Raw genomic sequence first — 56,367 nt, forward strand, 5'->3', positions numbered from 1 at the left:
CCCCACCCCCTCTTCTGCCCGCTAGATAAACTACTATCGCCCGCCCCCCCCCCCCCCCCCCCCCCCCCGCGGCGGCGTCAGGAGCCGCCCGCCCCGACCGCGCCCCGGAACGAGGCCGTGTGGCCCCGGACCTGTTCCGGTGTCAGATAGGCGTCCGTGTACTCGAAGTCCCGCAGCGTCCCCGCCTTCGAGGCCAGGAAGCCCGTCCGTACGTAGTCGTCGCCCGCGACCGCGTTCAGCAGCCAGTTCGTCATCACGCGGGCCTTGGCGACATTGGTGCGCAGCGCCCCCCAGTGGTACGCGCGGGCCACGGCCTGCGCCGGCGCGCCGTGCAGCTCGACGCCCAGTGGCTTCGAGACCCCGTCCATGCCGCCGAGGTCCACCACGAGGCCCAGGTCCTTGTGCCGGTACGGGTGGACCGGCTCCCCGCGCAGGGTCGAGACGAGGTTGTCGGCGACCGCCTTGCCCTGCCGCATCGCGTGCTGCGCGGTCGGCGGGCAGATCGCCCCCTCCTCGCCCTTGGCGAGGTCGGGCACCGCCGCCGCGTCGCCCAGCGCCCAAACGCCGTCGAGCCCCGGCACGGACATCTCGGCCGCCACGGCCAGCCGGCCGCGGAAGGTCTCCGCGCCCAGCGTGCCGATGAGGGGGCTGGCGGCCACGCCGGCCGTCCAGATCAGCGTCCGGCTCGGCAGCACCCGTCCGTCGGTGAGCGTCACGTTCTCCTCGTCCACCGAGGCCACCGAGACGCCGAGCGAGACCTCGATGCCCCGCTTGGTCAGGATGTCCAGGGCGGCGGCGCCGAGCTTCTCGCCCAGTTCCGGCATCAGCTTCGGCGCGATGTCGACGAGGTGCCACTGGATGAGGTCCGGGTCGAGCCGGGGGTAGCGTTTCACCGCGTTGCGGGTGAGCAGCTGGAGGCAGGCCGCCGTCTCCGTGCCCGCGTAGCCGCCGCCGACCACGACGAACCGCAGGCGCGCGGCCCGCTCGGCGTCGTCGTTGCTCGCGTCGGCCAGATCGAGCTGGGCGATGACGTGGTCGCGGATGTACACGGCCTCCGCGAGCGTCTTCATGCCCCGCGCGTACTCGGCGAGCCCCGGGATGTCGAAGCTCCGGGTCACGCTGCCCGGGGCGAGGACGAGGTGGTCGTACGGCTCGTTCACGAACTCGCCGGAGATCGTGCGCACCACGCAGACCTTCGCGGCCGTGTCCACGCCGACCACGCCGCCCGGCACGATCCGCGTCCGGTGGCGCTCGCTGCGCCGGAGCGACAGGGCCACCGACTGCGGGGTCAGTACGCCCGCCGCCACCTGGGGGAGCAGGGGCAGGTACAGCTGGTACGAGAACGGCGACAGGAGCGTGATCAACGCCTCCCGGTCCGCGAGCCGCCGTTCGAGCCTCCGTACACAGGCCACTCCGGCGAATCCCGCGCCCACCACGAGAATCCTCGGTCGAGTCACGCTGTCCGCCCTTCCGTATGAGCGTGCAAAATGTCAGGGAATATGTCTGAGTAAGCCCATGTGGCAATTTTTCGCTGACTATCCGTGGTTCACCCTTTTTATCGTCATTGCGGCGGGATCGCTCTTCGGAATGATCCGCTTCGGGCCGGTGAAGCTCGGTGCGGCCGGCGTCCTCTTCGTCGGCCTCCTGCTCGGCGCGCTCGACCCCGACATCGGTCCGGCCGTACCCGCCGGCCTCTCCGTCCTCGGCCTGGCGCTGTACGTCTACACCGTCGGCCTCGACGCGGGACCGGCCTTCTTCCGCGAACTCCGCCCGCAGCTGGCCGTGATGGCCGGCGCGGTCGTCGCCCTCGTGGTCACCGCCTTCGCCGTCGGGCTCCTCGGGAGCACCGTCCTCGGCATCGACGGCCCCTATCTCGCCGGCGGCTACGCGGGCATCGGCACCACCACTCCCGGTCTCGCGGCCGCCCAGGCGGCCTCCTCCGATCCGGCGCAACCCGCCACCGGCTATGCGATCGGCTACCCCCTCGCCGTCGTTCTCACCATCCTTTTCGTCGCGGGCATCGCCGCGGCACGGAACTGGCCCGGCCGGCGCGACCCCGGCGAGGCCCTTCCCCGGGAACTCGTCACCCGCACCGTCGACGTCACCCGCCCCCTGCGCTGGGCCGACGTCCCCGGCGCCGCCGACGGCCGGCTCCTCGCCAGCGCCCACCGGACCCCCGGCGGCGGACCCCGCGTCGCCCTCGGCCTCGACGCCCTGGCCCCGGGCGACCAGGTCGTCCTCGTCGGCGGCCCCGAGGCCCTGGCCGCCGGCGTCGCCGCCCTCGGCACCGAGGCGCCCACCCACCTCCTCGACCGCCGCGACGTCGTCGACTACCGCCGCATCCTGCTCACCAACCCCGACCTCGCCGCGCGTACCGTCGCCGAACTCGGCCTCGGCGACCGCTTCGGGGCGAAGGCCACCCGCGTCCGCCGCGGCGACCAGGACCTCCTGGCCCACGACGACCTGCTGCTCCAGCTCGACGACCGCGTCCGCGTCGCCATGCCGCGGGAGCGCACCGCCGAGGTGACCCGTTACCTCGGCGACGCCGAGGCCAGGGTGAGCGAGGTCAGCGCCGTCAGCATGGGGCTCGGCCTCGCCGCCGGCTTCCTCGTCGGCATCCCCGAGCTGACGATCGGCTCCACCGTGCTCTCCCTCGGCACGGCCGCCGGACCGCTCGTCATGGCCATGATCCTCGGCCGCCTGCGGCGCACCGGCCCCCTCGTCTGGGTCCTCCCCACCCGGGCCAACCTCACGCTCCGCCAGATCGGCCTGCTCCTCTTCCTCGCGTGCGTGGGTCTCACCTCGGGCTACGCCTTCCGGCGCGAGGCATTCTCCGTCTTCGGCCTCAAGCTCCTCGCCGTCCTCCTCGTCGGCGCCGTCGTCAGCTACGCGCTGATGGTCCTCGTGGCCCGGCTCCTCGGCCAGAGCCGCCCCCGCACCATGGGGCTGCTCGCCGGATACGTCGGCAACCCCGCCATCACCGCGTACGCCAACAGCCGCGTCTCCGACAGCCGCGTCAACACCGGCTACGCGACCCTCTTCGCCCTCGCCATCCTCGTCAAGATCGTGTGCATCCAGCTCATCGTGGGCCTCTGACCCGGAGTCGCGCCCCGGGGGACGGACCCGGCGGCCGCGCCCCCGTGCCGGGCCCGGCCGACCTGACCCCTCCCCAGCCCACCGGCGCGCGGACCGGCGTCTCGGCATCCGGCGTCGGACACGGGGCCGCAGGTGGGCGGGGCGGGGCGTCAGAGGACCGCGATCCCCAGCGGCCGTGATCCGGCGGCGAGCCGGTGGGTGTCACCCGAGGCGAGGTCGACGACGGTCAGGCCGTCCCAGTAGCCGTCCCGGGTGAACCCGCCGGTCACATAGGCGGTGCGGCCGTCCGGGGACACGGCCACGTTCTCGTGCGGGCCCTCCAGCGGGTAGACCCGCTCGGCCCCGGCGGGCGTCCGCACCGTCAGCGACGGGCCCTGGTCCTCGTCCGGGTCGATCGGCCCGGTGCCGACCGCGAACAGCGTCCCGTCGGCGGTGACCGTGACCCCGTGCTGGTGGGTGTCCCCGGTCATCGGCTCGATCGTCGTCGCGCCGGTCCGCGGGTCGACCACCGCGAGCCGCTCGCCCTCGAAGGGCAGCAGCAGCCTCCCGTCGGAGGGGCGCACGGCCGCGTAGTGCGGCTTGAGCCACGAACCGAGCCCGCCCTCCGTGCCGTAGGGGGCGACCTCCACGCGGCGCGACCGCAGCGTGTCGGAGGCGACGACGGTGACGTCGAAGGAGTCGTGGTTCGTCGCGTACACCTCCGAACCGTCCCGCGACACGTCCACGTCGAAGGGACGCCTGCCGGCCTCCACGGTGTCCGTGACCCTGAGCGCGGCGGTGTCGACGACCTCCAGGGCACCGTTCCCGCCGGGCACGTTGACCCCCACGTACACCCGGCGCCCGTCCGGCGAGAGCGCGATGCCCATGCCCCCGCCCCGGTACTCGCCGGTGGTCACCGGCCCGGTGTCCGTCCGGTACGGCACGAGCGCCAGGCGCTGCCGGGTCGCCGTGTCCACGACCGCGACCCCCTCCGCGGTCGCCACCCAGGCGCGCCCGTCGTCGCCGACGACCAGCCCGTACGGGGCCGTGCCGACCGCCACCGAGCCCACCGGCCCGCGCGCCGGGTCCACGAAGGTGACGGTGTCGGCACCGAAGTCGGTCACCAGCAGGGTCCCGGGCGCGGCCGGACCGGACGGCACGGGCGCCGCGGTCGGCGTGGCCGAGGACGGCGGAGCGGACGTCCCCGCGGGCGACGGCGCGTCCGCGGCGGAGGCCGCCCCTCCGGAGCCCTGCGCACACCCCGCGAGCAGGGCGACGGCCACCGCCGCGGGCACGAGCACCCGGGCGGAACGGGACGGACGGCGGAACGCGGTCATGACGGACTCCTCGGTACGGCGGACCGGGCGGCCGGCCCCGCCGCGCGGCGGTTCCGTGCCCTGCCCCGATCCTCCGCCCGCGGTCCGCCCCGCGCGGTCCGCCGCCCGGCCGCCGGCCCACGGCGGGACGGACGACCCGGGGGTCGTCCGATCGGTGGACCCCGGGGTCCACGCGGGAGGGCGGGTCAGCGCGGGAAGCGGCTCAGGAAGCAGAGCGTCCGCTCGACGCAGAGCGCGGTCGCCTCCGGCACGTGGGACGGCGCACCCGGCTCGGCGAACAGGTGCGAGGTGCCCGGGTACAGGAAGAGGCGCCGGTCGTCCGCGTCCGCCACGAGCGCCCGCGCCGCGTCGAGGTCCCCCTCGTCGACGAAGAGCGGATCGGCGTCCATGCCGTGGATCTGCGCGGGCACGCCCTCGGGCCACTTCCCGCCGAACGCGTCCGCGGGCACGCACGCGCTGATCAGCAGCGCCCCGAGCGCTCCGGGCCGGGTCTGGGCCAGTTTCTGGGCGGGCAGCACACCGAGGGAGAACCCGGCGTACACGATCTCCGCGGGCAGCCCGTCGGCGGCGCGCACGCCGCGCTCCAGGAGCGTGTCGAAGCCGACCTCCGAGGCGTGGGCGATCCCCGCCTCCAGGTCCTCGAACGTCCGCCCCTCGTAGAGGTCGGGCGTGTGCACCGTGTGCCCGGCCCGCCGCAGCTCCACCGCGAACGCGGCGACCCCCTCGGTCAGCCCGAGACAGTGGTGGAAGAGCAGAACCTCGGCCATGTCGTCATCCCCTGGGTCACGTGCGCGGCCCGCCCCCCGGTGCGGCGCAGACCTCGTTCGGGGACAGCATCGCCCATGGCACCGACACCACCCGGTCCCGTCGGCCTACTCGGCCGAAAAGACCCGCACCGGTCCCGGCGCGCGCACGGCGCGGCGGCCCGGCGTGACGACCGGCCGGTTCAGCGGACCGGCCGGTGCGGCAGGACCGCGGCGCCCGTCTGCGTGTGCGACATCACGGCAGCGCCCTGGCCCATGCCGTTCGGCGCGATGCCCCCCTGCGGCACACCGCCCTGACCCATGCCGTGCGGCATCGGGCCGCCCTGGTGGCCGGCGACCGCGAGCTGGTTGCCGACGCCCGCGTGGGCGACCGGCCCCTGCGGTCCGGGAACGCCCTGCGGGGGCATCTGGATGACCCGGCTCAGGTCCCGCATGACCTCCTCGGCGACCTGGCGGACGTCACCCGGAACATCACCCCGCTCCCGTATGAGCTCGGCGTAGATCGGTGCGGTGCCGTCCGCGTGGTTCATGGGGCTCGCTTCCTTCGAGTGCGCCGGTTCCGACACCGACGGGGCGACGCGAGTCTACGGGGCACCGCCGACACGCCTGGCCCTGGCGCCCGCAGACCGGCCGGTAACCGGGCCCCCCGACGTGCCCTCCAGCGGAAATCCACTGTCCTGCGGGGCCCGCCCGGCCGAGAATGGATCACCGAACACCCGGGAGGGACCCCATGAGCCAGGCGACCCTGACTCTGCACGACCTGATGCCGTCCGGCGAGCTCGACGCCGCGCTCGCCGAGGGGCACGTCACACGCAAGCGCCACCCCGAGCTGCCGCTGTCGATCTACACGTACACGCGCGCGTGCCAGTACGCCCAGCACTGGAACCGGGCCACGACCCGCTGCCGGGGCCTCGTCGCGGACGACGCCACCGGACGGATCGTCGCCCTCCCCCTCCCCAAGTTCTTCAACCTGTCCGAACACGCCGGCGGCCGCCCCTACGCGCCGCCGCTGCCCGACGAGCCCTTCGAGGTGTACGACAAGGTCGACGGCAGTCTCGGGGTGGTCTTCCACTACGACGGCCGCTGGCACGCCGCCTCCAAGGGCTCCTTCACCAGCGCGCAGGCCACCTGGGCCCAGCGCCGCCTCGACGCCGCCGACACCACCGGTCTGACGCCCGGCGTGACCTACCTCGCCGAGATCCTCTACCCGCACAACCGGATCGTCGTGAACTACGGGGACCGGCGCGACCTCGTCCTGCTCGCCGCCTTCGGGCAGGACGGCACCGAGGTGCCCCTCGCCGAGGCCGCGGCCTCCTGGGGGCCCGTCGGCTCCGTCGTCCGCAGCTGGCCCGCCATGAGCGTCGCCGAGCTCACCGCCCTGACCGAGTCCAGCACCCTGCCCGGCGGCGCCCGGGCCACCGGCACCGACGCCGAGGGCTTCGTGCTGCGCTTCGCCTCCGGTCTGCGCGCCAAGGCCAAGCTCGGCGAGTACGTGCGCCTCCACAAGGTGCTGACCGGCGTCACCGAGCGGGACATCTGGCGCGGCCACGGCATCCAGCGCTTCGCCGGCGTGCCCGCCGCCCGGCTGGCCCAGGGCATCGGCTGCTCGGTCGCCGAGGTGGAGGCGTCCGGGGGCAAGCCGCTGGACGCCCTCCTCGACCAGGTGCCGGACGAGTTCGACGCCTGGGTGCGCGAACTGATCGCGGGCTTCGAGGACGCCGCCGCCCTCCGGGAGCGGGCCCTCGACGAGGCGTACGCCCGTCTCGCCCCCCTGGCCGGCGACCGGGCCGCCTTCGCCCGCGCCGCGGCCGGCGAGCCCGACCGGGGGCTGCGCGCGGCCCTCTTCCTGCGCCTCGACGGGCGCCCCACCGACCTCCTCGTCTGGCGTCAGATACGCCCCGAGGCCACCGACCCCTTCACTCGCGACGAGGAGAACTGACCGTGCCTGTCGTCCACGTCATGACCGGCCTCCCGGCCTCCGGGAAGACGACGGCCGCCCGCGCCCTCCAGGCCGCCGCCGAGGGACGCGTCCGCCGCGTCAACCTCGACGACCTGCGCTCCATGCTCGACCTCCCGGACGCCGCGCGCGGGCACTCGCGCCCCCACGAGCAGACGGTGCTGGGCATCCAGGACGCGGCCGTGCGCGCGGCCGTCGACGACGGCTTCGACGTCGTCGTCGACAACACCCACCTGACCCCGCACATCCCCAAGCGCCTCAAGGCCGCCGTCGCCGGCCGGGAGGCGACCTTCGTCGTCCACGACTTCACCGACGTCCCCGTCGACGAGTGCGTCCGCCGCGACGCCGCCCGCGAGCGACCCGTCGGCGAGGAGATCATCCGCATCCTCGCCGACAAGCACGCCAAGGCGACCCGGGGCGGCTGGCGGCTCACCGCGGAGTGGCTCGGCGACCGGCCGGCCGGTCTGCCCTACGTCGCCGACCCGGCCCTGCCCACGGCCGTCATGTGCGACATCGACGGCACCCTCGCCCTCCGAGGCGCCCGCGGACCGTACGACTTCACCCGCTGCGACGAGGACCTGCTCAACCCCTCCGTGCGGGACGCCCTGCGGGCCTTCCGGAACGGCGAGGGCGACCGGATCGTCCTGCTCTCCGGCCGCAGCGAGGACCACCGCGCCCTCACCGAGGCGTGGCTCGCCCGTCACGAGGTGCCCTACGACGAGTTGTGGATGCGCGCCTCCGGCGACGGCCGCGGCGACGACATCGTGAAGGCCGAGCTGTTCGACGCCCATGTGCGCCACCGGTTCGCGGTCCGCGTCTCGCTCGACGACCGCGACCGCGTGGTCGCCCTCTGGCGCCGAATGGGCCTGCCCACCTGGCAGGTCAACTACGGGGCCTTCTGACCTGCCCGGCCGGCCGCGCGGCGCCGGCCCGGGGCCCGCGCGCGGGGGTGGGACCGCCCACCCCCGCCGCCGTGTCAGGATCGTGGGATGGTGGAAAAGATCATCGCGGCGTGCGACGGCGCGTCGAAGGGAAACCCCGGCCCCGCGGCCTGGGCCTGGGTCATCGGCCGCTCCGACGGCGAGGTCGACCGCTGGGAGGCGGGACCGCTGGGCCGGGCGACCAACAACGTGGCCGAACTCACGGCACTGGAACGGCTCCTCGAAGCCCTCGACCCGGACGTGCCGGCCGAGGTCCGCATGGACTCGCAGTACGCCATGAAGGCCGTCACGACCTGGCTGCCCGGCTGGCGCCGCAAGGGCTGGAAGACCTCCGCGGGCACCCCCGTCGCCAACAAGGAGCTGGTCGTCCGCATCGACGAGCTGCTCACCGGCCGCGACGTCGCCTTCGTCTACACCCCCGCGCACCAGGTCGACGGCGACCCGCTCAACGACGCCGCCGACCGCGCGGCCAGCCACACCGCCCGCACCCAGGAGCCCACCGGCTCGGCCGCCGGCGCCCCCCTGCCCCCGCCGGAGGCTCCGTCACGCGCCTCCGCGCCCCGGTCACGCTCCGCCACGCCCTCCCGCTCTGCGACGGGGACGGCGGCCTCCTCCCCGCGCCGGAGTCGCCCGTCCGGCGGAACGCTGAAGGCCAAGTTCCCCGGCCGCTGCCGCTGCGGAAAGCCCTACGGCAAGGGCGAGACGATCGCCAAGAACCCCGACGGCTGGGGCCATCCCACCTGCGTCTGAACCGTGGGGCCGTCCGACTGGCGGGCGGCCCCGTCCGGCCCGTGAGACCGGTGAACGGGGGTGCCGGGCAGGCTTCACCCACGTGTGGGCGCGGGTTCTCCCGGGGTTCTGTTCTCGGAGCGGTTGTGGCTGCATACTGTTCCTCCTCGCACCTGGTGACGAACCGTTTTACCTGCTTGTTTGTCGCTCTCACGACATGATCGGCACCCGGCGAGAACCTCCCTCCTGCTGCCGCCGCGGCCTTCGTGGCGGAAGCTCTCCCTGCCCGTGAAAGACCCGAGGTTCCGTGCCAGTACCTGTTCTCCTGACCGGGCGCACCGTGCGCCTGGAGCCGCTGGCGATGCGGCACGCCGAAGCCCTCGCCCGGGCCGGCGGGGCGGACCGATCGGCCTACGCCTTCACCCCCGTGCCCGACGGCCTCGAATCGGCCCTCGACTACATCGCCCGTGCCCTCTCCGATCAGGCGGCAGGCCGATGCCTGCCCTTCGCCCTGGTCAGTACGGCCGACGAACACGTCATCGGTTCCACCCGCTTCCTCGAACTCGACTACTGGCGGGGCCCGCTGGTCTGGCCCCCGGTTCCCGGGATGCCGCACGGCGATCCGCTGACCGCCGTGCCGGACGCCGCCGAGATCGGGAACACGTGGATCTCCGGTGCCGCCCGGGGGACCGGCATCAACACCGAGGCGAAGTACCTCATGCTCCGGCACGCCTTCGAAGCCTGGGGCGTCCGCCGCATCACCCTGCGCGCCGACGCCCGCAACACCCGGTCCCGGATCGCCATCGAGCGGCTCGGCGCCACCTGCGAAGGCGTCCGCCGGGCCCACTCGCGGGGCCTCGACGGAGCCGTCCGCGACACGGCCTTCTACTCGGTCCTCGACGAGGAGTGGCCCACCGTCCGGGACATCATCGAGCTCCGCATGTCCACACCCCGCCAGGTGCGCGTCCCCCAGGACCTGCTCCCGGCCTGATCCGCCGGCCCCCGGGTCCGTGTCCGGAAAGCCCCGCCTCACCCGCGGCGCACCCCTCCGGACACGGCCCGGCCCCCTCCCGCCGCCCGGCGGAGCCCGGCCCGCGACCGGACGGGCCTCCCGGCCAGGCAGCGTCCGCACCGCCCCCTGACCACGGCCCCCACCGGCCCGAACGCGGTTCCCGATCACCCTCGCCGCCCTCCGCGCGCGCCCGGTACGGTGACCGGGACAGCGAGCCGTGCCGCGAGAGGACCGAGTGAACGTGCCGACCGGAACCCCCGACGTACTCCTCCGGACGGAAGGCCGCGCCGGGTTCGTCACCCTGAACCGGCCCCGCGCCATCAACGCGCTCACCCACCCCATGGTCCTCGCCGTGGACGAGGCACTCACCGCGTGGGAACACGACCCCGCCGTCGCCACCGTCGTCATCGAGGGCGCCGGTGAGCGGGGCCTCTGCGCCGGCGGCGACATCCGCGCCATCCACGAGGACGCGCGCTCCGGCGGCACCGCCTCGGCGGCCTTCTGGCGGGACGAGTACCGCCTCAACGCCCGGATCGCCCGCTACCCCAAGCCGTACGTCGCCCTCATGGACGGCATCGTCATGGGCGGCGGCGTCGGCGTCTCCGGCCACGGCTCCGTCCGCGTCGTCACCGAGCGCTCCCGGGTCGCGATGCCCGAGACCGGCATCGGCTTCGTCCCCGACGTCGGCGGCACCTACCTGCTCTCCCGCGCCCCCGGCGAACTCGGCACCCACCTGGCGCTCACCGGCGGAGCCGTCGGCGCGGCCGACGCGCTCCTCACCGGCCTCGCCGACCACTTCGTCCCCGCCGCCGCGCTGCCCGCCCTCGTCGCGGACCTGACCCGCCTCCCCGCAGCCGAGGCCGTCGCCCGCCACGCCACCGAGCCCCCGGCCGGCGTCCTCGCCGGCCGGCGCGAGTGGATCGACGCCTGCTACGCCGCCGCGGACGTCGAGACCGTCGTCGACCGGCTCTTCGACACCGGAACCGCCGACGCCAAGGAAGCCGCCACCACGCTCCTCACGAAGGCCCCCACGGCCCTCAAGGCCACGCTGGCCGCCGTCCGGCACGCCCGTTCCCTCACCACCCTCGAAGAGGTGCTGGACCGGGAGTTCCGCGCGTCCTGCGCCGCGCTCGCCACCGCCGACCTCGTCGAGGGCATCCGGGCCCAGGTGGTCGACAAGGACCGTGACCCCCGCTGGACCCCGCCGACCCTCGCCGAGGTCACCGACGCCGACCTCGCCCGCTACCTCGCCGTCCCGGCGGGCGGCGACCTCGGCCTCGCCGCCGGGCGGACCGACGCGGGTCCCGCGGGCGCGGACGGGGACGTCCGGGGCGGAGCGTGACCGCGGACACCTCCTTCCGGCCCGTCCTCGACCGCATCGCCGAGGAGATCGCGGAACTCGCCGAACGGGGCACCCCGGCCGACTACATCCCCGCCCTGGCCGCGGGCGACCCGAACCGCTTCGGCATGGCCGTGGCCGAACTCGACGGCTCCGTCTACGGGGTGGGGGAGTGGCGGCACGCCTTCTCCACGCAGTCCGTCACCAAGGTCTTCACCCTCGCGCTCGCCCTGGCCGGGGAGGGCGACGCGCTCTGGGCCCACGTCGGCAGGGAACCCTCCGGCGACCCGTTCAACTCCCTCGTGCAGCTGGAGTACGAGCACGGCATCCCCCGCAACCCGTTCATCAACGCCGGAGCCCTCGTCGTCACCGACCGGCTCCACCGCCTCACCGGTGACGCCTCCGGCAGCCTGCTCGCCTTCCTGCGCGCCGAGACCGGGAACGAGAGCCTCGCCTTCGACGCCGACGTCGCCGCCTCGGAGGCCGCCCACGGCGACCGCAACGCCGCCCTCGCCCACTTCATGGCCTCGTACGGCAACATCACGGGCCCGGTCCCCGACCTGCTCCGCGAGTACTTCCGCCAGTGCTCCCTCGAAGCCTCCTGCGCCGACCTCGCCCTCGCCACCGGCTTCCTCGCCCGCCACGGACTGCGCGCCGACGGCACCCGCCTGCTCACCCGCAGCCAGGCCAAACAGATCAACGCCGTCATGCTCACCTGCGGCACCTACGACGCCGCCGGCGACTTCGCCTACCGCGTCGGGCTCCCCGGCAAGAGCGGCGTCGGCGGAGCCGTCGTCGCGGTCGTCCCCGGCCGCTGCACCCTCTGCGTCTGGAGCCCCGGCCTCGACACCCGCGGCAACTCCGTCGCCGGCGTCACCGCCCTCGACCGCTTCACCACCATCACCGGCCTCTCCGTCTTCTGACGGCCGCGCGGGCACCGGCCGGCCCGAACCGCGTTTCAGCGGTCGAGGGCGGCCGGCTCGCCCAGGGCGCCGGCGGCGGTCCGCCAGGCCGCGGTCACGGCGCCGTGGGCGAGGGAGGTCGCGGTGGCGATGTCGTCGGGCAGGTGGAGCGGAGAGCCGATGTGGACGTGCAGCGGGGGACGGCGGACCGGGGAGGTGAGGACGCCGGCGATCTGCTTGACGCGGCCGCCGGAGGTGATGCGGCGGGCACCGGCCTGGCCGATGGGCACGACCGGGGCGCCGGTCGTGCGCGCGAGCCGGGCGAGTCCGGTGCGGAACGTCTCCGGAGGGTTCTCCGCGGAGTCCGGGCGGGGCGGGATGCGTCCCTCGGCATACAGCATGACGTGCCGGCCCGACGCGAGGGCGACCGCCGCCGCGTCCAGCGAGGCCGCGGCCCGCGCGGAGTTGCGGTGGACCGGCACGTGGCCCTCGCGGGTCAGGGCGCGGCCGAGGAACGGCACGCGCCACAGCCCCGCCGTCGCGAGCACCACCGGCTCGACGGCCAGCCGCCGGCGGAGCGCGGCGAGCACGAGCGCCGGATCGGCCGTCGACGTGTGGTTCACGACGATGATGCTGCCGGGGGCGATCCGGGCGTCCGCGTCGGTGGTGACGGTCAGCCGCCCGAAGAACGGCACGACGCGGGCGGCGAGACGACTGAGCACGGACGACCCCTGACTCCGGGAAGGATGCGCTGACCCGTTCATCGTCGCCTCGGGGCCGGGCCGCGCGGATGAGCACGCGTACTCATCCCGGTACCCAACGGCACCGCGTACGGGCCTGGGTGACCCGGGCGCGGCACCCTCCGTCTACGCTGAGCCCCGGACGGCCGGCACGGCACGAGGAATCCGGAAGAGGGGAGGGGCGGGCGGATGGAGCGTTCTCCGCGACGGCCCGCGACCCTCCTGCCCGCGCTGCTCTGCGCGATCTGGTCCCTCCTGCTGATCCCGCCGGCCACCGGCGCGTCCGCGGCCACCGGCACCTCCACCGCCCCGGCCCCGGTCACACAGGCGCCGGTCTCCGCGCCCCCGCCCGTGGACGCCCCGGCGGCCGCGGCCCCCGCCTCCTCCCACGCGGCCCCGCCGGAGCCGCAGCTCGCGGCCACCGCCGTCGTGCGCCTCCCGGCCGCCGTGGAGAACCTCCTGCGCCACCCGGGAGCGCCCGCCGCCCCGGCCGTCGCGGTCACGGACGTCCCCGCACCCGCGCGGGGGGTCCTGGTGGGCGACCCCCGCCGCGAGCGGGCGCCGCCCGGCGGCGACCACCGGCCGCGGGACTCCCGCGGACCTCCCTCCCCCCGGCACGACTGACGTTCCTCCGCGTCCGCCGCCCGGGTCATCGGCATGCCCCGGGACCGGTCGGCGACGCGCATCCGACCGTACGTCCGGCACGGACCGGCGACCCGCAGACAGGGTCCGCCGGAGCCGTGCGCTGCCCGTGGAGCACCCATGTCCGCTCGTTCCGCGCTCTGGCGCGCGCTGCTCGCGCTCGCCGTCGTCGCGCTCTCCCTCTGGATCACCCTGACCACCCCGCCGCGCCTCGGACTCGACCTCCGCGGCGGGACCCGCATCGTCCTGCAGACCGAGGACGGCCCCGCCACCCGCGCCGACGCCGCGGCCACCGACCGCGCCCTGGAGGTGCTGCGCAAACGCGTCGACGGCCTCGGCGTCGCGGAGCCCTCGCTCGCCCGGGCCGGCGAACGCCGCATCGTCGTCGAGCTGCCCGGGCTGCGCGACCCGCGCCAGGCGGCCGAGGTCATCGGCCGCACCGCACAGCTCACCTTCCACGCCGTCACCGGCGAGGCCGGGGGTCCGGCCGGTGCCCCCGGCCCGGACGGGGCGCGCGTCCTGGCCGACCCGGACGCGCCCGGCCGTTTCCTCGCCCTGGCCGCGCCCGCCCTCACCGGAGACGGCGTCGAGAACGCCGAGGCCGTGCTCGACGCGACGAGCGGCCGCGGCTGGACGGTGGACCTGTCCTTCCGCGACAAGGGCGCGGGCGACTGGGCGCGGCTGACCGGCGCCGCGGCCTGCGCCGCCCCGGGCGACCCGGCGCGCCGGGTCGCGATCGTGCTCGACGACCGGATCGTCTCCGCGCCCGCCATGCAGACCGGCGTCGCGTGCGGGGCGGGCATCGGGGGCGGCTCCGCGCAGATCACCGGCGGGTTCTCGGGACCCGAGGCCCGCGACCTGGCGGCGCTCGTCCAGGGCGGCGCGCTCCCGGTCCCGGTGACGACCGTCGAGCAGAGCACCGTGGGCCCGACGCTCGGCGCCGAGGCGATCCGGGCCAGCGCGCTGGCGGCGGCGATCGGCCTGGCGTGCACCGGGCTCTTCGTGATCGTGGTCTACCGGCTGCTCGGCGCCCTGGCCACTCTCGCCCTCCTCCTGTACGGGCTGATCTCCTACGCCGCGGTCGTCGCCCTCGGCGCCACCCTCACCCTGCCCGGCCTCGCCGGATTCGTCCTCGCCGTCGGCATCGCCGTGGACGCCAACGTGCTGGTCTTCGAACGGGCCAGGGAGGAGTACGCGGCGCCCGGCCGCACCGCCGGGCGCGACCCGCGGCGGCCGGTGGCGGCGGCGTTCGGCCGGGTGTGGAGCGCGGTCGCCGACTCGCACGTCACCACCCTGCTCGCGGCCGGTCTGCTGTTCGTCTTCGCCACGGGCCCCGTCAAGGGCTTCGGGGTGACGCTCGCCATCGGCGTCGTGACCTCCCTCCTCACCGCGATGGTCGTCACCCGGCTCCTCGCCGACGCGGCCCTGCGCCTGCCGGCCGTGCGGCGGCGCCCCCGGATCACGGGCATCGCCTCCCTCGGCCGGCTGCGGACCCGGCTCGTCCGCCGGCCTCCGCGCGTGATGGCGCACCGGCGCCGCTGGCTGACCGGCTGCGCCGCGCTCCTGTTCGTCGCGCTGGCGGGGATCGGCGTCCGGGGGGTGGAGTTCGGCGTGGAGTTCACCGGTGGTCGCGTCGTGCAGTACGCGGCGGAGCGCCCGGTGGACGCCGACGCGGCGCGCACGGCGATCACCGCCGCGGGCTTCCCCGACGCCGTCGTGCAGACGACCGGAGACGGTGACGTCTCGGTCCGCGTCCGGGAGACCGGCGACGGCGAGCAGCGGGAGATCCGCGAGGCCCTGACCGGGGTCGCGGGCCCGGTGAGCGTGGAGCGCGACGACCTGGTCGGGCCCAGCCTGGGCGGCGAACTGCGCACCCACGCGCTGCTCGCGCTCGGCCTGGCGGTCGCGGCCCAGCTCCTCTATCTGACCGTGCGCTTCCGCTGGACGTACGCGACGGCGGCGGTGGCCGCGATGGTCCAGGACGTGCTGCTGGTGGCCGGTCTGTTCGCCTGGCTGGGCAAGCCGTTCGACAGCGTCTTCCTGGCCGCGCTGCTGACCGTGGTGGGGTATTCGGTCAACGACTCGGTGGTCGTCCTGGACCGGCTGCGGGAGCTGCGCCGACGCGGTGGGGGCGTCGCGACGGCGGACCTCGCCGACCGGGCCGTGGCCCAGACCCTGCCGCGCACCGTCAACACCGGCATGGGCGCGCTCTTCGTCCTGGTGGCGCTGGCGGTCCTGGGCGGTGACTCGCTGACGGACTTCTCCGTCGCGCTGCTCGCGGGCGTCGTCCTCGGCATGGCGTCCACGGTCCTGACCGCGATGCCGCTGGCCGTCGCCCTGGAGGCGCGGCATCCGGAGCCGGCCCGCGTACCGCGCCGGCCCGCGGGCGCCGTGGTCTGACCCCGTCCGCGGCGGCCCGCTCCCGCACCGGGGGCGGGCCGCCGCACCGGGGTCAGGGGTGGTCGCGGCGGCCGGTCGCCGCGTGTGTCTCGGTCGTGGACCCGTCGCGGCCCTCCGCGCGGACGCCTTCCCGGCGGGCTCCGCCGAGCTCGGCCTCGACGAGGTCGGCGGCGCGCGCGGTCCCGCCCTCGCGCGCCATGGAGTCCCTGATCCCGGCCGCGCGGCGCGCCACTTCGGGATCGTCGACGAGGGCGAGGACGGCCTCGCGCAGCCGGGCCGGGGTGACCTCCTCCATGGGCAGGTGACGCGCGACGCCGAGGGACTCCAGCACGGCGGCGTTCCCGAACTGGTCGACGGCCTGGGGGACGGCGACCATCGGGGTCGCGGTGGCGAGGCCCTCCCGGCTGCCGCCCGCTCCGGCGTGCGTGACGAAGGCGTCGACCTCCTGGAGGACGGCCTCCTGGGGCACCCAGGAGTGCGCCTCGACGTTGGCCGGAAGGTCCCCCAGTTCGGCCGGGTCGACGAACGCGCCGATCTGCAGGACGACATGCCAGCCGGGCAGGTCGCCGAACGCGGTGACGCAGTCCCGGTAGAAGCCGGGCTGCTTGGTGAAGGCGGACCCCAGGGAGACCAGGAGCACCTTCTCCGCGCCCGCGGGGCGCCGCCACGCGGCCCGGACGGAGGGCGCGCCCTGGCACGCGCCGACGAAGGTGTAGACGGACTCGTCGACCCGGTCGGCGTGCGGCTGGAGCACCCGGGGGATGAGGACGAGCGCGCGCCGCGGGCGGGCGACGAACCGGTCGGGGTGGGTGTCGACGCCGTGCGCGGCGAGCCAGGACGCGAACCGCGCGTAGTACGCCTTGCCGCGGGGGGACGCCTTGAGCTCGGCGAACGCGGGTTCGGCGACCTCCTCCTCGTACCCCTCCCAGGGCACCATGTTCGGCCAGAGGGAGAGGGCCGGCACGCCCCAGCCGTGGGCGAGGACCGGGGCCGGGTAGGCCGTGATGTCGTGCAGGACGAGGTCGGGCCGGTCGGCGTCGAAGGCGTCGGCCAGCTGGGGGAGGGCCTGTCGGGCGTCGGCCAGGAACGGTTCGAGGTGGTCGATGAGTTCCGTGCCCCAGGCGTCGGGGTCGTCGTCGGTCGGCAGCGTCGAGGTGTAGACGACGGGGGTGGCTCCGGTGGCGGCGACCTTCTCCGCGAAGGAGGCGGGAACGGCGTAGCTGACGCGGTGGCCGCGGTCGACGAGTTCGCGGATCACCTCCAGGCTGGGGTTCACGTGGCCGTGGGCGGCGATGGAGAACATGGCGATGTGCGCGGGGGGGACGGTGGTCATGTCCGCCACCATAAACGAGACGAACCGTATCGTCTAGCGGGCGAAGAGGGCGGGTACGCCGCAGGGCGTGTCCGAAGGCACTCGTCGGACACGCCCTGCGGGAAAGGGGGTTCAGCAGGCGCCGAGGTCCTGCCAGACGCCCCACTGGCCGGTGGTGCCGGGCTCCTCGCCCGTCGTCCACCACTTGGCCTTCCAGGTGTGGCCCTTGTGCGAGACCTGCTGGCCGCCGGTGTAGACCGAGGAGGTGACCCAGGGGGAGGCCGTGCACTGGCTGACGCCGCCCGTGACGGTCAGGGTGAGCACGGCCGCGTGGGCCGCCGACGGGCCGGTGCCGTTGACCACGATCTGGTAGGTGCCCGAGACCGTGGCCGCCGTGGTGGTGACGGTCAGGGTGGAGGAGCCCCCGGCCGTGACCGAGGCGGGGCTCAGGGAGGCGGTCACGCCGGCGGGGACGCCGCTGACGGTGAGGCCGACCGACTGCGCGGCGCCGGCGGTCACCGCGGTGTGCACCGCGGCGGAGGCGGACGAGCCCGCGGCGACCGTGACGGCGGCCGGGGAGGCGGTCACCGAGAAGTCGTCGGCCGGGGCGGTCGTGCCGCTGGTGAAGGGGGCGAAGACGCGGGAGAAGTCCCAGGTGTTCTGCTGGATGCCGGAGCAGTGGTCGGCGGCGGCCCCGCCGGGGCAGGCCCCGTTGTCCCGCTGGAGCGCCCAGAACGAGAGGGTGTTGATGCCCTTGGAGACCGCCCAGTCGTACACCGTGCGGGCGTTGGCGAGGGTGAACGTCTCGGCCGGCCCGAAGTCGTCGACGCCGATCATCTCGGTGATGCCGACCATGCCCCAGAGCTGCGCGGGCGTCTTGGCCGGGTAGAGCTTGGCGAGCTGGTCGTACAGGCCCTGGGCCGCGGTCTTGGTGTCGGCGGCCATGTCGTGCACGGCGTTGTCGTAGTAGTCGAAGGTCATCATGTTGACCACGTCGACCTTCGCGCCGTTGGTGACGGCGTTCTTGAGCACGGCGAGACCGCTCGCGGCGAGGCCCCGGGTGGTGGTCGGCAGGGTGTAGGAGATCTGGAGCGTGCGCCCGTTGGCCGCGGCCCAGTCCTGGAGCACCTTGATGGCCTTGTTCCGCCGGTCGATGCCCGCGCTGTCGTCCAGCGAGTCGACCTCGATGTCCATGTCGAGCCGGGTGACGTCGTAGGTCGTGACGACCTTCTGGTAGACGGCGGCGATCTGGCTGACGTCGGTGCAGCTGTCGGCGATCTCGGTGCCGGTGGTGTCGGCCGTGTAGCCGCCGAAGGAGGGGATGACGTCCCCGCCGCGGGACTGGATGGTCCTGATGTCGGCGCCGAACGAGGAGGCCGCGACGGGCGTCGAGGTGTCGCCGTTCCAGTACGCGGTGCACGAGCCCTTCGTGGCCGTCTGCAGGAAGGCCATCGTGAGGTGCTTGGCCCCGGACTGGGCGCTCAGCGCGGCCGGGCTCTCCCCGGTCCACGCCTCGAAGTACGGGGCGAAGACGTGCTCGGGGAGCGGGGTCGCCGCCTGTGCGGGGGAGCCTGCGAGGGCGGAGAGGCCCAGGGCGGCCACGGCGGTCACGGCCGCGGTGAGGGCCGAGCGGAGCGAACGTACGCGTCTCATGGGAATCCAATGACGGTGGGGGGTGTGCGTCGAACGGTGCTGCCGCACACGGTGGTCGACACAGGAAACTGCCTCGTCGTCAGGGGCACGTCAATGGCCTGGACCAAAGTTGGACTAGACCAATTCGCGGTTTCGTTGTGTGGTGCATCGAGCGAGTCCGGGCGGGTGCTGGCGCGATGCGCCCGAGGGGCCGGATTGGTCCAGTGAGCCACGCCCGGGGAGAAGTTCCGCGGACGCGGCCGTCGTCACCGGCCGGGCGCGGAGCCGCGCACGACCAGCTCCGTGGGGAGGACGAGCGGCTCGTCCGCCATCGGCTCGCCGCCCAGTCCGGCGAGCAGCAGCCGGGCGGCGGCCCGCCCCATCTCCCGCATCGGCTGGCGGACGGTGGTGAGCGGCGGCTCGGTGTGGCGGGCCATGGGCAGGTCGTCGAAGCCGACGACCGCGACGTCCTCGGGCACCCGCCGGCCCGCGGCACGCAACGCCCGCAGGGCGCCCGCCGCGATGAGGTCGTTGTGCGCGAACACGCAGTCGAAGTACCGCCCCGAGGCCAGTGCCCGCTCGACCGCCGCCCGCCCGGTGGCCTCCGTGAACTCCCCGCCGGCGACGAGGCCGTCGGGCAGGATTCCGAGGAACCCGCTCAGCCGCTCCCGTACGCAGCCGAAGTCGCGGCGGCCGGTGACGACGAGCGGCCGGGAGCGGCCCGACGTCAGCAGGTGGGCGGCCGCGGACGCGCCGCCGGCGTGGTTCGTGGTGGCGACGGAGGGGAAGGCCGGGCGGTGGCCCCGGTCGTCGATCAGGACGACGGGAAGTCCCCGGCGGTGCAGGGCCGTCAGCGTGTCCAGGGTGTTCTCCGGCTCCACGACCAGCAGCCCGTCGAAGGCGCGGGCGGAGACCTGGTCGGTGAAGTGGCGCACCGAGTCGGCGCCCCGGTGGCAGGTGTGGAGCATCAGCCCGTACCCGGCGGCCTCGACCGTGTCGGCGACGCCCTGGAGGACCTCGCCCATCCACGGCCAGGTCAGCGAGGGCGTCAGCATGCCCACCGTACGGCTGGCGCCGCGGGCCAGGCCGACCGCCCCGGAGCTGCGGACGTACCCCAGTGCGTCGATCACCTCACGAACGCGTGCGGCGGTGGTCGCGTCCACCTCCGCCCCGGAGTTCAGGACCCGGGACACGGTGGTCTTGCTGACCCCCGCACGACGTGCGACGTCGACGATCGTGACGCGCATCGGGGCCTCCGTCCGCCGGTCGGCGACATCGCTGTCGGAACCGGTTCCGGCCCCGCACCGCGAGTCAACCGGCGGGCAGCCCATCCGTCAAGACTTCACGACAACCCGACGGAAAACCGAAGTTCCGTCTGTCTCAAGCGAGTTGTGCGTTCAGGATCTGAATGCGCGGAGTCTTGACGGACCCGCCGCCGCGGCAGTTCACTCACGCCTCGGAACACCACTCGGTCCGCGGACCCCCCACCCGACCCCCGCCGAGAAGGGCACCCCCATGCTCCGTTCGACGCACAGGACACGGCACAGGACACCGCACGGCACACCGGGCGCCCCGCCCCGCCCCACGCCCCTCGCGGGCCGCCTGACGCGCGCCCTGCTCGCCGGCGCGCTCGTCACCGCCGGGCTCACCGGCCTCACGGCCGCCCCCGCGCAGGCCGCGGGCGAACCGGTGAACCTCTGGCTCACCACCACCGACGACGCCGGCGGCCGCCACGTGACCCGCGGTCTCCAGCAGCAGGCCCCGCTGGCCTTCCAGGCCGGCAACGGCGGCGCCGGCACGAACATCACCGTCGACGAGAACACCCGCTACCAGACCTTCACCGGCGGCGGCGCCTCGTTCACCGACACCGCCGCCTGGCTCATGAAGGGCTCCGGCGCCCTCAGCCAGGCGACCCGGGACGCGACGATGCGGAAGCTCTTCTCCCCGACCGAGGGCATCGGGCTCTCCTTCGTGCGCAACCCGATGGGCGGCTCGGACCTCGCCCGGTTCGGCTACACCTACGACGACCTCCCGGCCGGGCAGACCGACCCCGCCCTCACCCGGTTCTCCCTCGCCCACGACCTCCAGGACGTGCTGCCGCTGACCCGGCAGGCCCGCCAGCTCAACCCCCAGCTCACCCTCGTCGCCTCGCCCTGGACCGCGCCCGCCTGGATGAAGGACGGCGGTCAGCTCAACGGCGGCTGGCTGAAGGCGGAGCACTACGGCACCTACGCCGACTACTTCGTGAAGTACCTCCAGGGCTGGCGCGACCAGGGTGTCCCCGTCGACTACGTCACCGCCCAGAACGAGCCGACCTGCTGTTCCGGCTACCCGTCGATGAGCTGGAACGGCTCGGGGCTGGCGTACTTCACCAAGAGCGAGCTGCTGCCCAAGCTCCGAACCGCGGGGCTGGCCACCAAGGTCCTCGCCCACGACTGGAACTGGGACACCTACGACGCGTACGCCGCGCAGACCGTCGACGACGCCGCCGTGCGCAGCCACCCCAACTTCGGCGGCGTCGCCTGGCACGGATACGGCGGGGACGTCGCCAAGCAGACCGAGATCCACCAGCGCTACCCGCAGCTCGACGCCTTCCAGACCGAGCACTCCGGCGGCACCTGGATCGCGAACCAGCAGCGCGAGGACATGACGAACATCATCGACTACACCCGCAACTGGGCGAAGTCGGTGACCAAGTGGTCCCTCGCCGTCGACCAGAACCGCGGCCCGCACAACGGCGGCTGCGGAACCTGCGACGGCCTGATCACCGTCCACAACGGCGACGCCCGCCACGGCCAGGTGGACTACACCGTCGAGTACTACACCATGGGCCACCTCACCAAGTTCGTGAGGCCGGGCGCCCAGCGGATCGCGTCCACCTCCGGCGCCGTGCCGAACGTGGCCTGGCGCAACCCCGACGGCTCCAAGGCCCTGCTCGCGTACAACGACGGCGCCGGCGCGCAGAGCGTCACCGTCAACTGGGGCGGGCAGCGCTTCACCTACTCCCTGCCCGGCAAGACCTCGGCGACCTTCACCTGGGCGGGTACCCCCTCCGAGGGCCAGGACCGGACCGGGGTCCTGCGCGGGCTCGACGGCAAGTGCCTGGACGTGGCCGGGGGCGCGAGCGCGGACGGCACCCCCGTCCAGCTGTGGGACTGCAACGGCAGCGCCGCGCAGAACTGGACGCTGCGCGCCGACGGTTCCGTGCAGGCGCTCGGGAAGTGCCTGGACGTCAGCGGCGGCTCGACGGCCGACGGTGCCAAGGTCCAGCTCTACACCTGCAACGGCTCCGGCGCGCAGCGCTGGCGCCACGAGCAGACCTCGTCCGACCTGGTGGCCGTCGCGGCGGACAAGTGCCTCGACGCCACCGGCAACGCCTCCGCCAACGGGACCCGGGCGCAGATCTGGACCTGCACGGGAGCGGCCAACCAGAAGTGGCGGCTCGGCTGAACGGCGCCCCGGCGCGCGGGGGAGACCCGCGCGCCGGGGACGGCCGGACGTCACCTCGCGTACACGGGGAAAGCCCCCGATCTTGAGATGCGCATGCCAATATGACCCCGCCCGCACCATGCCGCCCGACGCAAGGGGACAGAGTGAAGACAACGGCGTACGTCACCCGGGGCGCCCTCGCCCTCTCCGGCGCCCTCGCCCTGCTCATCGCCCTCCCGGCCAGCGCCCTCGCCGCCCCGCCCACCGCGCTGCCCGCCAACGCCGACGGCCTGGAACAGACGTTCCAGCCCGCCTTCGACTACGACACGGACGGCTGCTACCCCACCGCGGCGATCGGCCCCGACGGCACCCTCAACGGCGGCCTCAAGCCCTCGGGCGCCCTCAACGGCCAGTGCCGCGACGCGGGGGACCTCGCCGACACCAACGGCTACGCGCGCGCGAAGTGCAACAACGGCTGGTGCGCCATCATCTACGGCCTCTACTTCGAGAAGGACCAGGCCGTCGCCGGCAGCGGCCTCGGCGGCCACCGCCACGACTGGGAACACGTCGTCGTGTGGGTCCAGAACGACCAGGCCCAGTACGTCTCCACCTCGGCCCACGGCGACTTCGTGACCAACGGCCGCGACCGCATCCGCTGGGACGGCACCCACCCCAAGGTCGTCTACCACAAGGACGGCATCGGCACCCACTGCTTCCGCCCCGCCAACACCAACGACGAACCGCCGGAGAACCACCGGCACACCTGGCAGTACCCCAGCCTCGTCGGCTGGAACGGCTATCCTCCCGGCCTGCGCGACAAGCTCAGCCAGGCCGACTTCGGCAGCGCCCACTTCGGCCTCAAGGACGGCAGCTTCGCCGCCCACCTCGCCAAGGCCAAGCCGGCCGGGATCCCCTTCGACCCGTACGCCTGAGCGAAAGCCCGATCCGTGCGACGACACGTGATCACGAAGGGATGAATGTACGGCGATGGCGCCCCGCCGGTCACCGCGGGGCGCCACGCTGCTGCCGTGCGCAGAGAAGGCAACAAGGTGGTTCCCGGGCAGCGGAACACCGCACACGGGACCGGCACGGCCAGGTCCGTCACACCCCCCGCACCCGCCGGACGTCCCCCGTACCGGACCGACTCCGCCGAGGCTCGCCTCCGCTACTGGTTCGACACCGTCCTCACCCGCGGGACGCCCGCGCTCGTCGGCTGGCTCGCCCTCGCCTGCCTGCTGCTCGTCGTCCCCGTCAGCGCCCTGCTGGTGTGGACCGACGACCGCGCCCCCGCCACACTCGGCTCCCGCGTCGCCGCGGTCTGGCGCAACACCGGACAGACCCTGCGCCTGGGCGGCGAGGTCGGACCGCCGCTGCGCGTCGCCCTCTCCGTCCTCCTCGCCCTCATCGCCCTGCTCTACGTCTCCACCCTGGTCAGCCTCATCACCACCGGCATCACCGACAAGCTCATCGCCCTCAACCGGGGGCACTCCACGGTCCTGGAACGCGGCCACACCGTCGTCCTCGGCTGGTCCGAACAGATCCCCACCGTCGTCTCCGAACTCGTCACCGCCCGGCTCGGCCTCGCCCGGCGCGGCGCCGGCGTCGTCACCGTGCTCGCCGACCGGGTCAAGACCGCCATGGAGGAGGAGCTCCGCTCGGCCGTCGGCACCCCGCACCGCACCCGGGTCATCTGCCGCACCGGCCGCCCCGCCGACCCCGTCGCCCTCGCCCGGGTGAGCCCGGCGACCGCGGAGGCCGTGCTCGTCCTGCCCCGCGACAGCCCCCGCGACGACGCCGAGACCGTGAAGGCCCTGCTCTCCCTCGCCGCCGCCGCCGGCGAGGACCACCCGGTCCGCGTCATCGCCGCCGTGCGCGGCGACCACCACCTGACCGCCGCCCGCCTCGCCGGCGGCCCCCGCGCCACCGTCCTGCACACCGACGACATCGCCGCCCGCCTCCTCGTCGCGTACGCCCGCACACCCGGCCTCTCCCTCGTCCACCAGGAGCTCCTCGACTTCGCCGGCCACGAGTTCCACACCCTGCCCGCTGCGGGACCCGCCGGTCTGACGTTCCGTCGGGCCGCCGCCCGCTGCCCGGAATCCTGCGCCGTCGGTCTGGCCCGCGCCGACGGCACCGTCCTTCTCAACCCCACCGCCGACACCCCGCTCGCCGCCGACGACCGCCTGATCGTGGTCGCCGAGGACGCCGCCACGCCCTACCCCGTCGACCCACCCGTGCCCTACGACCCCACGGGCCTCGCCGACCCCCCACCCCCCGCCGCCGCCGCGCCCGAGCGGTACCTGCTCCTCGGCTGGAACCGAAGGGCCCCGCGCATCGCCGACCAGCTGGCCCGGCGCACACCCCCCGGCTCCGTCCTCGACGTCGTCACCGAACCCACCGCGGCGACCCTCTCCGCCGTCCGCACCGCCGCCAGGACCGTGGGCCCCGGTCTCGCCCTCCACCACCACCCCGGCGACCCCACCCGGCCGGAGACCACGGCCGCACGGGAACTCGCCGGCTACACGGCCGTCCTCGTGCTCGGCCCCGACGGACACCGCGGCCACCAGGACCCCGACGACCGCACCCTCGTCACCCTCCTCCACCTGCGGGAACGGCAGCGCCACGGCACACACCCCGTCCCCGTCGTCGCCGAACTGACCGACGACCGCAACCACCTCATCGCCCCGCGGGCCGCCGCCGACTTCGTGGTCAGCGGCAGGACCATCGGACTCCTGATGACCCAGATCTCCCAGAACCCCCACCTGGCCGCCGTGTTCGAGGAACTCTTCGCCGCCGAAGGCAACTCCGTCCACCTCCGCCCGGCCGCCCACTACGTCGTCACCGGCCGCCCGGCCTCCTTCGCCACCGTCGTCGAGTCCGCCGCCCGCCAGGGCGCCCGCGCCATCGGCTACCGCTCCCACCGGCACGCCGCGACCGCCCCGCACCACGGCGTACGCCTCAATCCGCCCAAGGCCCACGTCCGCCCCTGGCACCCCGACGACCAGGTCGTGGTCATCGCCCCCGGCGACTGACCGGGCCCCCGGCCGCACCGAAACCGCGTGCCGCGCCCAAGCCGCCGCGGTTAGCCTTCCGCCCGTGCCCCACCTCCACCGACGCGACCGCAGACCCTCCCGCCGGCCCGCGGGCGCCCCACGGCCGGCCCCCGCCGTCCGCGTCGCCGGGGCCGACCTCGTCCTCATCGGCTACTTCTCCGCCCGGCAGAAGGACTTCGCGACGCTCATGGACGAGGCCGCCACGGAACTCGCCGCGCACGGCGCCCGCGTCGTCGCACAGGTCGTCCAGCGACGCGGCGTCTCGCGCGGCGGAGCCCGCGCGATGTCCCGGCCCCTCTCCCGCGGCACCGTCCTGAGCCAGGGCAGGATCCGCGAGGCCGCCGCCGTCTGCACCCGCACCGAAGCCCACGTGGCGGTCTTCCTGTGGCCCCTGACGCAACGCCAGCGCCACACCCTCACCGCACTCCTCGGCCGACCGGCCATCAGCCTCGCCGAAGCCCTCGCCTCGCCCTGACCCGCTCGACGCGCCGCCCCCGCCGTGGCGGACGGAATCGATCCGCCACGCCCTAGGAGGCGTCCGGCCTGCGGGCCTCTATCAGCGTCCGCGCGGAGTGGGCCACGAACGGTCCCTCCGCCCGGATGCGCGCGTCCAGCTCCCGGAGCCGGGGCAGATGGGCCTCCACCGAGAACCCCGGCACGATCCAGATGACCTTGCGGAGGAACCAGACCACCGCGCCCACGTCGCGGAACTCCATGCGCAGCCGCTCGGAGCGCAGGTCGACGACTTCCAGGCCGGCCGCGCGCGCCGCCGCGCTCTCGTCGTCCGGATGCCGGTGCCGGGCCGCCTCCGGCTGCGGGCCGAGGAAGTACTCGACGAGCTCCCACACGCTCGCCGGGCCGACGTGCTGCGCCAGATAGGTGCCGCCCGGCCGCAGGACCCGGACGATCTCCTCCCACCACACCGTCGCGGGGTGACGGCTGGTGACGAGGTCGAACGCCCCGTCGGCGAACGGCAGCGGAGGCTCGTCGGGATCCGCCACGACGACCGCGCCCCGCGGATGGAGCAGCGCGGTCGCCCGCGCGATGTTCGGCGGCCACGACTCGGTCGCCACCATCGTCCGCGGCAGCGCCGGCACACCGGCGAGCACCTCACCGCCGCCCGTCTGGACGTCGAGGGCGGCCGACGCGCCGGCGAGACGATCGCCGAGCATCCGGTGGTACCCCCAGGAGGGCCGCTGCTCCGTCGCCCGGCCGTCGAGCCAGGCGAAGTCCCAGCCGTCGACGGACGCCCCGGACGCCTCCGCCACCAGTTCTTCGAAGGTGGGTGTCATCCCCCCATCATCCGTCCCGCCCCGGACGCCTCCCGCGGCGACCTGCCGACCCGGCGCGGCGTGGCGGACGGCCCCGTCAGCGGCCCCCGGGCGCCGTCGCGGAGGACGGCTCCCGCCGCTCCGCGTCCCAGCCGTCCACCACACCGGGAAGCTCGACGCGGGAGCGGATGCCCAACCGGGCGAACACGCCCCGCAGATGGTGGTCGACGGTACGGGGACTGAGGCAGAGGCGGTCGGCGACCTCCTGGTTGGTGGCCCCGCGCGCGACCAGGCGGGCGATCCGCTGCTGCTGCGGGGTCAGCTCGCGCAGCGCCGCCGGATCGGCCGCACCGCCCGACGCGCCGCCCGTGGCGCGGAGTTCGGAGCGGGCGTGCTCGGCCCAGCCGCCGGCCGCCGCCCGCTCGAACGTCACCAGGGCGTCCCGCAGCGGCCCGCGCGCGTCCCCCGGCCGCCGGCGCCGCCTCAGCCACGTGCCGTACGCGAGCAGCGTACGGGCCCGCTCGAAGTCGTTGCCGCAGCTCTCGTGCCGGCGCACCGCCTCCCCGAACCAGTACGCCGGGCCCTCCCCCTCCGCGAGCAGCGCCCGGCAGCGCGCCAGCTGGGCCCGCGCGGGACCGTCGACGCCCAGGGCGGCCCAGGCCGCGTACTCCTCTGCGGCCACCCGGGCCTCCGCCTGCCGGCCCGCCGCCACGGCCGCCTCCACGAAGCACGGCACGGCCAGCATCCGGAGCGCGAAGTGCCCGCCCCGCGGCCCGGGCCGCACCAACGGAACCAGCCGCGCCGCCGCCTGGTCCGCGAGCCCGCGGGCCAGCTCGTCCCGGGCCAGCGCCCACTCGGCCAGCGTCGCCGCCTGCACGAGCCCGTGCGGCCCCGCCGTCGCCAGCGCCCGCGCGGCATGCTCCGCCACCGCCGCCCCGTCGCCCTCCACCGACGCCACCAGCGCGAGCACCGCGTGCTGGTGCGCTGCCACGTTGTGCTGCCCCGTCGCCTCCGCCGTCCGCAGCCCCTCCCGGGCGGTGCGCGCCGCCCGGCTGTACCGCCCGGCCCGCAGCTCGGCGTACGCCAGCTGTTCCAGCGCGTGCGGCAGCAGGGCCGTACGCTGCTCCGCCCGAGCCCGCGCGAGCGCCCGGGCGTGCACCCGTGCCGCCGCGCCCGTGTCACCGAGGACCAGCGCGGCCGCCCCGGCCCGCAGCAGCAGCCGCGGATCGTCCGCCCCGCCGTCCTGCGCGACCACCCGCGCCAGCGCCGCCCGTGCCTCGTCCAGCCGTACGGTCAGCGCGGCGCTCAGCCCCACGGCGAAGTCCCGCTCCGTGCCGCCGACCTCGCCGCCCCCGCCGAGCGCCGCCAGGCACGCCTCCACGTCGCCGGCCGCCCATGCCGCCTCCATCGCCAGGAACCGCGCGTCGGACGCCTCCACCGGCGCCCGCCCCCGCAGCAGCTCCGCCGCCTGGAGCAACGCCTCGTAGGCGTCCATGACCGGCCCCCCGGCCAGCGCCGCCAGCCCCCGGACCAGCTGCTCCCTCCCCCGGGCGACCGGTGACAGGGCCCGCGCCGCCGCCGAGGGCCCCAGCCGGTCCGCCCGATGCCCCTCGCTCCGCGCCAGCCTCGCCCGCGCGGCCGACGGGGGCTCCTCGGCCGCCACCGGCGGGGCCGCGGGCTCGGCGGGGGGCGCCGGGACGACCGGGACCGCCGCCGCCTCGCCGGGCGGCCCTGCGACGCCGCCGCATGGCGTGCCGGTGCCCGGACCGTCCACCGTGGGGCCGCCCGCCGCGGGGCCTTCCACAGCGGCGCCGCCCACCAAGGGGCCCTCCCCGGTCCCTCCGTTCGCCCCCACGCCGTCCACCCCGGGACGGCTCGCCGCACGGGTGCGGGTCGCCGGGATGAGGTCCGTGGCCCGCGCCGCCGAGCCGGCCGCGGACGGACGGGCCGAGGCGAGGGCGGCCCGCCCGAGGAAGGGGTCCTCGAAGCCGAGCACGCCGTCCCTGCGGGTCAGCAGCCCGTCCGCGACCAGCCCCTCCAGCGGCTCGGCACGCGGGCGCCCCCGCGCCCCGGTACCGGCGGCGGCGACGTCCACCCCGTACGCCGTCGCGCTCGCCCCCGGGGCGCCGGTGCGGCCCGCCAGCGTCACCACGGCGACCCGGGCGAGCAGCCGCCGGGACGCGGCGGGCAGCCGGCCGAGGAGCCCTCCGTACACCTCGCCGAGGACCCGGTCGTCGACCAGCGGCCGGGGCAGGGCGGCGGTGCCGAGCAGCTGGGCGGAGGTCAGCGGCCGTACGGCGGAGGCCAGGATGCCGGGGTGTCCGGCCGTCTCGTCGAGCAGCCGCTGCTCGACCTCGGCGGCCGGCGTGAGGCCCGGACACAGGTCGTGGAGGAGAGCGCGGGCACCGACGGCGGTCAGGGGACCGAGCCGTACCGCCTCCGCGCCCGGTACGTCGGGGAACCGGTGGTGCCGCGCGGCGGAGACGAGCCAGCCCACGCGCCCCGGCGCGCCGTGCGCCCTCCCGTCGGTCCGTTGCCAGGCCGCGGCGAGGGCGGCCCGCGAGTGGGCGTCCCACAGGTGGAGGTCGTCCACACAGACGAGCACCGACGGCGCCTCGACGGTGAGCAGGGCCACGGCCCGGCCGAGTCCACCCTCGTCGCGGGCGGTCCGCAGGGCCCGGCGGCCGGCGGACGGGGTCGGGGCGAGCGCCGCGAACAGCGCGCGGGCGGCGCTCCACGGCCCGCGGTGACCGGGGGCGGCGACGCGGTACGGGGTGCCGGGGAAGTCGTGCGCCGCGCGGGCGAGGAGCGCGGAACGGCCCTCGCCGGGGCCGCCGGTGACGAAGAGGACGCCTCCGGTTCCCGCGGCGGCGCGGGCCGACAGGCGCGCCACGGCGGCCAGTTCGGCACCTCGGTCGTACAACGGGGGGCCAGGGGAGGCGGTGTGCGTCGCTCCGCTCACGACGGTCACGTTACCGACCCGTACGGCACGGCGGTAGGTTCCCGGGGCTGGGCAGTGGCCCAGACCCGGGAACCGGGCTCTGTGACGCCGCACAGAGCGTCAGGAACCGAGCGGGCAGGTGCCGCGGTACTCGTCGATCGTCAGGCTCGGCCGCGGGAGCGGGCACAGGAACTGCTCGTAGCGGGTGTCGTCGTCGAGGAAGCGCTTGAGCCAGGAGATGCTGTACTTCGCGATCGTCGTGTTCGACGAGTTCGGCGTGAAGTGCGTGGCGCCGTTGAGCTCCAGGTACGCCTTGTCCAGCGAGGCGGGCAGGCTCTCGTAGAACGGCTCCGAGTGCGTGGCGACGGGGGCGACCGTGTCACCGTCCGCGCCGATGACCAGCGTCGGCGTGGTGATCTCGGGCCACGTCTTGTCCGTGTTCCAGGCGGTCAGCGGGACGGCTGCCTTGAGCGACGGCCGGCTCTTTGCGGCCTCCAGGGTGCCGCCGCCGCCCATCGAGTGGCCCATCACGCCGAGCCGGCTCGCGTCGACGCGCCCGCGCACCGTGCTGCGCTGGGTCAGGTAGTCGAGCGCCGCGAGGAGCTGCCGTCCACGGCTGTCGGGCTGGTCCAGCGTGGTGAGGGTGTCGATGGTGAAGACCACGAAGCCCTGCGAGGCCAGCCGCGGCCCGAGCCACGCGATCGACGACTGGTACGCGGTGAACCCCGGCGAGATCACGACCGCGCCGAAGGTCCCGTCGCTCGTGGACGTCGGGTAGTAGATCGTCCCGCCCCCGAAGCCCGTGACCGCGAGCGAGGACACGGACGTCTCCGCCACGGAGTACGAGCCGCGCAGCGCCTCGATGCTCGACTGGGTGGGCGCGGGACCGCGCTCGTACGGATTGGCCGCCGCGGCGGCGGTGCCCGCGGCCTGGGCACCGGGGGCGAGCAGCAGAGTGGTCAGACAGGCGGCGGCCATGGCCGCGCCGAGGTGTCGTGTCACGACGGAGTCGTCCTCTCGTGTCGTGGGGTGGCCCCCGCCCGGGACGTCCGGGCCGCGGCCACGCCGTGATCTGGCCCGGCCACTGTCGACGCGGCTCGCCCCACGGGCATCGGCAGAATCACCGGTCTTCGCGGTCCTCGCGGTCTGTGCCGTCTGCTCCCGTCCTCGACGGACGGACACATCGAACGGGCCCTGGCCGCCGTCCTCGTGAACGACCGGACCTCTCGAAATGTGATCATGAAGCGCGCGCGTCCGCTCGCCGCACCGCGTTCCGTGTCACCCACGACCCGCTCACGCTCTGGAGATCCCGATGGCATCAGATCTGCGCGTCCTCGTCCACGGCGGCGGCATAGGCGGGCTCGCACTCGCCACCGCCCTCGCCCGCCGCGGCCACACCGTGGAGGTCGCCGAACTCCGAGACGGCCCGGCGTCCCTGGGCGTCGGCATCATCCAGCCGTCGAACGCCCTTCACGTGATGCGCGAACTCGGCGTGCTCGACGCATGCCTCGCGGCCGGTTTCGCCTGGGAGTTCCTGACCATCGCAGACCCGGCGGGCACGCCCCTCGCACGGATACCCCAGCCCCGCATGGACGGGGCGCCCGCCGCCAACGGCATCCCGCGACCGGCCCTCGCCGCCATCCTCCACGGCGCCGCCGTCGCGGCCGGTGCGACCGTCCGCCACGGCCGCACCCTCACCGCCCTCGACGACGACGGCGCGGGGGTCACCGCGACCCTCTCGGACGGGTCGACCGCCCGCTGGGACCTCGTCGTCGGGTTCGACGGCATCGGCTCCCCGCTCCGCACCCGCCTCTACGGCGACCGGTACACCCCGACGTACACCGGCTTCGCCAACTGGCGGGTCACCGTCCCACGCCGCCCCGACCTCGACGGCGTCCTCATGGCCACCGCCGGCCAGAAGGCCAAGGCCCTCCTCACCCCGATCACCGACGAACTCGCCTACCTGGGAGCGGTGTTCGCCGAGCGCGAGGACTTCCGCCCCGACCCGGACCACGCCCACGAACAGCTCGCCGAGCGCCTCTCCGCCTTCTCCGGCCCCGTCGCCGAGGCGCTCGCCACCGTCACCGACCCCTCGGCCGTCGTCCACTCCCGCATCTCCCAGGTCACCGTCGACGCCCCCTGGCACGTCGGCCGCGTCGCGCTCGCCGGCGACGCCACCCACGCCTCCACCCCCCACCTCGCCCAAGGCGCCGCCATGGCCCTCGAAGACGCCCTCGTCCTCGCCGCCTCCCTCGACAGCGCCCCCTCCGTCCCCGACGCCCTCCGCACCTGGGAGTCCCGCCGACGCCCCCGCGCCCTCTGGGTCCAGTCCCTCTCCCACGCCGTCCTCAAGCAGGAGACCGGCACCCCCACCACCCCCGAGGACGACGCCCTCCTGGCCGTCGGCGTCCCCGGCGCCGCCCAGGTCCTGGCCGAGCCCTACTAGTCGCCACCCGTCGGCCCCGTGCCGGGCCCTGTCGGGAGCTCCCACGGCCCGGCACGGCCCGCTCAGTCGCGGCTCGCGGGGCGGAGACGGACCAGATCCGAACCGTCGCAGTAGGTGAGGAAGCCGCCGTGCTCGCTCTGCAGGAAGGCCCGGCAGTCCGAGGGGTGCTCCCAGAGGACGCGGTCCTCGTAGCCGAACAGGACCAGGCGCCGCCCGTCCTGCCACAGGTACCGGGTGAGGGGGCGGGCCGCGGTGCTCAGACCTGGAGGGCGGATCGGTCCGTCGAAGGCGAAGAGAGGCCGGTCCGGCCGGGCCGGGCTGCGGACGATCTCCTTCCGGAGCGCGTCGGTGACCAGGTACTCGCCCGGGGCGAGGCGCTCGGTATGCCCTGCCGTGCCGAAGTAGGAGTCGACGACGAGGGCCCCGTCGGCGGCCGGCAGGGTCATCCGGTAGCCGACCACCAGCGGGATCGTCCGGTCCCAGCGGCATCCCGTGCCGGGGTCCCGAGGGGCTTGGGGCTGGTCCCAGACCAGCGTGTGCTGCCAGGTGTGGTCCTCTTCGCCCGTGCTTCCCGGCCTCGGAAGGGCGATCACGGTCGCGAGGCAGGTGCCCCGGGCCGGAGCGGTGGCGAGGGTGATCCGGCCGTAGTGGTCGGCGATCCGGTCGACCCTGCCAGGGGGGAGGCGCACCCCCTTCAGCCAGGAGATCCGGCCGTCCGCGGGATCGAGGGCCGCGATCCGGTCGGCGGTGACGAGGTAGGGGTGGCACCTCCTCACCTCCCGGCGCTCCACGGCGACGAACGCGTCCGCCTGACAGCTGTCCAGGACCCGCACGGCCCCGCGCTCCGTACGCGCCCACACACGCCTGCCCGACACGGGATCCCAGCCGCTCACACGGCAGGAGCCCCCACCGCACGCCGACACCACCACTGGGCCGGCCCCGCTCACGGACGGGATCACCTGACTCCCCGGTGTCACCGCGCGGCGCCAGCTCAGCCGCCCCGTCGCAAGGTCGACCCCCGCCATGGCGCTCGGACCGGCGAGCCCGTCCCGCCCTCCGACCAGCAGGGCCACGGACCCCAGGGAGACCGCCGAGTGCGCCGCGCCAGGGCGTGGTGACGTCAACGCGAACTCGGCCGGCAGGGTGAGCGTCCAGCCTGCCCGCTCGGGAATCGCCGGCCGTCCGAGCGCGCGGCCCTGGCCCAACAGGTCCTCTTGCGGGCTGTTCAGCGCCCATGTGCCGGCAGGCCCCGGCCGCACCGGCAACGGCACCCGCACGGCCTCCTCCGGAACGGAGGACCCGTCACCGAACATCGGCCCCTGCGGGGCGAAGCAACCGGCGACCATCAGCGCCACCAGTGCCATCCAGCATCCACGCCACCGCCACCGCCACCGCCGATGTCGCATCGAGCCTCCCCCAAAGCCGTCGCGTTGCAGCTCTCTTGAGCCCTGCCCTTCCGCACCCTGTCGACGGTAAGCCGTTCGCGGGGTGGTGCGCCTTCCCGTGGCCCCTTCGTGATGGCGTCGTCGTCACCACGCGGCAATGCCACGGCTGAACCGCCCCAAGGTGCCGCTCGCACAGGCCAGATGGCGCCTCCGCGGGCGACGCGCTCCCGCGCGCCCGCGGACCGGCGGCTACCAGGATGCGCGCCCGGGGAGCTCGGTGATCCGTTGGAGGGCCGCCCGCGGGATGCGAAGCCGCTCGCGCGCCCGGTGGACCGCGGCGAGTTGATCGGCGGCGGACGGGCCCCAGTCGAAGAACTCCAGGGCCTGTTCCGGGGTGGCCAGGACGCGGAAAAGGGTACGGCCGGTGACCTGGTCGGCAGGGGGTTCTCCGAGCCCCTTCAGTTCGGCGGCGTAGCGAACGCGCGCGCACCGCCGGGCCGCGCCCTCACCGGAGCCGGGCTCCGGCCCGGAGCCCGCGTTGTCACCGGAGTCCCCCTCGGTGCCGGACAGGTACCCGACGTACGTGAGGGACGCCAGTGCCGCCGCGGCCTCCTCGGCCGCACCACGGAGCAGCGTCGCCACCGGGTCGCCACGATCGCCGGGCTCGGGCGTCCCGCCGGGCAGGCGGGCGGCGCCGGTGTCCGGTTCGAGCAGGACGAGAACGCGTCCGTCGGGTGCGAAGGCCCAGCCCCGGGACTGACGGACGGGCGACGCACCGCTCGGCACCTGGGCGGAGTGGAACGGGTGGTGGTGGCGCGCCCGGGGCGCGCGCAGGACGCCCGCGCGGTCCAGGACGGTGGGGGACAGGGGATGGCCGTCCTCCAGGAGCACCGGACCGGCGGCGTCGATGCGGGCCCGCAGCGCGGCCAGCGCCCGGCGGGCGTCGCGTGGGAAGAGGAGGTCGGGGAGGCGGGCCGGCTCGACGAACTCGACGGAGAGGACCTCGTGTGGGGGGAGCCGGATCGAGGCGATCCGCCGCGCGTCCCACGTGCCGCCGTCGAAGACGTGCAAGATCTCGCCGGGGTAGCGCATCTCCGGCGGCGCGCCGACGGCCCCGGGGGAGACGTGGTCGACGGCGAGCCCGCGATCGACCACGACGGAGACGCCGAGCTCCTCGACCAGTTCACGGGCGGCGGCCCGCGCGGGGGACTCGCCCCGGTCCACCGCCCCGCCCGGCAGGAGACACGTGCCGTCGAGGTAGTCGACGTGCTCGACCAGCACCTCTCCGCGCGCGTTGGTGATCAGTACGGAGGCACCGGCCCACAGCGCGGCGGCGGCGCGCTGGGCTCCGTACTCCTCGTCCGTCGGCTGCGACGGACCGGGCGCGTCGCCAGGCGCGTTCACTCCGCCCTCCCCGGCGCCACCGGGACCGCTCCGTCGGACTCGACGTCCCAGTCCCAGGCCCCGACGTACGCCGCCACACCGGTCCGACGCGCCTCCATGACGGCCACCAGCCGGGTGAAGTCGCGGGCCGGCATCAGCGACTCCCACCCGTCGACGGGGAGGACCCGCACGTCGTCGTGCTCGTCCGGGTCGAGGACCAGCCCCTCGATCTGCCGGGCGGTGAGCACACCTCCGTCGAAGACGAAGCCCGCCGTCGCCAGCGGCCAGTCCTCACCTGGGAGACCGAACACCGCCGCCAGCAGGCGGGGTGGCCCCGGTACCACCAGCCCCGTCTCCTCTCTGGTCTCGCGCACAGCGGTCTCCCAGGGCCGCTCCCCGGCCTCGCTGGTCCCGCCCGGCCACTGCCACGGGTGCTCCGGGCTGTAGACGGCGTGCAGCTGCACGGGCCGTTCGTGTTCGTCCGTGAAGAACACGCTCCCGAACAACGACGCCTTGGGCAGCGTCGCCGCGTACTCCTCCGGTGGCAGCCAGGCCGACGTCATGCGGCTCCCTCCCCGGTCGGGATTCCGCGGGATGCGGCGGCCTGGAAGGCGCTTCGAGGCGCGGGGACCGGCGGGGGGAGGGCCGTGGTGCGGGGGACGAGATTCAACGGGGGGTTCCTCCTGGGTGAGCGTGCGGGTGGCCGGGTGGCCGGGGTGGCCGGGGTGGCCGGGGTGGCTCGGCTGGTCTGGAGGGCCGGGATGGCCGGGATGGTCCTCGTGGCAGGGATGGGTGGGTCGGTCGGGGACGCCCTGCCCGTTCCGGTCCTCGGTCCGGTCGGAGCGGGGCCAGAGCGTTCCGGCGCGCAGGCGTGCCAGGGTGCGGTGACCGCGCTCGACGAGCTCCGGGTCGCCGGTCCGGGTGCCGAAGCCGATGCCCGACACCGCGTCGAGGGCGGCGGAGGCGAGCAGATGCGTGTGTTCGTCGTCGGCGAGGGGGCGGCCGTAGCCGAGGAGAAAGGCGTCGGCGAGATCGTGGCGGCCGTCGAAGCAGTCGAGGACGCGGACGAAGTCCCGTACACAGGGCTGTGGTTCGCTGCGTTCGAAGTCGATCACACGGAGCGTGCCGTCGTCGGCCCGCAGGAGGTTGCGCGGCTGGAGGTCCCCGTGGGTGACCACCCTCGCGAGGGGCGGCACCTTCAGGGCCGCGGCGACGGCCGAGCGGACGCGTTCCTCGTCGCCGGGCGCGAGCAGCGGGCGCGCGGTGTCCAGAAAGCGGTCCATCCGGTCGTACGGCCCCGCCGGCGCTCCCTGGGCCGGGGCCCGATCGGCCGAACCGGCCTCGGCCGGCCCGGAGGCCGCCCGGGGGTCGGGCAGCGGACTCGCGTGGACGCGGGCGACGAGGGCGCCGATCGCGCGGAACAGCGCACGTCCCTCGGCGCCGTCCGGCAGCGCTCCGTGCAGGGACCGGCCTGGTACGGCCGTCAGGACGACCGCGCGGAGCCCGGCTTCGGAGGCCACCAGACGCGGGCCGGCGCCGCCCAGGCCGGGCACCCAGCCGCGGAGGGCGTCCACCTCACGCCGGTGGAACCGGGAGTTCTGGTGCACCTTGACGTACCACTCGCCGCCCGACGCGCCCCGGGCGCGCCAGACGCGGCTGGTCGCCCGCGCCCACGAGGCGTCCTCCCAGACCGCGATGCGGCCGACCGCCCGCTCGGCGAACTCCCACACGGCCGGACCTGGATCCGGACCCGGAACCGCACGTGGACCGTGGCCGTGGCCCCGACCCGGATCCGGGCCGTCCCCCACGCCTGCGCCGGGAACGAGCAGGAGCCGGTCCCACCGCGGATCGTGGGCGACCGGGTCGCCGGGGTCCTGGAAGTGCAGGGCGACCGGTGAGCCTGCCACGTACGCGTCGAGCCCGGCACGGCAGTAGGCGACCATCGGCGCCGGCAGCGCGTCGAAGGGGAACCACCCCATCGCGTCGCACTTGTCGGGTTCCATGATCCGGGCGGTGCCCCGCCAGCGGCGGACCTCGAAGAAGAACCCGACGCGGGGCCGGCCGCTCGGCGGCCGGTGGTGCACCGTGACGGCCGCGCGCACGTCGGCGGGGTCCACGACGAGACCGGTCTCCTCCAGGGTCTCGCGGACGACGCCGGTGATCACGGTCTCCTGCTCCAGGTGGCCCGAGGGCGCGTGCCACAGGCCGGTCGCGTAGACGTCGCCCGCCCGTCGGGACAGCAGGACCTCAGGACCGTCCCTGCCGTCGCGGACCGCGAGGAGGTGGACGTCGACCCGCACCGTGTGGCGCGCCTCGCCGCTCACGTGCCGGCCCCCGCGGCGGGGGCGAGGACGGTGTCCCGACGGTGGTACCGGGCCGGTGGCTCGGCGATGCCTCCGTCGAGCTCGACGGTGACGGGCGTGTACGTGGACATGGACGCCATGTGGCCACCCGTCACCGGCCCCCGGGCCGGGGCGTCGAGCGACTCGCCGTCGCGCGGGAACAGGACCGACTCGTCGCCGTGGATCAGGTCCAGCCGCTCCTCGCGGTCGTCCGGATGGGAGCCGTCGAGCAGCCGCCAGTCGATCGGATCGGCCCCCGGGCCGCTGTCCCGGACGTAGGCGTGCGGCAGCAGCACCTCGCGCCGCACCCGGAGCAGGGCCTCGCGGAGATGCCGGTCCGTCAGCACGCCCGCTGAGGTGAGCCGGTCCACCATGGCGTGGCGATGACGGTCGGTGTCCGCGGGTCGGAGGTCGCGGGGCATCGGCGCCGCGCCCTCGCCTCCGGCCCGGGCCCCGGCTCCGTCCCCGGTCGCGGGCCCCGCTCCGGTGGCCCTCACGACCGAGCCCCGGACGCGGGCCCGAGCCCGTCCCCGGCCGCCGTGCCGGTGGCCCCTCACGACCTGCCTCCCAGCGGCCGGCGCGCCAGGGTGTGCACGAGGTGGGCCAGGTCCCGGTAGGGGCTCTGCCAGGAGGCGGTCCACTCCAGCCGCAGCGCCGCCTCGTACGCGGCCGGGTCCGGGGCCCAGTCGTCGTCGAGGTGGTCGTGGAAGACACGTACCCCCTGCCACGGCAAGGGGGCGAGCCCGTGCTCGACCGCGAGCCCGTCGAGCGCCTCGGCCGTGTCCCCGCGGGTCGGCAGGTCGAGGTTCCCGACGCTGGTGTCGGTGCCGCTCTCGATCAGTGTCCGTGCCGTGTCCGGCTCCCCTCGCAGGGCCTCCCGCACACCGATCGACCGCCGGTTCTTGGCCAGGACGCTCAGCAGACCGCCGGGCGCGACGAAGTGGGCCAGGCGGGCCACCGCCTCCTCCGGTCCGTCGAGGTACATCAGCACCCCGTGACAGCACACCGCGTCGTAGACGTCGCCGTGCCGGGGAAGCGAGTCCACTCCGGCCTTCATCAGCCGCACTCGGCCGGCGGGTTCGGGGCGGGCCGCGAGGCGGCGCGACGCGGCGGCAAGCATCCGGGGGGACGGGTCGACGCCGGTCACGTCGTGCCCGGCCGCCGCCAGACGGAGCGTCATCTCCCCGTCTCCGCAGCCGACGTCCAGGATCCGCGCCGGACCGGCCGACAACTCGGCGACCAGCCGCGCTTCGACCAGGTCATGGCGGAGCCGGCCCCGCGCACCGCCGGAGTGGGCGGCGTACGCGGCACCCACCGTGTCGAAGGCGGTCACCGCCCCCACCCCAGCTCCGAGTAGGCCCGGCCCGCCAGGATCCCCTCGACCGCCACCCGCGTGTACGGCACGATCGGCTCCGGCAGGTCCTTCGTGCTCCACCACTCCCAGGCCACGCACTTCTCGGGCTCCCTCAGCTCCGGCTCGCCCTCCCAGCGACGGGCGCGGAAGAACAACTGCATCCGGGGAGGCCCGTCGAGCCGGCCGCCCGTGTGCACCGTGTGGACCAGCTCCACGTCGGCCGGATCGATCACCAGCCCCGCCTCCTCGTACGCCTCCCTCACCAGGCACGCCGTCGCCGACTCCGCCTCGCAGTGCCCCGCCAACGCGTGCCAGGCCCCTCCCGCGAACTCCACGTCGGGATGCCGCCGCCCCAACAGCACCCTCCCGTCCCGCTCCAGGTACAGATGCACCCCGACGACCTGCAACACGGTCCCGAGCGGCGCGCCCGCGGCGGACCGGCTGCCGGCCTCCCTCCGACCGGTGCCGGTCGGTCCGTGCTCGGCCGGGTCCTCCGGCTCGACCTCGTACCCCAGGGCGGCGAGCAACGTGGTCAGATCGGCGTGTTCGTCCCGCTGCCGGCGCAGGCGGGCGGTGACGAGTTCACGGAGATGCGGTGGGGGGAGCGGCATGTCAGGACCTCCACGGGAAGGGGGATGTCTGCCCGGTTCAACGACGCGGTCACCCATGTCGAACACCTGTGTTTCGGACGGAGTGCGGCCCCCGCGCTCACGCGAAAGTCCGTTCGTGCCCTGTGCAACGACCCGTGCCGCGCGCGGTTGCTGCCACGGGGTCCAGTGGCCGAAACGCCGCGCATCGGTCGTCAGGGGTGCGTCGTGGCGGATCGGGGCGAGGCCCGGAACGCCGAGAACCGCCGACTCCCCGGTGGGAGTGGGCGGTTCTCGGGAGGGTGCGGGCAAGAGCCCGCGAGGTCGGTCTAGTTGCCGGTCGTGCCGTCCAGGAGCTCCCGGAGGATGTCCAGGTGGCCGTTGTGGCGCGCGGTCTCCTCGGTGAGGTGGAGGAGGATCCAGCGGAGGTCGACGTGGAGGCCGTTGCGGATGGGGCGGCTGGCCTTCTGGTCGAGGTCGGTCCGGGAGACCAGCTCGCGGTAGCGGGCGCTCTGTTCGGCGTACTCGTCGAGGAGCTGGGGGAGGGGGAAGTCGACGGCGATGCGCATCTCGCGGTCGGGGTCCTCCTCGGTCCAGGGGCCCTCGTCCTCCTCGCCGAGGAGGACGATCTGGAACCAGTAGTACTCCACCCAGCGGAGGTGGTTGATCAGGCCGCTGAGGGTCATCAGGGGCGAGCCCGGCAGAAGGGCCTTGCGGGCGTTCTCCGGTGAGACGCCCTCGCACTTCGCGCGGGCGGTGCCGCGGGCGTAGTCGAGGAAGGTGGCGAGCTGGGTGCGCTCGTCCCACGCGGACGGTGTGTCGTCGATTCTGGTCATCGGGCGAAGCGTCCCTCATGGCAGCGCGGATGTCGACGCATTTACCGGCGGGTACGGCGGCTCGCCGGTCGGCCGGGCCCGGGGGCGCCCGGTCGGCGGGCGGAACGATCCGGCAGCATGGGCCCCATGGACGTCGAACAGCCCGTGCCCCGTCAGGTGAAGGTCGTCGACTCGCCGACGCTGGCGTGGCTGGAGGAGCGCGCGGCCGGGTTCCTCGTGAACCAGCGGATCGATCCGGCGTGGATCCGGGCGAACGCGGAGCCCGAGGGGAGCCACTACCTGTGGCCGGCGGTGTGGAACAGCACGCCCCACCGCCCCGGGCTGCCGCGCCAGCTGCGCTGCGAGCTGCTGATCACCCTGCGCGGGGGAGAACGGGTGCTGAGCCTGCTCGACCTGCTGCCCGGCGACTTCACGCCGCTGCCGCGGGTGACCTCGCGCGACGAGGGGATACGGGTCAGGGATCTGCTCGACCGGGTCCCGACCGTCCTGGAGTGGGTGCGGCGCGAGGGCGTGGATCCGGGGGAGTTGTGGTGAGGCGGGGGTGGGCCGAGGCGGCGTCGCCGCTCCGGCCGTGTCGGGCGGAGCGGCGATGCCGGGTGTGTCAGGCGGGGTTCTTGGTGTCGGCGACGTAGGTGGAGGCGCCGACGCAGTCACGGATCTCGTGGCGGGGGGCGAGGCCGCCCGTCCAGCGGAGGAATCCGGAGGGGCCGGTGGCGGCGGTCATGTCCATGAAGCGGCAGCCGTCGTAGACGAGCTTGCCGTAGGTGGCGGGAGCGCTGCCGGTGGTGACCTGGTGGGAGCCCATGAGGGCGCAGTCGACGTACCGGACCATGGGGCCGCGGGAGCCGTTGGCGGCGAAGTCGTAGACGTGGGTGACGGCGTCCGGGGCCCACGACTTGAAGCTGTGGGCGGTGTCGTCACAGGACACGAAGGTGATGTTCCCCTTGTACCAGCGGGAGTCGACGACCTTGTGGCCGGTGCCGCGCAGCTCGAAGCGGATGCCCTGGGCGTAGAGCCGCATGGTGGAGTCGGCGCGGGTGGTGGCGTCGGCGGTGAGCTGGAAGAACGTGCCGGTGGAGGCGGTGTCGGTGAGGATGTACGAGCCGCCGGTGAAGTTCATCGAGCCGCCGCGGGTGTTCCTGACGAAGGTGCCGGACTGGTACTCGACCTTGCAGTCGCGGAACCAGTAGTTGAGGAACTGGTCCTGCTGGCTCGCCGCCGGGGTCATGCCGATGACGAGGAAGGCGTCGGCGTACGAGCCGCCGACCTGGCAGTGGTCCCAGCCCATCTCGCTGTTGAGGTTGGAGGTGGTGGCGGGGCCGTCCAGGCCGATGCCGCGCTGCCAGCTGCCGCGCCACTCGACGTCGGTGTACCAGGTGTCCTGGACGCCGTAGGTCGCCGACGAGTAGGCGTAGCAGAAGCTCGACGTCGCGTTTTCGCTGGTGAAGGTGAGGCCGGTGATCCGGATGTTCTTGTAGCGCTGGTAGTTCGTCCACAGCGTCGTGTCGTCGGCGGTCGGCGCGTACACGATCCGCGAGAGGCGCTTGCCGTACCCGGTGATCGACAGGCCGTCGACGATGCCGCCGTGTCCCTCGCCGTCGACGTTCGGCAGCAGCGAGTCGGGCTGCGTGAGGAGGTATGTGCCCGGCGAGATGACCAGGACCTTCTTCGGCACGGCACCCGAGATCGGGTCGGGCTGGAAGGAGGCGAGCACCTCCGCCGCGGCCGCGCGGAAGGCGGCGTCGCTGGCCGTGGCGCCGGTCGGGTCCGCGCCCTTGCTGATGACGTCGACGCTGTACGGGTCGTCCCCCGAGCCGGCCGCGTGGGCCGTTCCGCCGCCGGCGACCACGGCCCCCGCCGCGACCCCCGCGCCGGCCGTCGCCATGCCGCGTAGGAGAGAACGGCGGTCCATGCTTCCGGTCATCGCTTGCCCCCAAAAGTAATGATCATGTGAAAACACGCCATGTGACCATGACTTCCGTGTCGACGCAAGATCACCTGTCGCCCCGTCAGCCCGGTGGTGCGCGAGGGGGAAACTCACTGGCGGGTGCCGGACACCTGGACGATCATGGCTCGCATGAGTGACGAACCCGTGCGCTGGACCCAGGCCACCGTCTACCCCGACATGTGGGCCGATCCGGACGACGACCCTCGCGACAAGGACGGGCCGGGCCCGGACGGCGAGCTCGCGACGCTGCGGGAGTTCCTCGTCGACTACCGCATCACCCTGAGGATGAAGTGCGAGGGCCTCGACGCGGAGCAGCTGGCCCGCCGCTCCGTGCCGCCGTCGACGATGTCGCTCCTCGGCCTGCTCCGGCACCTCGCCGAGGTGGAGCGGGACTGGCAGAACTGGGTCACCGACGGCGACCCGCTGCCCCGGCTGTACGGCCCGCACGACGCCGACTTCCTCGGCGCCGTCGCCGACCAGGCTGTGGCGGACGGGGCGTACGCCGACCTGGAGCGCGAGCAGGCCGCCACCGACGCCCTGCTCGCGGGCTTCCCCGATCTCGGCGAGCGCGTGGGCAGGGACGGCATCGCGATACGCGAGCTGATGGTCCACATGATCGACGAGTACGCCCGCCACTGCGGGCACGCCGACCTGCTCCGCGAGTGCGTCGACGGCCGCGTCGGCCAGTGAGGTGACCGGGCGGGCACCCCCGACGCGTCACGGCCCGCTCGTGAGCCAGTCGGCGTACCAGGCACGGAAGTCGGGGCTCGCCGGGGTGAATCCACCCCAGTCGGGGTCGAGAAGCCACACGCTTCCGGACCACGGACCGTTGAGGACCAGACGGACGAACATCCCGCAGCCGTGCTCGGACAGCGTGAGCGTGCCCGGGGTGAGGGATGCGGCGGGGCGGCGCAGCCGGCCGGGGAGCGGCTCGGTCAGGGGGAAGGGCGCGGCGAGCCGGCCCGGCCGCCGGTCGTCCCGCCACTCGTCGTCCACCGCCCAGTCGTCGCTTGCCTCCGGACGCGGCACGGTCAACGGCAGCAACCCGTGGGCCGGCCCGGCGGGACCGTCCCCCACCTCGGCCACGAACGAGCGGTACGCGGCGGGCAGCCTGATCCCGTGCGCCTCTTCGAACGCGCGGAGGTCGTCCTCGGGCAGCGGCGGATTCAGCTCGTAGCGGTGGGTGTCCGCGCCGAACCTCTCGTGCGCGTGGTCCGCCGACGCGAGGTCCCGTATCCGTGCGCGTACCGCCTTCGCGTCCCAGGTCTCCACCCGCCGACCGTAGCAATCCGCCGCGGAGGCCCGGGGGCCGGGCCGTCCACGCGTCCGGCCCGTTCACTCGTCATGGTGGACCCGGGCCGTGCCGCGCACAGCGCCCGGCCCCACTCCGGCAGCGTGGGGCCCATGCAGCCCCGTCGCGCCACGCTCGTGCTCATCGCCGTGCTTCTCACCGGCGGATGCGTCGCCGTCCCCCCTCCCGCCGCGCCGCCCTTGCCCGCCCGGCCCGCCGATCTCGCGCCCGCCGCGGACCGGGCGCCCTCCCCGCTCCCGACCTGGCCGGCGCCCACGCCCGCCGCCGCCCGGGAGGCGCTGACCGATACGGCCGCCGACGGCGGCGGCGCCCGGACCACCCCGGCGCCCGGTCCCGGAACCGACGGCGGGAAGCGGGACGGTGCCCGGGTGTCCGGCGGCACGGCCCCGGGCGGTCCTGCGGCGCGCGGGACGGGGGCGTCGAAGCGTCCACGCGCCGGTGTGCCGAAGGCCGGGAAGCCCGCCGCCGGCCGTTCCGGAGGCAAGCGGAAGACACGGCGCGTGGCTCCGAAGAAGAAGCGCACGGTGCCGACGCGGCAGCGCCGCCAGGAGCCCGACCGGTCGCCCGACATGCGGCGGCTGTGCCGTCAGGCCGAGGGGATCGGAGCACCCATGGGCGCGGCCGACCTGTGCCGCGGCGCGTACGGCCGCTGACAGGGGCGCGCGCAGGAGCCCCGCCGGTGCGGGAGCCCTGCGCACGGGGCGCGGCGGCCGTCAGTCGTCGAGGGCGTCCAGGACCTTGCCCAGGTCGACGAACTTGAAGCCGGTCGCCGGGCGGTCGCCGTCGCCGGGGGAGTCGTGGCCGTCCTGGACGACGAGGAGGCCCCGGGGGTACCTGGAGCCGAGCGGGGCGTCGAGGGCCGCCGCGCCGTCGCACTCCTCGGAGCCGTCCACGGTGGCGCCCGCGGTGATCCGGAAGCCGCCCTCGTACTCGTTGTCGTCCGCGCGCTCGCGGTCGTACGCGGCGAAGGTGTCGTCACCCTGGCTGGAGGCGAGCAGGTACCCGTCGCCGCCGGCCTCGGTGACCAGGGTCAGGCCCTCGACGTCCGCCGTGAGCCGGGTGCCGCCGAAGCCGGGGTCGGCGCCCGGGACGCACTCCTCGGTCTGCTCGTCGTAGGTGCCGGGGACGCCGTACTCGCGGACCCGGTCGATCAGCTCGGGCGATCCCGTGAGGTCGGCGCGGACGCGCCAGATGCCGACGTCCTCCTGGCCGGCGTACAGCGTGCCGTTCGCGGGGTCGACGACCATGCCCTCGACCTGCGGCAGCTCGTCGGGCTCGGCGCACGGGGACCACGACGTGCCGTCGGGGAGACGGAACGAGGACGGCAGGTCGAGCGTGCGCACCGTGCGGTACGTGACCCTGCCGCCCGCCGCCGGGAGCAGTTCCAGGAGTGCGATGCTCGTGCGCTCGCGCCGGCTCACCAGCGCGTACGAGCGGCCGCTCGACGGATCGGTCCAGGTGGCGAGTCCGTAGGCGGTCCGCTGCTCGTCGATCTCGGCCTGGTTCCCGGAGAAGACGGCCGGCGCGGAGGGGTCGGTGACGTCGCCGAGCGGACCGCCCGCGCGGTCCCGGTCGATGCGGTAGAAGCGCAGGCGGTCGTGTCCCCGGTCGCTCGTGACGGCGAGGTCGGCCCGGCCCGCCGACAGGCGCATGCCGTGGACCAGGTCGACGTTGTTGAACCGGCCGGGTGCCTCGCCCTCGTGCTCGGCGGGCGGCGCCGCGATCGTCTGCACCGGTCGCGCGTCCAGGTCGTAGACCCGCAGGCCGCCCTCCTTGGCCGTGGCGATCACGAGACTGCGGCCGGGCGCGGCGGCGTTCCGCCAGATCGCCGGGTCGTCGGCGTCCGCGTTCCCGCCCGCTTCGTCGTCGTGCAGCACCGGCGTCTCCGCCCGCGCGGTCACGGCGGGCAGCGTCTTCGCCGAGGCCCGTACCGGGAACGGCTCCCGGGCCCCCGGCGGGACCTCGGCCTGGGCCGGGCCGGTCAGCGCCAGCGCCACGAGCGCGGTGGTCGCGGCCGCCACGAGCGAGCGGAACGTTCGAGGGGTCGTCACGCGGTCTCTCCTCAGCAGGATGATGGGCCGTGCCCGACCCTGCTGGTCCCGCGTGACGCAACGGCGGCCGGGGGATGACGAGTTGCCCCGGTGGACGACGTACGCCGGGTGAACGGGCGGAGTGGTCCCTCCGGGTGCGCCCCACCGGATCGGAGGCGAGGCGGCCGGCCCGCGGCCGCCGGCCGACCCGCGCGCGGAGGCGAAGCGCCGCACCACCGAGGGCGGGACGGGCGCGGCCGGGAACAGGAGTACGCCCCGCCGGCCGCCCGCTCAGCCTCCGGTGAAGGCCCAGGAGCGGATGTCCTGGTAGCGGATGGGGCCGGGGCCGCGGCCGTAGTCGCTGCCGACGAGGTGGAGGCGGCAGGCCGGCCAGGGGCGGCCCGTGAAGCCGGCGAGGCCGGCGGCGGCCTCGGTGATGCCGGTGACGTCGTCGCGGCGGGAACGGGCGAGGGTGAGGTGGGGGCGGAAGGTCCGCTCCTCCAGGGCGATCCCGCAGTCGCGGACCACGGTCCGCACCCGCGCGGCGAGTGCGTGCAGACCCTCGACCTCCCCGTCGATGTGACTCCAGAGCACCCGCTCGTCGAAGTGTCCGCCGCCGCGCAGCGACAGTTCGAGGGGGCGGCGGTCCGCGGCGATGTCCGCCAGCGGCTCCTGGAGCGGCGGCACGGCCGCCACCGGGAGCTCGCCGAGGAAGGCGAGCGTGATGTGCCAGTCCTCGATGCGGTTCCACCGCAGGCGCGGGTGGGCGGCGTACGCGGGCGCCAGGGCGCGCGCCAGCTCGTCCTTGGCGTCGTCGGGCGGCGCGAGGGCGATGAACACGCGCACGGTCGCCGCCCGGGTCTCCTCGTCCGCGCGACGTCCGGCGTCGCGCGCGGGCAGCTCGGTCATCGGTTCGTTCCCTCCTGGCGGTGCCGTCGGCGCCGGGTGCGGCGGCCGTGACCAGGTGAGGGTATGCGGCGACCGGAGCGGGACCGAAGCCGGGGCCGTCCGGGAGGGCCCGGCGGCGCCCCCGGGCCGGGCGCCGGGCGACGACGAAGACCGCCGGGGAAGCCGACGGCCTCGGCCGGCCGGGACGAGGAGTCCGGCCGGCCGAGGCCGGGGGCCGGGCGCGCGGGAGGATCCGGCGCCCGGCATCGGGGTCAGGAGAGGTCGAACCGGTCCAGGTTCATGACCTTGTCCCAGGCGGACACGAAGTCGTGGACGAACTTCTCCTTCGCGTCGTCGCTCGCGTAGACCTCGGCCACCGCGCGGAGTTCGCTGTTGGAGCCGAAGACCAGGTCGGCGCGGGTGCCCGTCCAGCGGACCTCGCCGGTGGCCGCGTCGCGGCCCTCGAAGGTGGTGGCGTCGTCGGACGTCGCCTTCCAGACCGTGCCCATGTCGAGCAGGTTGACGAAGAAGTCGTTCGTCAGGGCGCCCGGGGTGGTGGTCAGGACGCCGTGCGGCGACTGCTGGTGGTTCGCGCCGAGGACGCGCAGGCCGCCGACGAGGACGGTCAGCTCGGGGGCGCTGAGCGTGAGCAGGTTCGCGCGGTCGACCAGCAGGTACTCGGCGGGCAGGCGGCTGCCCTTGCCGAGGTAGTTGCGGAACCCGTCGGCGGCCGGTTCGAGCGCCGCGAAGGACTCCACGTCCGTCTGGTCCTGCGCCGCGTCCACGCGCCCCGGACGGAAGGGGACCTCGACGTCGACGCCGGCGTCCCGGGCGGCCTGCTCGACGCCCGCGGCGCCCGCGAGGACGATCAGGTCGGCGAGCGAGATCCGCCGGCCGTCGGTGCGGGACCCGTGGAACGTCTCGCGGACGTTCTCCAGGGTGTGCAGCACCGTCGCCAGCCGGTCGGGGTCGTTGACCTCCCAGCCGCTCTGCGGCTGGAGGCGCACGCGGGCTCCGTTGGCGCCGCCGCGCTTGTCGCTGCCGCGGAAGGAGGACGCCGAGGCCCACGCGGTGGAGACCAGCTCGGAGACGGTGAGGCCCGAGGCGAGCACGCTGCTCTTGAGGGCCGCGACGTCGGCCGCGTCGACGAGCTCGTGGTCGGCCGCGGGCAGCGGGTCCTGCCAGAGCAGCACCTCGGACGGGACCTCCGGGCCGAGGTAGCGGACCGCGGGGCCCATGTCGCGGTGGGTCAGCTTGAACCAGGCGCGGGCGAACGCGTCCGCGAACGCCGCCGGGTCCTGGTGGAAGCGGCGCGAGATCTGCTCGTACGACGGGTCGAAGCGGAGCGACAGGTCGGTCGTCAGCATGGTCGGGGCGTGGGTCTTCGAGGAGTCGTGGGCATCGGGGACCGTGCCCGCGCCCGCGCCGTCCTTCGGCCGCCACTGGTGGGCGCCGGCGGGGCTCTCGAAGAGCTCCCACTCGTAGCCGAAGAGGATGTCGAAGAAGCTGTTGTCCCAGGCGGTGGGGGTGTCCGTCCAGATGCCCTCGAGGCCGCTGGTGATCGCGTCCGCGCCCTTGCCCGTGCCGAAGCTGTTGCTCCAGCCGAAGCCCTGGGCCTCCAGCGGGGCGGCCTCGGGGTCGGCGCCGACGCTCTCGGCCGGCCCGGCGCCGTGGGTCTTGCCGAAGGTGTGGCCGCCCGCGATGAGCGCCACGGTCTCCTCGTCGTTCATCGCCATGCGGCGGAACGTCTCCCGGATGTCGCGGGCCGCGGCGATCGGGTCCGGAGTGCCGTTCGGGCCCTCGGGGTTGACGTAGATCAGGCCCATCTGGACCGCGCCCAGCGGGCTCTCCAGCTCGCGGTCGCCGGTGTAGCGGGCGTCGCCGAGCCAGGTGGTCTCGGGGCCCCAGTAGACGTCCTCGTCGGGCTCCCACACGTCGGCGCGGCCGCCCGCGAAGCCGAAGGTCTCGAAGCCCATGGACTCCAGGGCCACGTTGCCGGCGAGGATCATGAGGTCGGCCCACGAGAGGTTCCGGCCGTACTTCTTCTTGACCGGCCAGAGCAGGCGGCGGGCCTTGTCCAGGTTGCCGTTGTCCGGCCAGCTGTTGAGCGGCGCGAAGCGCTGCTGGCCCGCTCCGGCGCCGCCGCGGCCGTCACTGATGCGGTACGTGCCCGCGCTGTGCCAGGCCATCCGGATCATGAAGGGGCCGTAGTGGCCGAAGTCGGCGGGCCACCAGTCCTGGGAGGTCGTCAGGACCTCCGCGACGTCCCGCTTCACGGCGGGGAGGTCGAGGCTCCCGAACGCCTCGGCGTAGTCGAACTCCTCGCCCAGCGGATTGGCCACGGCGGGGTTCTTCGCGAGGATCTTCAGGTTCAGCCGGTTGGGCCACCACTGACTGTTGCCGCCGCTCTGGGTCGGATGGGGAGCGCGGTCGTGCGCGACCGGGCAGCCGCCCCCGCCCTCCGCCTTCGCGTCCGTGACGATCGCGTCGTGGTTCTCAGCGTGCTCAGACATGGATTTCCTTCCGACCAGCCGCGGCCTCGTCGACGCGGGACCGGCCATTTGGGTGGGACCAGTCCCTTGGCCATCAACGCAACCGATCCTACGATGGACATAGTCCAAGTCAAGAACAACGCCAGATACCTGTCCGGGACCCGGCGAATCGACGGCTCGGATGTGCCGGCGGACCGATCGACGAGCCGAAGAGGTGATCCGACGTGAACGACCTGCTGGAGCGACTGCGCGCACGAGGCTGGCGGATGACGTCCCAGCGGCGCGTCGTCGCCGAGGTCCTGGCCGGGGAGCACGTGCACCTCACGGCGGACGAGGTGCACGCGCGCGCGGTGCGGCGGCTGCCCGAGATCGCGCGGGCGACGGTCTACAACACGCTCGGCGAGCTCGTCCTGCTCGGCGAGGTCGTCGAACTCTCGCTGGACGGCCGGGCCAAGCGCTACGACCCGAACGCGCACCGCCCGCACCAGCACCTCGTCTGCCACGGCTGCGGCATCATCCGCGACGTCCATCCTGCGGGCGACCCGCTGACCGCCCTCCCGCCCGCCGAGCGCTTCGGCTTCCACGTCGCCAAGGCCGACGTCACCTACCGGGGGCTGTGCCCGGACTGCGCCTGAGCCCTCCGTACGCGCCCGCACACGGGAGGAGCCCCCGCACCGGTGACCGGTGCGGGGGCTCCTCCCGTACGCCGTGTCCGGCGCCGGCCTCTTCGGGCCTACTTGAGGACCGACAGCGCGGCGTCGTAGTTCGGCTCGTCGGCGATCTCGCCCACCAGCTCGGAGTGCAGGACGTTGTCGTGCTCGTCCAGGACGACGACGGCGCGGGCGGTCAGACCGGCCAGCGGGCCGTCCGCGATGTCCACGCCGTAATTGGTGTGGAACTCGCGGCCGCGGAGCGTGGAGAGGTTCTTCACGTTCTCCAGGCCCTCGGCGCCGCAGAAGCGCGCCTGGGCGAAGGGCAGGTCGGCGGAGATGCAGAGCACGACCGTGTTGTCGAGCTCGGCGACCTTCGCGTTGAACGCGCGGACCGAGGAGGCGCACGTCGGGGTGTCGACGCTCGGGAAGATGTTGAGGACCTTGCGCACTCCGGCGTAGTCCTTCAGCGACTTGTCCGCAAGTCCCTCGGCGACGAGCGTGAAGTCGGGGGCGTGGCCACCGGGCAGCGGCAGCGCGCCGTCGACCTGTACGGGGCTGCCCTTCAGCGTGACCTGGGCCATGGGGATCTCCTTCGGAAGGGATGAGCGACAACGGGGGGAATCGTACGGCGTGAGGTGCTGCCGCAACGAAACGGGCACCGTACGCGAGACGAGTCTTCCGCTGTACGGAACGTCCCACGGAGGTCCCGCGGAGGCCGGCCGCGGGGCGCCGACGGTGCGGAGAGCCGGCGAGGAGGCCGCCGTCGGACGCCCCCTCCGCGCGTCCGACTCGCCACGACTGCAAGGGGGCTGGGCGGGCACACGGGCGGCATGACCGTATCCAAGACCGGAGTCCTCGTCCTCGACAGCACCGATCCCGAACCCCTCGCCCGCTTCTACGCCGCCCTGCTCGACGGCACCGTCGAACCGAGCGGCGTCGACCACGACCTGCTGCTGGTCACCGGCGCCACCGGGACCGTCCTGGGGATCCAGCGCGACCCCGGTCACGCCCCGCCGAGCTGGCCGCGGCCGGACGACTCCCAGCAGTCCCACCTGTGGATCGTCGTGGCACCCGACGCCCTCGACGAGGCCGAGCGCGAGGCGGTGTCCCTGGGCGCCCGGCCGGTCACCGTCGAACAGAACGGCACCAGGACGGACCGCCGCACCGACGCCCGCCGCTTCATGGACCCGGCCGGACACACCTTCGTACTGGCTCCGGCGGGCGGCGTTTCGCCCTGACGCCGGCGGGCACCCGCTCCACGTGCCGGGCCGTCCCCACACGACGGCCCGCACCGGACAGTCACACGCGACAGGAGGAGACCATGGGCCACCACGACCGTCGGCACGCGCCGTCCCCCGAGCCCCCGCCCCGGACCACTCCCTCCGAGGCCGTCGGCGAGAGCGGCGACGTCGACGCGCGCCGCGAGGCCGAGGCGGCCCGGAAGGGCAGCCACGGCGACACGGCCGACGACGACGAGCGCGGCCGGAACGCCAAGCACCAGTCCCCGGGCCTGGGACGCGAGGAGCAGCGACGCCCGCTCGGACGGAGGGGCGACGCCGAAGAGACGGATTAGAGGTGCCTTCCCGGCCCACGTCCGGCAGGGCGGGGGCCGATCTCTCGGGGCGACGTGCTCCGGCACGCCCGAACGGGCCGGACAGCCGCCGGAGACGGAGTCGTCCGCTACGCGTCGACGTCGAGCGCCGTACCGTACAGCCGGTCCACCTTCAGCCTGATGACCACACGGCGCTCGGCCACCAGCTGCTCCAGGAACGCGCCCGGGTCCTCGGGCCGGGACGCCGCCGGGATCATGCCGAGCAGCTCGCGTCCGACCGCGTCACCCGCGACCGTCGTGCTGTCGGAGACCTCGGCCTCGCCCTCGGCCACGGCGAACGACCAGACGTCGCCGTCCGGGACGTGCAGTGCCGCACGGGGGTTCCTCCGCAGATGGGCGACCTTGACGCGGTCGAGCGTCGTCGAGAAACGCACCACGCGGCTCTCGGGATCCCAGCTGTACATCATCGTGGTCAGATGGGGGTGGCCGCTCCGCTTGATGCTGGCGAGCGTGCCGAACCGCTGTCGCGCGAGCACGTCGGAGAGGGCTTCGTCGGAGAGGGCGCGGGGCGCCGCCGGCTTGGTCATGATCCGTGCAACGGTCCCGGTCGGAAGCTCATTCCCCGGAACTGCTGCTCGGGAGAACGGAGTTCACGGTGTGCTCGTGGCGCCGGCCGTCGGAAACGGCGGCCTGCTCCGCAGCAGTTCCAGGAGCGCCGCCGCGGCGGGGGTCGAGGGGCCGCCGGTGCGCCAGGTCAGGGCGACGCGGGCGCGTAGGCGGGGTTCGACGATCTCCAGGGTGCGCAGTCCGTGGGCCTCGGCGCCCTCGTCCGGGGCGCCGGGGACGACGGCGACGCCGAGCCCGTGGGAGGCGAGCCCGGCGAGGAAGGGCGGAGCGGCGGCCTCGAAGGCGATGTGCGGCTGGAAACCCGCTCGCGCGCAGGCGCGGTCGAACACCGCGCGCAGTCCGGTGCCCCGCGGGAGGCTGATCAGCGGACGGTCACGGAGTGCGGCCAGGCGGACGGTCGAGCGGGCCGGAGACCCGACGAGCGGATCCCCGGCGGGAACGGCGGCCACCACCGGTTCGTCGGCGAGGACCCGGCAGGAGAGTCCGGGCGGCGGCTCCTCGTCCGCGAGTCCGACGACGGCGATGTCGAGGTCGCCCCGGTGGAGGGCGGTGAGCATCCGGTCCGAGGAGTCCTCCGTCAGGGCGATCTCCACCCGGGGGTGGGCCTCGTGGAAGCCGGCCAGCGTGGCGGGCAGGCCGAAGGCGTCGGCCGCCGCGCCCGAACCCGAGACGAGACCGAGGGTGACCCGGCCGCGCAGGAGTCCGGTGAACTCGTCGGCGGTCCGACGGACCGCCTCGGCGGCACGGAGGGCGGCCCGGGCGTGCGGGAGCAGGGCCGCGCCCACCTCCGTCAGGCCGACCGAGCGGCCGGAACGGTCGAACAGCGCATGACCGAGCTCCTTCTCCAGCTGCCGGATCTGGGCGCTGACCCCCGGCTGCGCCACGTGCAGCCGCTCGGCGGCGCGGGTGAAGCCGCCTTGCTCGACGACGGTGACGAAGTACCGCAGGTGACGTAGCTCCATAACCATGGATTCTAGGAGTGAGACGCACCATGTCTTGGACGTATGAGGGCCGGGCGGGAAACCTTGGAGGCATGGGCAGGAAGACACGCGCGAACGCGGCGCACGCGACCACGGCACACCCACGACCGGCGGGCGAGGTGAAGGCCGCCATCGCCGCCGAACGCCGCTCTCTCGCCGACCTGTTGGACGGGCTGCCGCCCGAGGCGTGGGACGCCCCGACCCTGTGCGACGGATGGCGGGTGCGGGAGGTGGTCGCCCACATGTCGATGGGGTTCCGCCACTCGCTCCCCAGGACGGCGTGGGAACTCCTCCGGGCGCGCGGCGATCTCCACCGCATGACCGACCGGTGCGCCCGCGCCGACGCGGCCGCCCACTCCACCCGGGCGCTCGCCGGACTGCTCCGCGACAACGCGGACCACCCGTGGCGCCCGCCGGTCGGCGGCCTCACGGCGGCCCTGGGGCACGACGTGGTGCACGGCCTGGACGTGACCGTCGCCCTGGGCCTCGACCGCAGGGTCCCCGGGGACCGTCTGGAGATCCTCCTCGGGAGCGTCGACGCCCGGACCGTCCGGTTCTTCCGGGCCGGCCTCGACGGGGTGGCCCTGCGCGCCGACGACCTCGACTGGGGCTTCGGCACCGGACGGCCGGTGCGCGGGGCCGCGCAGGACCTGCTCCTGCTGGCGTACGGCCGACGGCTTCCGCCGGGCCGGCTGCGCGCGGAGCCCGGCGACCCGTTCGTCGCCGCACGGACCTGGCGCGGGTGAACAGGGCAGCGATCAGACCCTGTCGGCCCGGACCGGGCGGCCTTCGGGTCAGGGGCGCGCGGCCGTACGGGCGCTGCCGAAGCGGGACGGCGGGAGGCCGAAGGCGCGGGTGAACGCGGCGGTGAAGGCGGCCGGCGAGGCGTAGCCGAGGCGTCCGGCGACCTCCGTGACCGAGGCCGTGCGCAGGAGGGGGACGGCGGCGAGGAGCCGGGCGCGGGCCCGCCAGACCGCGGGACTCTCGCCGGTCTCGGCACGGAAGCGCCGGGTGAAGGACCGCTCGCTCCGCGCGGCGCGGGCGGCCCAGTCGGCGTTGGTGACGCCGACGTCCGGGGCGGCCAGGTACGCGCGGCACAGGGCCGCGAGGTCGCCGGAGGCGGGGATGTCGACGTGGAAGGGCAGCGGGGCGAGCGCGGCGATCTCGTGCAGGAGCAGGGTGGCGAGGGCCCCCTCCCGCCCGGCGAGACTGTAGTCGGCCGTGAAGTCGGAGGCGGAGAGCAGGAGTTCGCGCAGGAGCGGCGGTACGTCGACGACCGTGCAGCGGGTGGGCCACCACGGGACGGCGTCGGGTTCCACGTACAGGCTGCGGGTGCTCACACCGAGCATCCGCACCCGGTGCGCGGTGGCTGCCGGTATCAGCACGGCCCGTGCGGGAGGGACGGTCCACGTGCCGTCGGCGGTGTCGACGACCATGACGCCGGTCGCCCCGTGGAGGAACTGTGCCCGGCGGTGCTCGTGCCAGTCGAGGAGGTGCCCGTCCGGATAGTCGGTGCCGAGCGGCAGCACGGCCCGGTCGACGTGGTCGACGTCGTCCAGCGCGATGTTCTTCACCGGGCCACCGTATCCACCGGCCGGCCGAGACGCGAAGGAATGCCGCCGACCTTCGCATGCCGGCACGCGGGGTGGGCTGGTGGGGTGGAGTCCATGGACGTGGACATGGCGGTGCTGGTGGCGATCGGGCTCCTCACCGGGGCGACGACGGTGCTGTTCGGGTTCGGCGGCGGGTTCGTCGCCGTGCCGGTCGTGGTGTGGGCGGACGGCGCCCTCGGCGCGGACGCGGTGCGCGTGGCCACGGCCACCTCCGCCGTGGTGATGGTGGCGGGCGCGGCCTTCGCGACCGCCGTCACCCCGCGGCGCGACCTCCTCGCCCTCCGCGGCACCGGCCCGCTCCTCGTGCTCCTCGCGGCCGGTGCGTGCCTCGGCGCCGGCGCCGCCCGCCTCGCGCCCGCGGGCCTCGCCCGCTGGGCCTTCGTCGCGTACGTCGCCCTCACCGCCGCCGACCTCCTGCTCCGCCCGGGCTTCCTGCGACCGCCGACCGCGACCCGCCGGGACGGGGTCGCCCCCGACGGCGCGACGGCCGGCGTCCGCGGCCGACGGTGCGTCCCGCTGCTGATGGTCACCCCCGGCCGGCCGCTGCCCGCCCCGACCAGCCTTCCCATCGGCGCGGTCGCCGCCTTCCTCGGCGTGGGCGGCAGCGTCATGACGGTCCCCGCGATGCGCCGGGCGGGTCATCCCATGCGCAGGGCGACGGCCCTCGCCAACCCCCTCACCCTCGCCATCGCGCTCCCGGCCGCCCTGCTCTCCCTCGCCGGCTCCCCGCCGCTCACCGACCCTGCCGCCGCCGGCCTGGTGGGCCTGATCGACCCCCGCGCGGCGGCGGCCCTGCTCCTCGGCGCCCTTCCCGTCATCGCGCTCCTCCGGCGCCGCCCGCCCCGCATCCCCGACCGCGCGCACGCCTGGTCGTACGTCGGCCTGCTCACCGTCGTGGCGGTCGCGATGGCGCTGTCGGACCCCTCCGTGCACCAGGGCCCGACGAGCTGACCCGGGGCGGGCAGGAGCCCGCAGGCAGGCCGGCCCTGCACCCGGCTCCCGGGACCGACCTGCGAGGCGTACGGCTCCACGGGCCGACCTGAGGGGCGTACGGCTCCACGGGCCGCCGTGCGGCTGACCTGCGGTGACACCGGCCCGCAGGCCGACCGGGCGCCGCCGGGAGGGCGTTGTCAGTGCCGTGGGCAAGGATGATCCGCATGACGATCACTTCCGCCGTCGAGGCGTGCTCCAGCCTGCCCGTCCTGTCGGACCGCGCCGCGTACGAGGCCGCCGTCGAGCGGCTGCGCGAGGCGTCCCGGACGTACTTCGGGGCCGGATACAGCCTCATGGACGACGCCACGTACGACCGGCTGCTCGTGGCGGTGAAGGAGTGGGAGGCGGCGCACCCCGACACCGTCGCGGAGACCTCGCCGACCGGCCGGGTCGCCGACGGGGCGGCGCCGGTCGGCGACGTCGCGCACACCGCCCGCCTGCTCAGCCTCGACAACGTCTTCACGCCCGGCGAACTGGACTCCTGGGGAGCCTCGTTCCGGCGCCGGCTCGGCCACGAGCCGACCGGCGGGTTCACCGTCGAGCCGAAGATGGACGGCGCGGCCGTCGCCGCCCGCTACCGCGACGGACGGCTCGTGCAGATCATCACCCGCGGCGACGGCACGCAGGGGGAGGACGTCAGCCACGTCATCGGCACGATCGAGGGACTGCCCGAGCGGCTGCCGGCACCCCTCACGTTCGAGGCCCGGGGCGAGGTCCTGTTCACCCAGGCGCAGTTCGAGGCCGCGAACGAGGTGCGCACCGCGCACGGCGCCGCCGTCTTCGCCAACCCGCGCAACGGCGCGGCGGGCACCCTGCGCGCCAAGGACCGGCCCTACCGGCTGGCGATGACCTTCTGGGCGTACGGCGCGGTCGCCCTCGACGGCGGGGCGTTCCCGCCCGCCGGCGCCGGCCACGCCGAGACGCTGGCCGCGGTGGAGGCCGCCGGCGTCCGGACGACCGCCACGACCCCGGCCGGACTCCACGTGGTGGACACGCTGGAGGAGGCGCGGCAGCGGGTCGAGGCGATCGCCGCGATGCGCGCCGCCCTCCCGTTCGGCATCGACGGCGTCGTCATCAAGGCCGACAGCGCGGCCGACCAGGCGGCCGTCGGCGTCGGCAGCCGCTTCCCCTACTGGGCCATCGCCTACAAGCTCCCGGCCGTCGAGCGGCAGACCCTGCTCCTCGACGTGGTCTGGGAGGTGGGGCGCACGGGCGTCCTCGCGCCCACCGCGATCCTCGCCCCCGTCGAGCTCGACGGCTCCACCGTCACCCGCGCGACCCTGCACAACCCCGCGGACATCCTCCGCCGCGACCTCCACATCGGCGACACCGTCACGGTCCACAAGGCGGGCGACATCATCCCGCGCGTCGAGGCGGCGGTCGTCGAGCTGCGCGTCGAGGGCGCCGCGCCCGTCCCGCTGCCCGCGCAGTGCCCGCACTGCGGCGGGGAGATAGACCGGGGCCAGGAGC

49 protein-coding genes and 1 pseudogene (1 of these 50 only partly in view) are annotated in these 56,367 nt (G+C 74.9%); 23 read left to right on the forward strand and 27 right to left on the reverse strand.

All coding sequences use genetic code 11. The features are described from left to right. Positions 1-77: 77 nt before the first annotated feature. Positions 78-1,457: an NAD(P)/FAD-dependent oxidoreductase gene (locus ACZ60W_RS16475; protein ID WP_469756010.1), complete on the reverse strand. Its 1,380-nt coding sequence runs from the start codon at positions 1,455-1,457 to the stop codon at positions 78-80. Positions 1,458-1,515: 58 nt separating this feature from the next. Between ACZ60W_RS16475 and ACZ60W_RS16480 the strand changes: the two genes are divergently transcribed. Continuing rightward, complete coding sequence (locus ACZ60W_RS16480) at positions 1,516-3,096, forward strand: aspartate:alanine exchanger family transporter (RefSeq protein ID WP_469756011.1); 1,581 nt, start codon at positions 1,516-1,518, stop codon at positions 3,094-3,096. Between the two features lie 149 nt (positions 3,097-3,245). Here the strand turns inward: ACZ60W_RS16480 and ACZ60W_RS16485 are convergent, their stop codons facing one another. The 3 genes from ACZ60W_RS16485 to ACZ60W_RS16495 all read right to left on the reverse strand — a co-directional run bounded on the left by ACZ60W_RS16485 (position 3,246) and on the right by ACZ60W_RS16495 (position 5,706). Continuing rightward, on the reverse strand, positions 3,246-4,412 hold the full coding sequence (locus tag ACZ60W_RS16485; RefSeq protein ID WP_469756012.1) for a YncE family protein: 1,167 nt from the start codon (positions 4,410-4,412) through the stop codon (positions 3,246-3,248). A 185-nt stretch (positions 4,413-4,597) separates the two neighbouring features. Beyond that, on the reverse strand, positions 4,598-5,179 hold the full coding sequence (locus tag ACZ60W_RS16490) for a dienelactone hydrolase family protein (RefSeq protein ID WP_469756013.1): 582 nt from the start codon (positions 5,177-5,179) through the stop codon (positions 4,598-4,600). A 179-nt stretch (positions 5,180-5,358) separates the two neighbouring features. After that, on the reverse strand, positions 5,359-5,706 hold the full coding sequence (locus tag ACZ60W_RS16495; RefSeq protein WP_469756014.1) for a hypothetical protein: 348 nt from the start codon (positions 5,704-5,706) through the stop codon (positions 5,359-5,361). A gap of 200 nt (positions 5,707-5,906) precedes the next feature. On the opposite strand from ACZ60W_RS16495, the gene ACZ60W_RS16500 reads away from it, so the two are divergent. From ACZ60W_RS16500 to ACZ60W_RS16525, 6 genes are all read left to right on the forward strand, one after another. Continuing rightward, the gene (locus tag ACZ60W_RS16500) at positions 5,907-7,115 is read left to right on the forward strand and encodes an RNA ligase (RefSeq protein ID WP_469756015.1); all 1,209 of its coding nucleotides are present in this window, start codon (positions 5,907-5,909) and stop codon (positions 7,113-7,115) included. 2 nt (positions 7,116-7,117) lie between these two features. Beyond that, entirely contained in the window at positions 7,118-8,035 is a 918-nt protein-coding gene (locus ACZ60W_RS16505; RefSeq protein WP_469756016.1) for a phosphatase domain-containing protein, read from the forward strand. A gap of 87 nt (positions 8,036-8,122) precedes the next feature. Continuing rightward, on the forward strand, positions 8,123-8,824 hold the full coding sequence (locus ACZ60W_RS16510; protein WP_469756017.1) for an RNase H family protein: 702 nt from the start codon (positions 8,123-8,125) through the stop codon (positions 8,822-8,824). Positions 8,825-9,110: 286 nt separating this feature from the next. Further along, positions 9,111-9,794: a GNAT family N-acetyltransferase gene (locus ACZ60W_RS16515; RefSeq protein WP_469756018.1), complete on the forward strand. Its 684-nt coding sequence runs from the start codon at positions 9,111-9,113 to the stop codon at positions 9,792-9,794. 256 nt (positions 9,795-10,050) lie between these two features. Next, on the forward strand, positions 10,051-11,157 hold the full coding sequence (locus ACZ60W_RS16520; RefSeq protein ID WP_469756019.1) for an enoyl-CoA hydratase/isomerase family protein: 1,107 nt from the start codon (positions 10,051-10,053) through the stop codon (positions 11,155-11,157). After that, a complete protein-coding gene (locus ACZ60W_RS16525; RefSeq protein ID WP_469756020.1) occupies positions 11,154-12,077 on the forward strand; it encodes a glutaminase in 924 nt (307 codons plus the stop codon). Before ACZ60W_RS16520 ends, ACZ60W_RS16525 begins: the two co-directional genes overlap by 4 nt. Positions 12,078-12,112: 35 nt before the next feature. On the opposite strand, the gene ACZ60W_RS16530 is transcribed toward ACZ60W_RS16525, so the two are convergent. Then, a complete protein-coding gene (locus ACZ60W_RS16530) occupies positions 12,113-12,778 on the reverse strand; it encodes a lysophospholipid acyltransferase family protein (RefSeq protein WP_469756021.1) in 666 nt (221 codons plus the stop codon). Between the two features lie 207 nt (positions 12,779-12,985). Here ACZ60W_RS16530 and ACZ60W_RS16535 point away from each other — a divergent pair, with 207 nt between their 5' ends. Next, positions 12,986-13,420, forward strand: coding sequence for a hypothetical protein (locus ACZ60W_RS16535; protein WP_469756022.1), 435 nt, complete (start codon positions 12,986-12,988; stop codon positions 13,418-13,420). A gap of 138 nt (positions 13,421-13,558) precedes the next feature. Beyond that, positions 13,559-15,838, forward strand: coding sequence for a protein translocase subunit SecD (gene secD / locus ACZ60W_RS16540; RefSeq protein WP_469756023.1), 2,280 nt, complete (start codon positions 13,559-13,561; stop codon positions 15,836-15,838). Positions 15,839-15,971: 133 nt separating this feature from the next. Here the strand turns inward: secD and mgt are convergent. The 3 genes and pseudogenes from mgt to ACZ60W_RS16555 form a co-directional block, all read right to left on the reverse strand. Next, positions 15,972-17,235: pseudogene (gene mgt, locus ACZ60W_RS16545) on the reverse strand (macrolide-inactivating glycosyltransferase); the annotation flags it as partial. 47 nt (positions 17,236-17,282) lie between these two features. Continuing rightward, positions 17,283-18,803, reverse strand: a complete 1,521-nt coding sequence (locus ACZ60W_RS16550; RefSeq protein WP_469756024.1) for a chitinase — start codon at positions 18,801-18,803, stop codon at positions 17,283-17,285. Positions 18,804-19,048: 245 nt separating this feature from the next. Then, the gene (locus ACZ60W_RS16555) at positions 19,049-20,029 is read right to left on the reverse strand and encodes a LacI family DNA-binding transcriptional regulator (RefSeq protein WP_469756025.1); all 981 of its coding nucleotides are present in this window, start codon (positions 20,027-20,029) and stop codon (positions 19,049-19,051) included. A 268-nt stretch (positions 20,030-20,297) separates the two neighbouring features. On the opposite strand from ACZ60W_RS16555, the gene ACZ60W_RS16560 reads away from it, so the two are divergent. The 4 genes from ACZ60W_RS16560 (at position 20,298) to ACZ60W_RS16575 (ending at position 25,739) form a co-directional block, all read left to right on the forward strand. Beyond that, the gene (locus ACZ60W_RS16560) at positions 20,298-22,232 is read left to right on the forward strand and encodes a ricin-type beta-trefoil lectin domain protein (protein ID WP_469756026.1); all 1,935 of its coding nucleotides are present in this window, start codon (positions 20,298-20,300) and stop codon (positions 22,230-22,232) included. A gap of 101 nt (positions 22,233-22,333) precedes the next feature. Beyond that, a complete protein-coding gene (locus ACZ60W_RS16565) occupies positions 22,334-23,143 on the forward strand; it encodes an NPP1 family protein (RefSeq protein WP_469756027.1) in 810 nt (269 codons plus the stop codon). 96 nt (positions 23,144-23,239) lie between these two features. Then, the gene (locus tag ACZ60W_RS16570; RefSeq protein WP_469756028.1) at positions 23,240-25,243 is read left to right on the forward strand and encodes a CASTOR/POLLUX-related putative ion channel; all 2,004 of its coding nucleotides are present in this window, start codon (positions 23,240-23,242) and stop codon (positions 25,241-25,243) included. A 64-nt stretch (positions 25,244-25,307) separates the two neighbouring features. Beyond that, complete coding sequence (locus ACZ60W_RS16575) at positions 25,308-25,739, forward strand: hypothetical protein (protein ID WP_469756029.1); 432 nt, start codon at positions 25,308-25,310, stop codon at positions 25,737-25,739. A 52-nt stretch (positions 25,740-25,791) separates the two neighbouring features. On the opposite strand, the gene ACZ60W_RS16580 is transcribed toward ACZ60W_RS16575, so the two are convergent. From ACZ60W_RS16580 to bdeA, 3 genes are all read right to left on the reverse strand, one after another. Next, on the reverse strand, positions 25,792-26,556 hold the full coding sequence (locus tag ACZ60W_RS16580; RefSeq protein WP_469756030.1) for a class I SAM-dependent methyltransferase: 765 nt from the start codon (positions 26,554-26,556) through the stop codon (positions 25,792-25,794). 76 nt (positions 26,557-26,632) lie between these two features. Continuing rightward, on the reverse strand, positions 26,633-29,497 hold the full coding sequence (locus ACZ60W_RS16585; protein ID WP_469756031.1) for a helix-turn-helix transcriptional regulator: 2,865 nt from the start codon (positions 29,495-29,497) through the stop codon (positions 26,633-26,635). A gap of 99 nt (positions 29,498-29,596) precedes the next feature. Then, entirely contained in the window at positions 29,597-30,478 is an 882-nt protein-coding gene (bdeA, locus tag ACZ60W_RS16590; protein WP_469756032.1) for a bis(hydroxyethyl) terephthalate hydrolase, read from the reverse strand. A gap of 310 nt (positions 30,479-30,788) precedes the next feature. On the opposite strand from bdeA, the gene ACZ60W_RS16595 reads away from it, so the two are divergent. Then, on the forward strand, positions 30,789-31,922 hold the full coding sequence (locus ACZ60W_RS16595; protein WP_469756033.1) for an FAD-dependent monooxygenase: 1,134 nt from the start codon (positions 30,789-30,791) through the stop codon (positions 31,920-31,922). 62 nt (positions 31,923-31,984) lie between these two features. On the opposite strand, the gene ACZ60W_RS16600 is transcribed toward ACZ60W_RS16595, so the two are convergent. The 7 genes from ACZ60W_RS16600 to ACZ60W_RS16630 form a co-directional block, all read right to left on the reverse strand. After that, positions 31,985-33,328 carry an outer membrane protein assembly factor BamB family protein gene (locus ACZ60W_RS16600; RefSeq protein ID WP_469756034.1) on the reverse strand — a complete coding sequence of 448 codons (1,344 nt, stop codon included), beginning with the start codon at positions 33,326-33,328 and terminating at the stop codon, positions 31,985-31,987. A 228-nt stretch (positions 33,329-33,556) separates the two neighbouring features. Beyond that, positions 33,557-34,711 (reverse strand): NUDIX domain-containing protein, encoded by a 1,155-nt coding sequence (locus ACZ60W_RS16605; RefSeq protein ID WP_469756035.1) that lies wholly within the window; start codon positions 34,709-34,711, stop codon positions 33,557-33,559. Continuing rightward, positions 34,708-37,014, reverse strand: a complete 2,307-nt coding sequence (locus ACZ60W_RS16610; RefSeq protein ID WP_469756036.1) for an NUDIX domain-containing protein — start codon at positions 37,012-37,014, stop codon at positions 34,708-34,710. The genes ACZ60W_RS16605 and ACZ60W_RS16610 overlap by 4 nt, the downstream gene beginning before the upstream one ends. Then, positions 37,011-37,454 carry a hypothetical protein gene (locus ACZ60W_RS16615; protein WP_469756037.1) on the reverse strand — a complete coding sequence of 148 codons (444 nt, stop codon included), beginning with the start codon at positions 37,452-37,454 and terminating at the stop codon, positions 37,011-37,013. Before ACZ60W_RS16615 ends, ACZ60W_RS16610 begins: the two co-directional genes overlap by 4 nt. A 131-nt stretch (positions 37,455-37,585) precedes the next feature. Continuing rightward, a complete protein-coding gene (locus tag ACZ60W_RS16620) occupies positions 37,586-38,365 on the reverse strand; it encodes a methyltransferase domain-containing protein (RefSeq protein ID WP_469756038.1) in 780 nt (259 codons plus the stop codon). Continuing rightward, a complete protein-coding gene (locus ACZ60W_RS16625) occupies positions 38,362-38,997 on the reverse strand; it encodes an NUDIX hydrolase (RefSeq protein ID WP_469756039.1) in 636 nt (211 codons plus the stop codon). The genes ACZ60W_RS16620 and ACZ60W_RS16625 overlap by 4 nt, the downstream gene beginning before the upstream one ends. A gap of 305 nt (positions 38,998-39,302) precedes the next feature. After that, positions 39,303-39,809, reverse strand: coding sequence for a DinB family protein (locus tag ACZ60W_RS16630; RefSeq protein ID WP_469756040.1), 507 nt, complete (start codon positions 39,807-39,809; stop codon positions 39,303-39,305). Positions 39,810-39,935: 126 nt separating this feature from the next. On the opposite strand from ACZ60W_RS16630, the gene ACZ60W_RS16635 reads away from it, so the two are divergent. Further along, complete coding sequence (locus ACZ60W_RS16635) at positions 39,936-40,343, forward strand: hypothetical protein (protein WP_469756041.1); 408 nt, start codon at positions 39,936-39,938, stop codon at positions 40,341-40,343. A 67-nt stretch (positions 40,344-40,410) separates the two neighbouring features. Here the strand turns inward: ACZ60W_RS16635 and ACZ60W_RS16640 are convergent, their stop codons facing one another. Beyond that, a complete protein-coding gene (locus tag ACZ60W_RS16640; protein WP_469756042.1) occupies positions 40,411-41,721 on the reverse strand; it encodes a hypothetical protein in 1,311 nt (436 codons plus the stop codon). A gap of 165 nt (positions 41,722-41,886) precedes the next feature. Here ACZ60W_RS16640 and ACZ60W_RS16645 point away from each other — a divergent pair, with 165 nt between their 5' ends. Next, entirely contained in the window at positions 41,887-42,447 is a 561-nt protein-coding gene (locus tag ACZ60W_RS16645; RefSeq protein WP_469756043.1) for a DinB family protein, read from the forward strand. 27 nt (positions 42,448-42,474) lie between these two features. Here the strand turns inward: ACZ60W_RS16645 and ACZ60W_RS16650 are convergent, their stop codons facing one another. Beyond that, entirely contained in the window at positions 42,475-43,029 is a 555-nt protein-coding gene (locus tag ACZ60W_RS16650) for an SMI1/KNR4 family protein (RefSeq protein WP_469756044.1), read from the reverse strand. Between the two features lie 132 nt (positions 43,030-43,161). On the opposite strand from ACZ60W_RS16650, the gene ACZ60W_RS16655 reads away from it, so the two are divergent. Beyond that, entirely contained in the window at positions 43,162-43,722 is a 561-nt protein-coding gene (locus tag ACZ60W_RS16655) for a hypothetical protein (protein WP_469756045.1), read from the forward strand. Positions 43,723-43,782: 60 nt separating this feature from the next. Here the strand turns inward: ACZ60W_RS16655 and ACZ60W_RS16660 are convergent, their stop codons facing one another. The 3 genes from ACZ60W_RS16660 to katG all read right to left on the reverse strand — a co-directional run bounded on the left by ACZ60W_RS16660 (position 43,783) and on the right by katG (position 48,500). Next, the gene (locus ACZ60W_RS16660; protein WP_469756046.1) at positions 43,783-45,120 is read right to left on the reverse strand and encodes a phytase; all 1,338 of its coding nucleotides are present in this window, start codon (positions 45,118-45,120) and stop codon (positions 43,783-43,785) included. Between the two features lie 270 nt (positions 45,121-45,390). Continuing rightward, positions 45,391-46,008, reverse strand: coding sequence for an RNA 2',3'-cyclic phosphodiesterase (gene thpR / locus ACZ60W_RS16665; RefSeq protein WP_469756047.1), 618 nt, complete (start codon positions 46,006-46,008; stop codon positions 45,391-45,393). Positions 46,009-46,259: 251 nt separating this feature from the next. Continuing rightward, positions 46,260-48,500: a catalase/peroxidase HPI gene (gene katG, locus ACZ60W_RS16670; RefSeq protein ID WP_469756048.1), complete on the reverse strand. Its 2,241-nt coding sequence runs from the start codon at positions 48,498-48,500 to the stop codon at positions 46,260-46,262. A gap of 203 nt (positions 48,501-48,703) precedes the next feature. Here katG and ACZ60W_RS16675 point away from each other — a divergent pair, with 203 nt between their 5' ends. Continuing rightward, positions 48,704-49,114, forward strand: a complete 411-nt coding sequence (locus ACZ60W_RS16675) for a Fur family transcriptional regulator (RefSeq protein WP_469756049.1) — start codon at positions 48,704-48,706, stop codon at positions 49,112-49,114. Between the two features lie 98 nt (positions 49,115-49,212). Here the strand turns inward: ACZ60W_RS16675 and tpx are convergent, their stop codons facing one another. Next, complete coding sequence (tpx, locus tag ACZ60W_RS16680) at positions 49,213-49,713, reverse strand: thiol peroxidase (RefSeq protein WP_384886458.1); 501 nt, start codon at positions 49,711-49,713, stop codon at positions 49,213-49,215. A 249-nt stretch (positions 49,714-49,962) separates the two neighbouring features. Here tpx and ACZ60W_RS16685 point away from each other — a divergent pair, with 249 nt between their 5' ends. Together ACZ60W_RS16685 and ACZ60W_RS16690 are read left to right on the forward strand one after the other, a co-directional pair. Further along, entirely contained in the window at positions 49,963-50,370 is a 408-nt protein-coding gene (locus tag ACZ60W_RS16685; protein WP_469756050.1) for a VOC family protein, read from the forward strand. Between the two features lie 83 nt (positions 50,371-50,453). After that, positions 50,454-50,705, forward strand: a complete 252-nt coding sequence (locus ACZ60W_RS16690) for a hypothetical protein (protein ID WP_469756051.1) — start codon at positions 50,454-50,456, stop codon at positions 50,703-50,705. 107 nt (positions 50,706-50,812) lie between these two features. Here ACZ60W_RS16690 and ACZ60W_RS16695 read toward each other — a convergent pair whose 3' ends face one another. Both ACZ60W_RS16695 and ACZ60W_RS16700 read right to left on the reverse strand, forming a co-directional pair. Continuing rightward, complete coding sequence (locus ACZ60W_RS16695) at positions 50,813-51,271, reverse strand: TIGR03618 family F420-dependent PPOX class oxidoreductase (protein ID WP_469756052.1); 459 nt, start codon at positions 51,269-51,271, stop codon at positions 50,813-50,815. Positions 51,272-51,334: 63 nt separating this feature from the next. After that, on the reverse strand, positions 51,335-52,273 hold the full coding sequence (locus ACZ60W_RS16700) for a LysR family transcriptional regulator (protein WP_469756053.1): 939 nt from the start codon (positions 52,271-52,273) through the stop codon (positions 51,335-51,337). Positions 52,274-52,344: 71 nt separating this feature from the next. On the opposite strand from ACZ60W_RS16700, the gene ACZ60W_RS16705 reads away from it, so the two are divergent. Next, the gene (locus tag ACZ60W_RS16705; RefSeq protein ID WP_469756054.1) at positions 52,345-53,037 is read left to right on the forward strand and encodes a maleylpyruvate isomerase family mycothiol-dependent enzyme; all 693 of its coding nucleotides are present in this window, start codon (positions 52,345-52,347) and stop codon (positions 53,035-53,037) included. Between the two features lie 48 nt (positions 53,038-53,085). On the opposite strand, the gene ACZ60W_RS16710 is transcribed toward ACZ60W_RS16705, so the two are convergent. Next, a complete protein-coding gene (locus tag ACZ60W_RS16710) occupies positions 53,086-53,865 on the reverse strand; it encodes an AraC family transcriptional regulator (protein ID WP_469756055.1) in 780 nt (259 codons plus the stop codon). A gap of 93 nt (positions 53,866-53,958) precedes the next feature. Here ACZ60W_RS16710 and ACZ60W_RS16715 point away from each other — a divergent pair, with 93 nt between their 5' ends. Further along, positions 53,959-54,855, forward strand: a complete 897-nt coding sequence (locus ACZ60W_RS16715; RefSeq protein WP_469756056.1) for a TSUP family transporter — start codon at positions 53,959-53,961, stop codon at positions 54,853-54,855. A gap of 206 nt (positions 54,856-55,061) precedes the next feature. Next, a protein-coding gene (gene ligA / locus ACZ60W_RS16720) for an NAD-dependent DNA ligase LigA (RefSeq protein WP_469756057.1) crosses the window boundary here: on the forward strand, positions 55,062-56,367 show its 5' portion. It continues 770 nt past the right edge of the window; 1,306 of the gene's 2,076 nt are visible here — the first part of the coding sequence; the start codon lies at positions 55,062-55,064; its stop codon lies beyond the right edge, outside the window.

The sequence above is a fragment of the Streptomyces sp. NPDC104202 genome, assembly GCF_055584185.1.

What these genes read in the sequence shown, in the direction of transcription:
- ACZ60W_RS16580 (WP_469756030.1), bottom strand. Translation starts at nt 26,556, where the DNA reads ATGACACCCACCTTCGAAGAACTGGTGGCGGAGGCGTCCGGGGCGTCC.
- ACZ60W_RS16685 (WP_469756050.1), top strand. Translation starts at nt 49,963, where the DNA reads ATGACCGTATCCAAGACCGGAGTCCTCGTCCTCGACAGCACCGATCCC.
- ACZ60W_RS16640 (WP_469756042.1), bottom strand. Translation starts at nt 41,721, where the DNA reads ATGGACCGCCGTTCTCTCCTACGCGGCATGGCGACGGCCGGCGCGGGG.
- ACZ60W_RS16555 (WP_469756025.1), bottom strand. Translation starts at nt 20,029, where the DNA reads ATGCGCGTCACGATCGTCGACGTCGCACGTCGTGCGGGGGTCAGCAAG.
- ACZ60W_RS16645 (WP_469756043.1), top strand. Translation starts at nt 41,887, where the DNA reads ATGAGTGACGAACCCGTGCGCTGGACCCAGGCCACCGTCTACCCCGAC.
- ACZ60W_RS16595 (WP_469756033.1), top strand. Translation starts at nt 30,789, where the DNA reads ATGGCATCAGATCTGCGCGTCCTCGTCCACGGCGGCGGCATAGGCGGG.
- ACZ60W_RS16485 (WP_469756012.1), bottom strand. Translation starts at nt 4,412, where the DNA reads ATGACCGCGTTCCGCCGTCCGTCCCGTTCCGCCCGGGTGCTCGTGCCC.
- ACZ60W_RS16690 (WP_469756051.1), top strand. Translation starts at nt 50,454, where the DNA reads ATGGGCCACCACGACCGTCGGCACGCGCCGTCCCCCGAGCCCCCGCCC.
- ACZ60W_RS16480 (WP_469756011.1), top strand. Translation starts at nt 1,516, where the DNA reads ATGTGGCAATTTTTCGCTGACTATCCGTGGTTCACCCTTTTTATCGTC.
- thpR (WP_469756047.1), bottom strand. Translation starts at nt 46,008, where the DNA reads ATGACCGAGCTGCCCGCGCGCGACGCCGGACGTCGCGCGGACGAGGAG.
- katG (WP_469756048.1), bottom strand. Translation starts at nt 48,500, where the DNA reads ATGTCTGAGCACGCTGAGAACCACGACGCGATCGTCACGGACGCGAAG.
- ACZ60W_RS16700 (WP_469756053.1), bottom strand. Translation starts at nt 52,273, where the DNA reads ATGGAGCTACGTCACCTGCGGTACTTCGTCACCGTCGTCGAGCAAGGC.
- ACZ60W_RS16490 (WP_469756013.1), bottom strand. Translation starts at nt 5,179, where the DNA reads ATGGCCGAGGTTCTGCTCTTCCACCACTGTCTCGGGCTGACCGAGGGG.
- ACZ60W_RS16535 (WP_469756022.1), top strand. Translation starts at nt 12,986, where the DNA reads ATGGAGCGTTCTCCGCGACGGCCCGCGACCCTCCTGCCCGCGCTGCTC.
- ACZ60W_RS16655 (WP_469756045.1), top strand. Translation starts at nt 43,162, where the DNA reads ATGCAGCCCCGTCGCGCCACGCTCGTGCTCATCGCCGTGCTTCTCACC.
- ACZ60W_RS16615 (WP_469756037.1), bottom strand. Translation starts at nt 37,454, where the DNA reads ATGCCCCGCGACCTCCGACCCGCGGACACCGACCGTCATCGCCACGCC.
- ACZ60W_RS16495 (WP_469756014.1), bottom strand. Translation starts at nt 5,706, where the DNA reads ATGAACCACGCGGACGGCACCGCACCGATCTACGCCGAGCTCATACGG.
- ACZ60W_RS16510 (WP_469756017.1), top strand. Translation starts at nt 8,123, where the DNA reads ATGGTGGAAAAGATCATCGCGGCGTGCGACGGCGCGTCGAAGGGAAAC.
- ACZ60W_RS16625 (WP_469756039.1), bottom strand. Translation starts at nt 38,997, where the DNA reads ATGCCGCTCCCCCCACCGCATCTCCGTGAACTCGTCACCGCCCGCCTG.
- ACZ60W_RS16560 (WP_469756026.1), top strand. Translation starts at nt 20,298, where the DNA reads ATGCTCCGTTCGACGCACAGGACACGGCACAGGACACCGCACGGCACA.
- ACZ60W_RS16630 (WP_469756040.1), bottom strand. Translation starts at nt 39,809, where the DNA reads ATGACCAGAATCGACGACACACCGTCCGCGTGGGACGAGCGCACCCAG.
- secD (WP_469756023.1), top strand. Translation starts at nt 13,559, where the DNA reads ATGTCCGCTCGTTCCGCGCTCTGGCGCGCGCTGCTCGCGCTCGCCGTC.
- ACZ60W_RS16565 (WP_469756027.1), top strand. Translation starts at nt 22,334, where the DNA reads ATGACCCCGCCCGCACCATGCCGCCCGACGCAAGGGGACAGAGTGAAG.
- ACZ60W_RS16600 (WP_469756034.1), bottom strand. Translation starts at nt 33,328, where the DNA reads ATGCGACATCGGCGGTGGCGGTGGCGGTGGCGTGGATGCTGGATGGCA.
- ACZ60W_RS16635 (WP_469756041.1), top strand. Translation starts at nt 39,936, where the DNA reads ATGGACGTCGAACAGCCCGTGCCCCGTCAGGTGAAGGTCGTCGACTCG.
- tpx (WP_384886458.1), bottom strand. Translation starts at nt 49,713, where the DNA reads ATGGCCCAGGTCACGCTGAAGGGCAGCCCCGTACAGGTCGACGGCGCG.
- ACZ60W_RS16715 (WP_469756056.1), top strand. Translation starts at nt 53,959, where the DNA reads ATGGACGTGGACATGGCGGTGCTGGTGGCGATCGGGCTCCTCACCGGG.
- ACZ60W_RS16550 (WP_469756024.1), bottom strand. Translation starts at nt 18,803, where the DNA reads ATGAGACGCGTACGTTCGCTCCGCTCGGCCCTCACCGCGGCCGTGACC.
- ACZ60W_RS16500 (WP_469756015.1), top strand. Translation starts at nt 5,907, where the DNA reads ATGAGCCAGGCGACCCTGACTCTGCACGACCTGATGCCGTCCGGCGAG.
- ACZ60W_RS16695 (WP_469756052.1), bottom strand. Translation starts at nt 51,271, where the DNA reads ATGACCAAGCCGGCGGCGCCCCGCGCCCTCTCCGACGAAGCCCTCTCC.
- ACZ60W_RS16705 (WP_469756054.1), top strand. Translation starts at nt 52,345, where the DNA reads ATGGGCAGGAAGACACGCGCGAACGCGGCGCACGCGACCACGGCACAC.